The organism is Actinacidiphila cocklensis (assembly GCF_907177275.1).
Lineage (GTDB): Bacteria > Actinomycetota > Actinomycetes > Streptomycetales > Streptomycetaceae > Actinacidiphila > Actinacidiphila cocklensis.
In genome coordinates this window covers 346,030-402,131 of the sequence record NZ_CAJSLV010000001.1, presented here as the reverse complement: position 1 = coordinate 402,131, position 56,102 = coordinate 346,030, and the positions used below count along the sequence as shown (strand labels likewise).

Annotated in this window: 52 protein-coding genes and 1 pseudogene (2 of these 53 only partly in view); 30 read left to right on the top strand and 23 right to left on the bottom strand. The window is 72.1% G+C overall.

All coding sequences use genetic code 11. The annotated features are described in order from the left end of the window. The 6 genes from NFU81_RS01610 to NFU81_RS01585 all read right to left on the bottom strand — a co-directional run. Positions 1–712, bottom strand: the 5' portion of a protein-coding gene (locus tag NFU81_RS01610) for an SDR family NAD(P)-dependent oxidoreductase (RefSeq protein WP_251484008.1). 71 nt of this gene lie to the left of the window's left edge; only the first 712 of its 783 coding nucleotides appear in the window; it begins with the start codon at positions 710–712; its stop codon lies off the left edge, out of view. Between the two features lie 54 nt (positions 713–766). Further along, on the bottom strand, positions 767–1,039 hold the full coding sequence (locus NFU81_RS01605; RefSeq protein ID WP_251484006.1) for an acyl carrier protein: 273 nt from the start codon (positions 1,037–1,039) through the stop codon (positions 767–769). 83 nt (positions 1,040–1,122) lie between these two features. Continuing rightward, positions 1,123–2,331: a ketosynthase chain-length factor gene (locus tag NFU81_RS01600; RefSeq protein ID WP_251484004.1), complete on the bottom strand. Its 1,209-nt coding sequence runs from the start codon at positions 2,329–2,331 to the stop codon at positions 1,123–1,125. Further along, positions 2,328–3,599, bottom strand: coding sequence for a beta-ketoacyl-[acyl-carrier-protein] synthase family protein (locus tag NFU81_RS01595; protein WP_251484001.1), 1,272 nt, complete (start codon positions 3,597–3,599; stop codon positions 2,328–2,330). The genes NFU81_RS01600 and NFU81_RS01595 overlap by 4 nt, the downstream gene beginning before the upstream one ends. Beyond that, positions 3,596–3,925, bottom strand: a complete 330-nt coding sequence (locus NFU81_RS01590; RefSeq protein WP_251483998.1) for a TcmI family type II polyketide cyclase — start codon at positions 3,923–3,925, stop codon at positions 3,596–3,598. The genes NFU81_RS01595 and NFU81_RS01590 overlap by 4 nt, the downstream gene beginning before the upstream one ends. Before the next feature lie 420 nt (positions 3,926–4,345). Further along, positions 4,346–5,065: a response regulator transcription factor gene (locus tag NFU81_RS01585; RefSeq protein WP_274037449.1), complete on the bottom strand. Its 720-nt coding sequence runs from the start codon at positions 5,063–5,065 to the stop codon at positions 4,346–4,348. A 449-nt stretch (positions 5,066–5,514) separates the two neighbouring features. On the opposite strand from NFU81_RS01585, the gene NFU81_RS01580 reads away from it, so the two are divergent. Further along, positions 5,515–5,910: a winged helix-turn-helix transcriptional regulator gene (locus NFU81_RS01580; RefSeq protein ID WP_251483994.1), complete on the top strand. Its 396-nt coding sequence runs from the start codon at positions 5,515–5,517 to the stop codon at positions 5,908–5,910. A 105-nt stretch (positions 5,911–6,015) separates the two neighbouring features. On the opposite strand, the gene NFU81_RS01575 is transcribed toward NFU81_RS01580, so the two are convergent. After that, positions 6,016–6,714: a class I SAM-dependent methyltransferase gene (locus NFU81_RS01575; protein ID WP_251483992.1), complete on the bottom strand. Its 699-nt coding sequence runs from the start codon at positions 6,712–6,714 to the stop codon at positions 6,016–6,018. Between the two features lie 378 nt (positions 6,715–7,092). Here NFU81_RS01575 and NFU81_RS01570 point away from each other — a divergent pair, with 378 nt between their 5' ends. The 4 genes from NFU81_RS01570 to NFU81_RS01555 all read left to right on the top strand — a co-directional run bounded on the left by NFU81_RS01570 (position 7,093) and on the right by NFU81_RS01555 (position 10,524). Next, positions 7,093–8,589: an MFS transporter gene (locus NFU81_RS01570; RefSeq protein ID WP_251483990.1), complete on the top strand. Its 1,497-nt coding sequence runs from the start codon at positions 7,093–7,095 to the stop codon at positions 8,587–8,589. Further along, complete coding sequence (locus NFU81_RS01565; RefSeq protein WP_251483988.1) at positions 8,579–9,004, top strand: pyridoxamine 5'-phosphate oxidase family protein; 426 nt, start codon at positions 8,579–8,581, stop codon at positions 9,002–9,004. The genes NFU81_RS01570 and NFU81_RS01565 overlap by 11 nt, the downstream gene beginning before the upstream one ends. 58 nt (positions 9,005–9,062) lie before the next feature. Then, positions 9,063–9,674, top strand: coding sequence for a TIGR03086 family metal-binding protein (locus NFU81_RS01560; protein ID WP_251483986.1), 612 nt, complete (start codon positions 9,063–9,065; stop codon positions 9,672–9,674). Positions 9,675–9,831: 157 nt separating this feature from the next. Then, positions 9,832–10,524 carry a ScbR family autoregulator-binding transcription factor gene (locus tag NFU81_RS01555; RefSeq protein ID WP_251483984.1) on the top strand — a complete coding sequence of 231 codons (693 nt, stop codon included), beginning with the start codon at positions 9,832–9,834 and terminating at the stop codon, positions 10,522–10,524. A gap of 19 nt (positions 10,525–10,543) precedes the next feature. On the opposite strand, the gene NFU81_RS01550 is transcribed toward NFU81_RS01555, so the two are convergent. Both NFU81_RS01550 and NFU81_RS01545 read right to left on the bottom strand, forming a co-directional pair. Then, positions 10,544–11,239 (bottom strand): response regulator transcription factor, encoded by a 696-nt coding sequence (locus tag NFU81_RS01550; RefSeq protein WP_251483982.1) that lies wholly within the window; start codon positions 11,237–11,239, stop codon positions 10,544–10,546. Between the two features lie 72 nt (positions 11,240–11,311). Then, positions 11,312–12,004: an antibiotic biosynthesis monooxygenase family protein gene (locus NFU81_RS01545; RefSeq protein ID WP_251483980.1), complete on the bottom strand. Its 693-nt coding sequence runs from the start codon at positions 12,002–12,004 to the stop codon at positions 11,312–11,314. 206 nt (positions 12,005–12,210) lie between these two features. Here NFU81_RS01545 and NFU81_RS01540 point away from each other — a divergent pair, with 206 nt between their 5' ends. From NFU81_RS01540 to NFU81_RS01510, 7 genes are all read left to right on the top strand, one after another. After that, positions 12,211–12,672, top strand: a complete 462-nt coding sequence (locus NFU81_RS01540; RefSeq protein ID WP_251483978.1) for a nuclear transport factor 2 family protein — start codon at positions 12,211–12,213, stop codon at positions 12,670–12,672. Further along, entirely contained in the window at positions 12,669–13,997 is a 1,329-nt protein-coding gene (locus NFU81_RS01535; RefSeq protein ID WP_251483976.1) for a cation:proton antiporter, read from the top strand. The genes NFU81_RS01540 and NFU81_RS01535 overlap by 4 nt, the downstream gene beginning before the upstream one ends. Positions 13,998–14,053: 56 nt before the next feature. Continuing rightward, entirely contained in the window at positions 14,054–14,608 is a 555-nt protein-coding gene (locus NFU81_RS01530; protein ID WP_251483974.1) for a flavin reductase family protein, read from the top strand. Positions 14,609–14,769: 161 nt separating this feature from the next. Further along, positions 14,770–16,245: an FAD-dependent monooxygenase gene (locus tag NFU81_RS01525; protein ID WP_479688501.1), complete on the top strand. Its 1,476-nt coding sequence runs from the start codon at positions 14,770–14,772 to the stop codon at positions 16,243–16,245. A 53-nt stretch (positions 16,246–16,298) separates the two neighbouring features. Then, the gene (locus NFU81_RS01520; protein ID WP_251483972.1) at positions 16,299–18,020 is read left to right on the top strand and encodes an NAD(P)/FAD-dependent oxidoreductase; all 1,722 of its coding nucleotides are present in this window, start codon (positions 16,299–16,301) and stop codon (positions 18,018–18,020) included. A 142-nt stretch (positions 18,021–18,162) separates the two neighbouring features. After that, on the top strand, positions 18,163–19,605 hold the full coding sequence (locus NFU81_RS01515) for an FAD-binding oxidoreductase (RefSeq protein ID WP_251483971.1): 1,443 nt from the start codon (positions 18,163–18,165) through the stop codon (positions 19,603–19,605). Between the two features lie 110 nt (positions 19,606–19,715). Continuing rightward, complete coding sequence (locus NFU81_RS01510; RefSeq protein ID WP_251484096.1) at positions 19,716–20,306, top strand: DUF1707 and FHA domain-containing protein; 591 nt, start codon at positions 19,716–19,718, stop codon at positions 20,304–20,306. Between the two features lie 13 nt (positions 20,307–20,319). Here the strand turns inward: NFU81_RS01510 and NFU81_RS01505 are convergent, their stop codons facing one another. Continuing rightward, entirely contained in the window at positions 20,320–20,958 is a 639-nt protein-coding gene (locus tag NFU81_RS01505) for a TetR/AcrR family transcriptional regulator (protein WP_251483969.1), read from the bottom strand. Positions 20,959–21,066: 108 nt separating this feature from the next. Between NFU81_RS01505 and NFU81_RS01500 the strand changes: the two genes are divergently transcribed. Continuing rightward, the gene (locus tag NFU81_RS01500) at positions 21,067–22,485 is read left to right on the top strand and encodes a DHA2 family efflux MFS transporter permease subunit (RefSeq protein ID WP_251483967.1); all 1,419 of its coding nucleotides are present in this window, start codon (positions 21,067–21,069) and stop codon (positions 22,483–22,485) included. 70 nt (positions 22,486–22,555) lie between these two features. On the opposite strand, the gene NFU81_RS01495 is transcribed toward NFU81_RS01500, so the two are convergent. Continuing rightward, the gene (locus tag NFU81_RS01495; RefSeq protein ID WP_274037443.1) at positions 22,556–23,680 is read right to left on the bottom strand and encodes an NAD(P)/FAD-dependent oxidoreductase; all 1,125 of its coding nucleotides are present in this window, start codon (positions 23,678–23,680) and stop codon (positions 22,556–22,558) included. Positions 23,681–23,950: 270 nt separating this feature from the next. On the opposite strand from NFU81_RS01495, the gene NFU81_RS01490 reads away from it, so the two are divergent. Then, a complete protein-coding gene (locus tag NFU81_RS01490; protein ID WP_251483963.1) occupies positions 23,951–24,265 on the top strand; it encodes a hypothetical protein in 315 nt (104 codons plus the stop codon). A gap of 112 nt (positions 24,266–24,377) precedes the next feature. After that, positions 24,378–24,887, top strand: coding sequence for a metallophosphoesterase family protein (locus tag NFU81_RS01485; protein ID WP_251483961.1), 510 nt, complete (start codon positions 24,378–24,380; stop codon positions 24,885–24,887). 65 nt (positions 24,888–24,952) lie between these two features. Here the strand turns inward: NFU81_RS01485 and NFU81_RS01480 are convergent, their stop codons facing one another. From NFU81_RS01480 to NFU81_RS01465, 4 genes are all read right to left on the bottom strand, one after another. Beyond that, positions 24,953–25,417 carry a DUF3291 domain-containing protein gene (locus NFU81_RS01480; protein ID WP_251483958.1) on the bottom strand — a complete coding sequence of 155 codons (465 nt, stop codon included), beginning with the start codon at positions 25,415–25,417 and terminating at the stop codon, positions 24,953–24,955. Positions 25,418–25,449: 32 nt separating this feature from the next. Beyond that, positions 25,450–26,091: a helix-turn-helix transcriptional regulator gene (locus tag NFU81_RS01475; protein ID WP_251483957.1), complete on the bottom strand. Its 642-nt coding sequence runs from the start codon at positions 26,089–26,091 to the stop codon at positions 25,450–25,452. 101 nt (positions 26,092–26,192) lie between these two features. After that, entirely contained in the window at positions 26,193–27,008 is an 816-nt protein-coding gene (locus tag NFU81_RS01470; protein ID WP_251483955.1) for an SDR family NAD(P)-dependent oxidoreductase, read from the bottom strand. 116 nt (positions 27,009–27,124) lie between these two features. After that, positions 27,125–27,586 carry a MarR family transcriptional regulator gene (locus NFU81_RS01465; protein ID WP_251483953.1) on the bottom strand — a complete coding sequence of 154 codons (462 nt, stop codon included), beginning with the start codon at positions 27,584–27,586 and terminating at the stop codon, positions 27,125–27,127. Positions 27,587–27,719: 133 nt separating this feature from the next. Between NFU81_RS01465 and NFU81_RS01460 the strand changes: the two genes are divergently transcribed. From NFU81_RS01460 to NFU81_RS01440, 5 genes are all read left to right on the top strand, one after another. Then, on the top strand, positions 27,720–28,781 hold the full coding sequence (locus NFU81_RS01460; protein WP_251483951.1) for an LLM class flavin-dependent oxidoreductase: 1,062 nt from the start codon (positions 27,720–27,722) through the stop codon (positions 28,779–28,781). Between the two features lie 269 nt (positions 28,782–29,050). Next, positions 29,051–31,072, top strand: coding sequence for a LodA/GoxA family CTQ-dependent oxidase (locus NFU81_RS01455; RefSeq protein ID WP_251483949.1), 2,022 nt, complete (start codon positions 29,051–29,053; stop codon positions 31,070–31,072). Next, on the top strand, positions 31,069–32,232 hold the full coding sequence (locus NFU81_RS01450) for an NAD(P)/FAD-dependent oxidoreductase (RefSeq protein WP_251483946.1): 1,164 nt from the start codon (positions 31,069–31,071) through the stop codon (positions 32,230–32,232). The genes NFU81_RS01455 and NFU81_RS01450 overlap by 4 nt, the downstream gene beginning before the upstream one ends. Continuing rightward, entirely contained in the window at positions 32,229–32,960 is a 732-nt protein-coding gene (locus NFU81_RS01445) for a hypothetical protein (RefSeq protein WP_251483944.1), read from the top strand. Before NFU81_RS01450 ends, NFU81_RS01445 begins: the two co-directional genes overlap by 4 nt. A gap of 263 nt (positions 32,961–33,223) precedes the next feature. Beyond that, complete coding sequence (locus tag NFU81_RS01440) at positions 33,224–36,658, top strand: glycoside hydrolase family 3 C-terminal domain-containing protein (protein ID WP_251483942.1); 3,435 nt, start codon at positions 33,224–33,226, stop codon at positions 36,656–36,658. A gap of 121 nt (positions 36,659–36,779) precedes the next feature. Here the strand turns inward: NFU81_RS01440 and NFU81_RS01435 are convergent, their stop codons facing one another. The 3 genes from NFU81_RS01435 to NFU81_RS01425 are packed head-to-tail and all read right to left on the bottom strand — an operon-like array spanning position 36,780 to position 40,779. Continuing rightward, complete coding sequence (locus tag NFU81_RS01435) at positions 36,780–38,681, bottom strand: GMC family oxidoreductase (protein WP_251483940.1); 1,902 nt, start codon at positions 38,679–38,681, stop codon at positions 36,780–36,782. After that, positions 38,678–40,096 (bottom strand): hypothetical protein, encoded by a 1,419-nt coding sequence (locus NFU81_RS01430; protein WP_251483938.1) that lies wholly within the window; start codon positions 40,094–40,096, stop codon positions 38,678–38,680. The genes NFU81_RS01435 and NFU81_RS01430 overlap by 4 nt, the downstream gene beginning before the upstream one ends. Beyond that, positions 40,093–40,779: a FadR/GntR family transcriptional regulator gene (locus tag NFU81_RS01425; RefSeq protein ID WP_251483936.1), complete on the bottom strand. Its 687-nt coding sequence runs from the start codon at positions 40,777–40,779 to the stop codon at positions 40,093–40,095. The genes NFU81_RS01430 and NFU81_RS01425 overlap by 4 nt, the downstream gene beginning before the upstream one ends. Before the next feature lie 114 nt (positions 40,780–40,893). Here NFU81_RS01425 and NFU81_RS01420 point away from each other — a divergent pair, with 114 nt between their 5' ends. Then, positions 40,894–42,063 (top strand): hypothetical protein, encoded by a 1,170-nt coding sequence (locus NFU81_RS01420; RefSeq protein ID WP_251483934.1) that lies wholly within the window; start codon positions 40,894–40,896, stop codon positions 42,061–42,063. Positions 42,064–42,440: 377 nt separating this feature from the next. Here NFU81_RS01420 and NFU81_RS01410 read toward each other — a convergent pair. Next, positions 42,441–42,988: pseudogene (locus tag NFU81_RS01410) on the bottom strand (bile acid:sodium symporter); the annotation flags it as partial. Here NFU81_RS01410 and NFU81_RS01405 point away from each other — a divergent pair. Further along, on the top strand, positions 42,920–43,201 hold the full coding sequence (locus tag NFU81_RS01405) for a hypothetical protein (protein ID WP_251484107.1): 282 nt from the start codon (positions 42,920–42,922) through the stop codon (positions 43,199–43,201). The pseudogene NFU81_RS01410 and the gene NFU81_RS01405 overlap by 69 nt on opposite strands. Before the next feature lie 130 nt (positions 43,202–43,331). Here NFU81_RS01405 and NFU81_RS01400 read toward each other — a convergent pair whose 3' ends face one another. Next, positions 43,332–44,195 carry a tetratricopeptide repeat protein gene (locus NFU81_RS01400; protein WP_251483931.1) on the bottom strand — a complete coding sequence of 288 codons (864 nt, stop codon included), beginning with the start codon at positions 44,193–44,195 and terminating at the stop codon, positions 43,332–43,334. After that, positions 44,185–44,604, bottom strand: a complete 420-nt coding sequence (locus tag NFU81_RS01395; protein ID WP_251483929.1) for a hypothetical protein — start codon at positions 44,602–44,604, stop codon at positions 44,185–44,187. Before NFU81_RS01395 ends, NFU81_RS01400 begins: the two co-directional genes overlap by 11 nt. A 351-nt stretch (positions 44,605–44,955) precedes the next feature. Here NFU81_RS01395 and NFU81_RS01390 point away from each other — a divergent pair, with 351 nt between their 5' ends. From NFU81_RS01390 to NFU81_RS01375, 4 genes are all read left to right on the top strand, one after another. Then, the gene (locus NFU81_RS01390) at positions 44,956–45,804 is read left to right on the top strand and encodes an ABC transporter ATP-binding protein (RefSeq protein ID WP_285833813.1); all 849 of its coding nucleotides are present in this window, start codon (positions 44,956–44,958) and stop codon (positions 45,802–45,804) included. Positions 45,805–45,819: 15 nt separating this feature from the next. After that, entirely contained in the window at positions 45,820–46,671 is an 852-nt protein-coding gene (locus NFU81_RS01385) for an ABC transporter permease (protein ID WP_251483923.1), read from the top strand. Positions 46,672–46,763: 92 nt separating this feature from the next. Further along, positions 46,764–47,885 (top strand): ABC transporter substrate-binding protein, encoded by a 1,122-nt coding sequence (locus NFU81_RS01380; RefSeq protein ID WP_251483920.1) that lies wholly within the window; start codon positions 46,764–46,766, stop codon positions 47,883–47,885. Between the two features lie 64 nt (positions 47,886–47,949). Beyond that, entirely contained in the window at positions 47,950–49,014 is a 1,065-nt protein-coding gene (locus tag NFU81_RS01375) for an LLM class flavin-dependent oxidoreductase (protein ID WP_251483915.1), read from the top strand. Positions 49,015–49,047: 33 nt separating this feature from the next. Here the strand turns inward: NFU81_RS01375 and NFU81_RS01370 are convergent, their stop codons facing one another. Then, positions 49,048–50,442, bottom strand: coding sequence for a GH1 family beta-glucosidase (locus NFU81_RS01370; RefSeq protein WP_251483911.1), 1,395 nt, complete (start codon positions 50,440–50,442; stop codon positions 49,048–49,050). 138 nt (positions 50,443–50,580) lie between these two features. Here NFU81_RS01370 and NFU81_RS01365 point away from each other — a divergent pair, with 138 nt between their 5' ends. Together NFU81_RS01365 and NFU81_RS01360 are read left to right on the top strand one after the other, a co-directional pair. Then, entirely contained in the window at positions 50,581–50,973 is a 393-nt protein-coding gene (locus NFU81_RS01365; RefSeq protein WP_251483907.1) for a hypothetical protein, read from the top strand. Continuing rightward, positions 50,970–53,438: a DUF4132 domain-containing protein gene (locus tag NFU81_RS01360; protein WP_422665119.1), complete on the top strand. Its 2,469-nt coding sequence runs from the start codon at positions 50,970–50,972 to the stop codon at positions 53,436–53,438. The genes NFU81_RS01365 and NFU81_RS01360 overlap by 4 nt, the downstream gene beginning before the upstream one ends. Before the next feature lie 30 nt (positions 53,439–53,468). Here NFU81_RS01360 and NFU81_RS01355 read toward each other — a convergent pair whose 3' ends face one another. After that, positions 53,469–54,146: a YwqG family protein gene (locus NFU81_RS01355; protein ID WP_251483904.1), complete on the bottom strand. Its 678-nt coding sequence runs from the start codon at positions 54,144–54,146 to the stop codon at positions 53,469–53,471. Between the two features lie 192 nt (positions 54,147–54,338). Between NFU81_RS01355 and NFU81_RS01350 the strand changes: the two genes are divergently transcribed. Then, a complete protein-coding gene (locus NFU81_RS01350) occupies positions 54,339–55,568 on the top strand; it encodes an MFS transporter (protein WP_251483902.1) in 1,230 nt (409 codons plus the stop codon). Positions 55,569–55,964: 396 nt separating this feature from the next. After that, positions 55,965–56,102, top strand: partial view of an MGH1-like glycoside hydrolase domain-containing protein gene (locus NFU81_RS01345; protein WP_251483900.1) — the start only. 1,953 nt of this gene lie beyond the right edge of the window; only the first 138 of its 2,091 coding nucleotides appear in the window; it begins with the start codon at positions 55,965–55,967; its stop codon lies beyond the right edge, outside the window.

Here is a 56,102-nt window from a genome sequence, read left to right as displayed (position 1 = left end):
GGTAGCCGACCATGCCGGCGACCTCCTGCGGCGTGGAGTAGCGGCCGAGCGGGATCTTGGCCTGGAAGCGCTGGAGGATCGTCTCCTCGTCGGTCTCGTAGGCGGCCGCGTAGCCCTGCCGCACGCGCTGCGCCATGGGCGTCTCGACGTAGCCGGGGCAGACGGCGTTGACGGTGATGCCGGTGGGGGCCAGCTCGTTGCCCAGGGCCTTGGTGAAGCCGACGACGCCGTGCTTGGAGGCGGAGTAGGGGGCGCCGAGCACCACGCCCTGCTTGCCCGCGGTGGAGGCGATGTTGACGATGCGGCCCCACGCCTTGTCGCGCAGGCCGCCGGTGGTGAGCACCTCGCGGGTCATGCGGAAGACGCTGTTGAGGTTGGTGTCGACGACGTCGAGCCACAGCTCGTCGGTGATGTCGGCGGTGACGCCGCCGCCGCTGCGGCCGGCGTTGTTCACCAGGACGTCGACACCGCCGAACCGCTCGACCGCCCCGCGCACGAAGCGGCGCACGGAGTCCGCGGAGCGCACGTCCAGGGCGCCGCCGTCCACGTCCGCGCCCTCGGCCTGGAGTTCCTTCACGGTGGCGGCGACGCTGTCGGCGGTGCGCGCCCCGATGTAGACCCGCAGGCCCTGTCCGGCGAGTTGCCGGGCGGAGGCCAGGCCGATGCCGCTGGTGGCGCCCGTGACCAGGGCGACCCGTTGCTGCTGAGACATGCTGGTACCCGCTTTCGCTGATGCGTCGTGAGGTGGCGTGCGGTCGTGGGGGTCTCAGACGGAGTCGGCGGGCGCCGACAGCCGGTCGTTCACGGCGTCGATCAGCCGCCGCGGCGTCGCGCCGTCGGTCAGCTCCTCGTCGTCGAGACTGACGCCGTACTCGCGCTCGATCCGGCTGCTGGTCTCCAGCAGGGCGAGGGACTCGTAGCCGAGCTCGTCGAAGCCGAGGTCGAGGATCTCGCCGTCGAGGTCCACGGCGTCGTCGGCGCCCGCGCCCTCCAGCAGGATTCGCCTGAGGTCGTCGAGGGTGAAGTGTCGGGTCTCCATGAGAGGGGGTCTGCCTTTCCTTCGTAGGGGGCGACGAGTCGCGTCCGCCAGGTGGCGGGGTACGGGTACGGGGTGCGGCCGGGTCACACCGAGCGGACCAGCAGCGCCGAGTTGAAGCCGCCCTCGCCGCGGGCCAGCACCAGGGCGCAGTGCACCGGCGTGCTGCGCTGCTCGACGACGAGGTCCAGGTCGTATCCGGGCACGGGCTCGACGTTGACGGTCGGCGGGATCACACCGGCGTCCATCGAGAGCAGCGCCGCGGCCAGGTCGAGCGGTCCCGCGCCGGAGTAGAGGCGGCCGGTCATGGTCTTGGGCGCGGTGACCGCCACCCCGCGCGGCCCGAACACCGCGCGGAGCGCCGCGGCCTCGGCCCGGTCCAGCTCGGGTACGGCGGCGGCGTCGGCGAAGACCACGTCCACCTCGCCGGGCTCCACCCCCGCGTCGGCCAGCGCCAGTTCGACGGCCCTGCGCAGGCCGGGCTCCCGGCCGCTGTCCGGGCGCGGGTCGAAGGTGGCGCCGTAGCCGGCGATCTCGCCGTAGACGTGGGCGCCGCGCACGACCGCGGACTCCTCGGATTCGAGTACGACGATCGCACCGCCCTCGCCGGGCACGTGCCCGGCGGCCGCCGCGTCGAACGGCAGGTAGGCACGGTCGACGCACTCGCTGGTGCTCAGCCGGCCGCCCGCCAGCTGCGCCACCCATCCCCACGGGCAGATGGAGGCGTCGATCGCCCCGGACACGACGAGCGGGGTGCCCCGCCGGATCTGCCGGCGGGCCTGCGCGACGGCGTCCAGGCCGCCCGCCTGGTCGCTCACGACCACGCTGCTCGGGCCCTTCATCCCGTTGCGGATGGAGATCTGGCCGCTGTTGACGGCGTAGAACCAGGCGAAGGACTGGTACGCGCTGACGTACTGGCTCCCCTGGCTCCACAGGGCCTGCAGCTCGCCCTGGCCGAACTCGAAGCCGCCGGAGGAGCTCGCGGTGACGACGCCCATGTCGAAGGCGGGGATCTCCGCCGGGCGCACACCCGCGTCCTCCAGCGCCCAGTCCGCGGCCGCCAGCGCCAGCCGGGTCATCCGGTCGGTCTGCGGCAGCAGGCGGCCCGGCAGGTGGTCCTCCGCGGTGAACCCGGGGACCTCGCCGGCCAGCCTGGCCGGGTAGTTCGTGGGGTCGAAGCGGGTGACCAGGCCGATGCCGGACTTGCCGCTGCGGGTGTTGTCCCAGAAGTCCGCGGTGCCCAGGCCGTTGGGCGAGGCTACGCCCAGGCCGGTCACCACCGTCTTCCCGGTCATGTGACCGTCCTCTCGGGTCGCGCGAGCACCATGGCGCTCTGGAATCCACCGAATCCGCTACCGACGGTCAGCACCGCGTCCGTGCGCTGCTCGCGCGCGGTCAGCGGTACGTAGTCCAGGTCGCATTCGGGGTCGGGGGTGTGCAGGTTGGCGGTGGGCGGTACGACGGAGTGCCGCATCGCCAGCACCGAGGCGGCGATCTCGATGGAGCCGATCGCGCCCAGCGAGTGGCCCACCATGGACTTGATGGAGCTGACGGGCGTCTCGTAGGCGTGCCGGCCCAGGCTCCGCTTGAAGGCGGAGGTCTCGTGCCGGTCGTTCTGCTTGGTGCCCGAGCCGTGGGCGTTGATGTAGTCGATCTGCTCGGGGTTCATCCGGGCCTCGTCCAGTGCGACCCGGATGGCCTCGGCCATCTCCGCCCCGTCCGGCCGCAGTCCGGTCATGTGGTACGCGTTGCTGCGGCTGGCGTAGCCGGCGACCTCGGCGTAGATGTGCGCGCCCCGTGCCCTGGCACGCTCCAGCTCCTCCATCACGAACACCGCGGTGCCCTCGCCGAGGACGAATCCGTTGCGGGTGCCGTCGAAGGGGCGGGAGGCGGTCGCCGGGTCGTCGTCACGCGGTGTGGTGGCCTTGATCGCGTCGAAGCAGGCGAGGGTGATGGGCGAGATCGGCGCGTCGGACGACCCGGCGATCATGACGTCGGCGGACCCCTCGCGGATCAGGTCGGCCGCGTAGCCGACCGAGTCGATCCCGGAGGTGCAGCCGGTGGAGACCACGGTGTTGGGACCCTGGGCGTCCACCGCCCATGCGACCTCGGCCGAGAAGGAGCTGGGAACCAGGAAGTTGTAGAGGTGCGGTACGGCGTAGGTGTGGTCGACCAGGCTCAGCCGGCCGCTGTCGCTCACGACGCGGTATTCCTGGTCCAGGCTCATCGTGGCGCCGACGGCGCTGCCCACGGTCACCCCGACCCGGTAGGGGTCGGTGTCGGCCAGTTCGATGCCCGAGTCCCGCACCGCGCCGCGCGCCGCGGTCACCGCGAGTTGCGCGGCCCGGTCCATGCGGCGGATCTCCTGCGGGCTGAGCCCGTGCTCCTCGGGGTCGAAGTCGATCTCGGCCGCGACCCGGGAGCGGAAGGTGGAGGCGTCGAAGAAGGTGATGCCACGGGTCGCCGTACGCCCGTTGCTGATCAGGTCCCAGAAGGCGTCGACGCCGACACCGCCGGGGGCCAGGACCTCGATGCCCGTGATCACCACGCGGCGAGCGGTCATGCGCCGGCCTCCCAGTCGTAGAAGCGGGTGGCCATGGCGTCGGCCGGGGACCGCCAGGTGGCCGGGTCGTACGCCTCGATGTGCGGCTTGAGGTCCTCGCTGATCCGGATGAACCGCTCGTCGTTCCTGGCCTGTTCGATGCGGGTGCCGCCGTTGTCGGCGTCGAAGTCCTGGAGGTGGAAGTACAGGCCCCGGTAGTGGAAGAGCTGCCGCCTGCGGGTACCCATCAGGTGCGGCATCTCCGTCCGGTCGAAGTCGCCGAAGAGCCGCGCGACGTCCTCGCCCGATCCGGGGTGCATCCGAGCCACGATCAGGGTGCTGTGCATGGTGTTCTCCTTCGCTGCCGCGCGCCCCTCCCGGAGAGCGTGAAATCGGTCGGATTCCATGGTCGAGCCCGGCCCCGGCACCGTTCAAGGCACGCCTATTCAGCCTTCGGTCGGGAATTGCATGAGGGGAGAGGGTTTGTGGCCGCTTCGCCAGACGGACGTCAGAAGAGCGTCAAATCGCGAGGTGAAGCAGATGCCTGCGCACGCCGTCGGAGCGCACGAAAGGGCGGCCCCTGACACACCAGGGCCGCCCTTTGTTACGGACAGGTTTCCGCCCGTTGAATACTTCAGAACATAGGGTACGATGGGATTATTCTGCCGGGGGAAGCAACATCACACCCGGGGTCGCAGAACGCCGCGGAAAAACTGCGGCAGCGCAGAAGAACGAAGCCGCCGGGCTATCGGCCGGCAGATCTGGAATCAAGCATGACCGAGCCGGAATCCGACTCCCCGAACAGTAATGATCCAGTCGCTTCCCCCGAGTTTGGCACGCAGGCTGCTCACGTGCGTGTCGACAGTTCTCCGGGACCAGGAATCGCCCCATACCTGCTGCATTATCCGTTTGCGCGGAACGACGGTTCGCGGATTTGATGCGAGAAGACAGAGCAGGTCGAACTCCTTGCGCGTGACGTCGACCTCCCGGCCGTCCAGGCTGACTTCCCGCAGGCCGACGTCGATGCGGAGGGACCCGTGGGAGATCACCTTCGCGCTCTGCGGCTGCACCTGGACCCGCCGCATGACCGCCTCCATGCGCGCGATCAACTCCCGGCAGCCGTAGGGCTTGACCATGTAGTCGTCGGCGCCGGCCTGCAGTCCGAGCACACGGTCGAGTTCGCTTCCCCACGACGTCACCGCGATCACCGCGACATCCGAGACCATGCGGATGCAGCGACATACTTCCAGTCCGTCGATGTCCGGTAGCTCTAAATCGATCAGGATGATGTCGATGTCCTCACACGCCTGAAGCGCGGCCGAACCGGTGTGGACCCCCTCGACCTGATAGCCGTGCCGGCTCAGGTCGGCCTGCAGGGTTTCCATGGCCCGCTGGTCCTTCTCCACCACCAGGACGCGCCATGGTCCGGGCGGACTGTGAAACGACTTTAAACCGCGGGTTCCGGCCGTTACGGTGCGCTGACTCATTAAGCCCCCCATAACTTGTCCAGTCTGCTGCACAGTTCAGGCAAGCCTACAAACCGGCACGTCGGTTTGTCAATAAACTACTGGCCAGTGCACACAGTGTGCAATTATCGTGAAGAGCACCGCAACGGCAGCCCGTACTTACGTCATGGATAGCCCCGCCGAACTGGGCTTTTCCAGGATCTTCCGCCCCGGATGCAAGCCCCTTGACCTGCAACCAGGCGGTGCGGTAATTACGAACGGCGGCGGCCACACTGCCTTTTTTCGGCCATGATCGTCGGACCACCCGCGATCAGATGGACACCCCTCACCGGACAAGGGTAGCTTGAGACGGCACGGAGAATTGATCTCACCTAGCGGGCAGCGGGTCATATAAGCGTCCGCGCCGTGCGCCCGTACAGGCTCAGCGTTCGCGTTCGGGATGCTCGTCACCCGGGAAGGAAACAGCCGAAATGAACGGCGAAGTCGAGGTCGTCGAACCGCATCCCGAGGAAGCCTGCCCGATCGGTCCCGTCGTGGAGATCGTTTTCAGCCGGTGGACCACACCGATCCTGTGGACGCTGCACGCGTGCGGCCGGCAGCGCTTCGGGGAACTCGAGCGCCAGATCATGTCGGTCACTCCCAAGGTGCTGACCGACACGCTGCGGAAACTGGAGCGCGACGGACTGGTGGTCCGCACCACCCACCCGGGGGTGCCCGCGCGCGTCGAGTACGAGATCAGCGAACTGGGACAGAGCCTCGCGGGTGTCTTCGAGGTGCTCGCCAACTGGTCGGGGGACAACCTGGAGAAGGTCCGGCAGGCTCGGCTGCACTACGAGGAGCGCGAGCCCGCCCGCCTGCGCCGCTGACCGGCGCTCGGCCACCCGTGGAGAGCCCGCTCCCGGCCGTCGTGGGCAGGCCCCCGCCCCCGGCCGGGACCGTGGGGACGGGGGCCTGCGCCACCGCTCGGGGTGTCAGACCCGGTGAGCCTCGATCAGCCAGGTCGGAACGTGGATCTGGCCCTTGGAGTCGGTGTTCGGGACGACGTCGAACGTCTTGACGAAGACGTCCATGATGGCCTCGACCCCGGAGAAGGTGCCCATCTTCATGCTGGTGATCTCCCAGCCGGCGTCCGCGATGGACTTCTTGAGCTCGTCGTCCGGCACGGACATCGGGGCCGGCATGCCGCCCGGGATGTTCGCGAAGACGAGCATGTCGAGCCAGGCGCCCTCCTTCGTGACCCGGCGCAGCGCCTCCAGGTACTGCCGCCGGTCGTCGGTTTCCAGCACGTGGTAGAGCGCGCTGTCGACCACGGTGTCGAACCGGCCCTCGTACCCGGTGATCTCGGTCGCGTTCGCGACGAAGAACTCGATGTCGAAGCTCTTGTGCCGCTCCTTCGCCTGCGCGATCGCGCTCGACGAGGCGTCGAAGGCGGCGACCGTGTGGCCGCGCGCGGCCAGGTACGCGGCGTTGTCGCCCAGGCCGCACCCCGCGTCGAGGACCGAGCCGCGGATACGGCCGCGCTTCTCGAACTCGATGACGCCCGGCTGGGGTTCGCGGGTGTCCCACGGAACGCCCTTGGTGATCAGACCGGGCACCAGCTCGCCGCCGTCGTACACGATGTTGAAGTCGACGGACCCGAGATCGACGTCCACACCCTGCTGCTCGCTCATTTATTCTTCCTTTGCGTTGAGAGTTTGCCGTCGGGGGCTTGTGAGTGACACACGTCTTCCCTCGGTGAGAAATTGCTGCCGGGAAAACGCGTTCTCCACATCATCACCGGCACGCCACTGACGGGCATAGATCTCCCGTGTCAGAATCACCGCAAGTTTGTCAATTCTGTGCCCCCGCGGACCGGCCGACGACCGCCCCCGGACCCGCCGGGCCGGCGGACCCGGACCTGACGGCGCACCGGCGCCCATCAAATGCAAGGCTCTGAGCTGCGGAAACGTGATCCGGGTGGACGTCACCAGGCACTTTCCGCTTGGTAACTATCAGTAGGCGGGTGCTAGCGTCGCACCATCGCTCCGAATAGTGAATGGAGTCGCTCGATGAGCTCGTCATCCGCGGACGCCGTGGCACCATCCGCCACCCCTACCAAGAGTCCCGGACTTATCCTGGCCTTTCTCTGTGTTGCCCAGTTCATGGTCTTCCTCGATGTGTCGATCGTGAATGTGGCGCTTCCCTCGATGCAGCGCGGTCTTCATATCGCGCCTGCCGACCTTCCGTACGTGGTGACCGCGTACGGCGCGATTCTGGGCGGCTGCCTGCTGCTGGGGTCCCGGCTCGCCGACAAGTTCGGCCGGCGCCGCATCCTCCAGGTGGGCCTGCTGCTCTTCGGCGTGGCCTCGCTGGTGGGCGGCTCCTCCCAGGACGCCATACTGCTCTTCGTGTGCCGCGGCGTTCAGGGCTTCGGCTCCGCGCTGGTGGCACCGGCCGCGCTCAGCACACTGACCGTCACGTTCCCCGAGGGCGAAGCGCGGAACAAGGCGCTCGGCGTGTGGGGCGGGCTGGCCGGAATCGCCTCCATCGCCGGCGTCGTCTTCGGCGGTCTGCTCACCGAAGGTCCCGGCTGGCGCTGGATCTTCTTCATCAACGTCCCGATCGCCGCGGCGGCCGTGGTGCTGGCGCCCAAGGTGCTGCCCGAGAGCCGCGGTGAAGGCCGGCGCTTCGACGTACCGGGCGCGGTCGTCATCACCGCCGGCCTGATGCTGCTGATCTACTCGCTCGACGAGGCGATCAGCTACGGCTGGGGTTCGGCGCGGGTACTGCCCACGCTCATCGCCGCGGCCGTGCTGATCCTCACCTTCATCGTGGTGGAGCAGCGCAGGTCCGACCCGCTGGTGCCGTTCCGCATCTTCCGGGTGCCGACGCTCCGGACGGCGAACCTGTCGACGGTGTTCTTCCTCGCCGCCGTGGTGAGCTTCTTCTTCTTCGCGAGCCTGTTCATGCAGCAGGTCCTCGGGTACAGCCCGATCAAGACCGGTATGGCCTACGTCCCGCAGGCGCTGATGGCCGGTGTCGGCGCGGGCGTGGCCTCACAGCTGGTCACCAAGACCGCGGCGAAGCCCGTCCTGCTCTCCGGGCTGGGCCTGTGCTCGGTCGGCCTGTTCCTGATGTCCAGGGCCGCCTCGGACGCCTCGTACCTCACCCACCTCCTGCCGGCGTACATGATCTTCGGGCTCGGCATGGGCTTCTCGTTCGTGCCGCTACAGATCGCCGCCCAGATCGGCGTGTCGGAGCGTCAGGCGGGTCTGGCCGCAGGCCTGATCAACACCAGTCAGGAACTCGGCGGTGCCCTGGGCCTGGCCGTTGCCGCGACCATCGCGTTGCACAACCTGCCGAAGAAGCTGGCGGCGACCGGCGGCGACTCCGCGAAGGTGCAGCACACCCTGACCACCGTCTACCACCACGCCTTCACCGTCGGGTACTGCCTGACGCTGACCGCGCTGGTGTGCGCGCTGCTGCTGCCCATGCTGAAGGCCCAGCAGGGGCCCGCCAGCGGCGGCGACCTGGCGAAAGAGGCGGCGGGCGCCAATGCCGGATAGCCGACCTCTCGACCAGAGGAACCACCAGGTCCAGCAGCTTCCGCCGGGAGCGGCGCAGCTGCTGGCCGGGCCGCACACCGGCGTGCTCACCACGGTGCGGCGGGACGGCTCACCCCATCTGGCGCCGGTGCGGTTCAGCTGGGACGACGACTCGGGTCTGGTGCGCGTCATGACCACCGAGTCGCGGGCGAAGATCCGCAACATCCTGGCCCATCCCGACCTGCCGGTCGGCATCTGCCAGACGGTCCAGTTCCGCTGGATCACCCTCGAAGGCCGGGCGACCGTCTCCAGCGAACCGGGGCGGCTGGCCGAGGGGGTGCGCCGGTACATCCGGCGCTACGCGTCGCCGCCGCCCGAACTCCCGGGGCTGGTCGTCGTCGAGATCGCCGTCGAGCGCGTCATGGGGATCTGGTGATCCGCCGTGGCGTCCCGGGAAAGCACGTGCAGTCATCAGTGGCAAGGACGGAATGAGCATGACTGAGATCAGCGGTAGCAGCGAGAACGAGGCCAGGGCCGGGACGGACCCCCGCCGGGCGCTCTTCAAGGCCGTTGCGCTGGCCGGGGACACCGTCGCGGCCGTGCGGCCCGAGCAGTACGGCAACACCAGCCCCTGCCCCGACTACAGTGCCCGGCAACTCGCCCAGCACCTGGTCGCGGTGCTGCGGCGGGTCTCCGTCGCGGGCAGCGGCGGCCACCCGTTCACCGTTCCGTCGTTCGCCGAGGACGTGCGCGAGGACGAGTGGCAGAAGGCATGGGAAGACGGGGTCCGCGACGCCGAGGCGGTGTGGTCGGACCCGGCGGTCCTGGGCAAGTCCATCGAGCTCGGCTTCGCCACCGTGCCGGGTGCCGCCGCGTGCATCGTGTACGCGACCGAGCTCTCCCTGCACACCTGGGACCTGGCCCAGGCGACCGGCCAGGCGCCGGCCTGGGACGCGGAGGCCCTCGCTGCGCCCGTCGCGGCCATGCGGCACGCGGTGCCGGCCGAACCCCGGGGCGGCCCGGTGCCGTTCGGACCGGTCGTCGAGGTGCCGACGGACGCTCCGCTGATCGACCAGCTCGCGGGGTGGTACGGCCGGCAGCCCTGAGCCGGTCTCGCGCACACCGGTTAACGGGACCGGCGCCGCGGCGCGGTGCTGGTCCCTCCGCACGTCAGCACGGCTCGGCAGACAGGAAACGCTCGGACAGGAAGCGCCCGGACAACGCCCGTACGGCACGCCGGTGGGCCAGAAGAAGGAGGTTCAGTTGCTGGCAGAACGATCGGATCGTGCCGTCCGCACCCGCCGTGCTCTGCTCCACTCGGCGGCACGGGTCTTCGACCAGAACGGCTACACGCTGACCACGATCTTCGACATCAGCGCGGGTGCCGGGGTCAGTCCTGGAGCACTCCACTTCCACTTCAGGAACAAGCAGGCGGTCGCCGACGCGGTCGAGGAGGCGTGCGCGAGCCTCCTGCGGGGGGCCGGGCGGATCGCCTACGACGCCAACCCGGACGCGCTCCAGGCGCTCACCGACATGTCGCACGCCTTCGCCCGCCTGCTGCGCTGGGACGTGGTGGTACGGGCGGGCTTCCGGCTGGGCACCGACAGCACCCGCGCACGCAGACAGGCGCTCGACCAGGAGTGGCACTCCTGCGTCGAACGCCTGCTCGCCGAGGCGGCCAGGAACGACGAGCTGTCCCCCGACGTCCGCCTCCAGGAGGTCACCTGCGCGGTGGTCACGGCGACCACCGGGATCGGCCTGCAGATCGCCGACAACGCCGAGCCCCGCGCGTACCACGCGCTCACCGGCTTCTGGAACATCTTCCTGCCGGGCCTGGCGAGGCCCGAGGTGGCCAAACGCATGGAGCCGGCCGGGCGGAGCGCCGTGCTCGCCGACGCGGTCGGCATCTCCGCCCGCGCGCGGCTGCACCTGCAGGACGACGAGCTGTCGCTGTGACGCCGCGGGCACCCGTGTGTCACTCCTCGCCGTCCTGGGACCGGGGTTCGGTGCTTCCCGGTCCCATCCGGTAGCCGACCCCCCGGACCGTCACGATCCACTCGCCCGGTCCGAGCTTGCCGCGCAGGGCACTGATGTGGGTGTCCACCGTGCGGTTGGAGACGAACCACTCGTCCGCCCAGACCCTGGCCATCAGCTCCCGGCGGGAGACCACCGTGCGCGGCATCGAGGCCAGCAGATGGAGCAGGTCGAACTCCTTGCGGGTGACCTTGACCGCGCGCTCCCCCACGTGCACCTGCCGGCCCTGCGGGTCGATGCGCAGCGCGCCGTGGGAGATCGCGGAGGTGCTGCTCGGCGGGGCCAGCCGGCGCATGATGGCGCAGATCCGCGCCACCAGTTCCCGGTAGCCGTACGGCTTGATGAGGCAGTCGTCGGCCCCGGCCTGGAAGCTGAGGACGCGGTCGACCTCCGTTCCGCCGGCCGCCAGGGTGATCACCGGAGTGATGCCCGCGCCACGGATCTGCGCGCACACCTCCAGGGCGTCCACGTCCCGCAGCCCGAGGTCGAGCAGCACCAGGTCGGCGTGGGTCCAGGCGGCCAGGGCGGCCCGGCCGGTGGCCACCCTGGCGACTTCGTATCCGTTGCGCTCCAGCCGCTCGGCCAGGTCGGCGGCGGTCCCCTCGTCGGGGTCGACCACGAGCACGCGCGTCTTCACTGTTCGCTCCGTATCGGTCCGCCGCGAACGGCCCCACGGCCCCGGTCCCTGCTGCCCGCCGCCGGGGAGGTGCTACGCGGCGGAACGGGAATGCACCACCCGGTAGGTGTTGGAGTCGCGGGCGGTGGCCAGCTCGTCGATCCGGGCCTCCGCGGCCAGCCGCTCGGCGGGCTGCTCCGACTGCGGGGTCGTCCGGTAGGCGTCGTACGCGGCCTTGTCCGCCCACTGTGCGTAGACGACGGCGAAGGAGCCGTCGAGACCGCGGGCGCGCAGGCCGCGCAGGACCGTGCTGCTGCGGAACCCGGGCACCTTGAGCAGGAACTCGTGGCCCGCGCCCAGCGCCTCGATCAGGACGTCCTGGTTCTCCGGGGCGACCGAGACGATGTCGATGACGGTGTAGTCGTCGCGGCTCGTGGAGATCTCCGTGACGCCGTCCAGCTCGGGCGCCTGGAGGGTGTGGACGATCTCGTTCTGGAGCAGCCGGATGGAGGTGGTCATTTCGGTGAAGAGCGGCATGGTGCGGTGCTTGAACTCCTCGCCGGCGTAGCGCTTCTCCAGGTCCTCGGTGCTGCGCCACTGGATGAAGTTGGCGGTGCCGAACCGGTCGGTCCCGCTGTGCATGGTGCTGGAGACCCAGCCGGGGTAGGCGGCCGAGTCGACGATCTCGCGCATGGCCCCGAGCAGGCTCTCCTGCTTGTCCGCCGCGTCGGTGGAGAACAGGTTGAGGACGATCAGGTACTTACCGTCCGCTGCGATCTTCGGCATTTTGTGGTGCCTTCCATTCCTGGGACGACGGGAGGTGATGCTTCGACAAGCATCACCGGGTCACCGCCGGAAACGAAAGTAGCCGCGGTTCAGGACTTCTTGCGGATGGTCAACTCCTTCTGAACACCGTCAGATCTTGCACAGCTTCGTCAGGTACGGGGAAAGCAGCCTTGGTCGACCGGCGTCCCGGTCGCCATCCTCGAACAATGGACTACGAATCAGCGTCTGCGGAAGCGGCCCGGCTACTGGACCGCTATCTGGTCGGCCTCGACGATCAGAAACTCGACGACGAGTGGGCGGGCGGGCTGTTCACCGCGGACGCCCTCGTCGAATTCCCCATGAGCCGGCACGAAGGGCTGGCCGGCATGGCGGACTGGCACCGCGCGGCACTGTCCGCGTTCGCCGCGACCCAGCATCTGAACGGCCCCGTGGTGGTCGACCGCCCCGACGACGCGGCCGGCGAACCCGAGCGGCTGCTGCTGCGGTCCAACCTGATGTCCACGCACGTCCACCACCCGGGCAGCGCGGGTGAACCGCTCTTCACCACCGGGACCTTCGTCAACGGCGAGGCCCGCCGCACCCCCGACGGCTGGCGCCTGGCCGGCCTCCGCTTCCGCGTGGTGTGGCTGAGCGGCACCCCGCCGCTGCCTACCGGGGGCGAGCGGTGAGCGCCTCCGCCGCGCTGTCCGGCGCGGACCCGGGGCACGTGCAACTCGCCGCCCGCTCGGCCGACATGGTCACCGGCATCATGCTGGCCGACATCGCCGTCGTCATCGTCCTGGGGCTGGCCCTGGGCCGCGTCTTCCGCCGGTTGCGCCAGCCCGCGGTGATCGGTGAGATCGCGGCGGGCATCGCTCTGGGACCCAGCCTGCTCGGGCAGTTGCCGGGCGACCTGTCGCACCGGCTCTTCCCGTCCGAGGTGCGGCCGCTGCTGAACGCGATCTCCCAGGTCGCCCTGGTGCTGTTCATGTTCGCGGTGGGCTGGGAGTTCGACAAGCGGCTGGTACGCCCGCACGCCCGGCTGGCGGCGGGCGTGTCGCTGTCGTCGATCGCGCTGGCCTTCGGGCTCGGCGTGGCGACGGCCCCGGTGCTCTACCCGGACCACTCGACGGTCGCCGGCCACCACATCTCCTTCGCCACCTTCGCGGTCTTCCTCGGCACGGCGATGTCGGTGACGGCCTTCCCCGTGCTGGCCCGCATCCTCAACGACAACCGGCTCATCGACACCCGGGTCGGCACCCTGGCCCTGGCCAGCGCGGCGGTCGACGACGTCCTGGCGTGGTGCCTGCTGGCGTACGTCTCCGCGATGGTGACCGCCGACGGCGACTACCACAAGCTGCTCTCCACCGTCGGCTACGGCCTGCTGTTCACCACCGGCATGCTGCTGGTCGTACGGCCGGTGCTCGGCGGGCTGGTGCGGCAGTGGGCGGCGGCCGAGCGCTGGCGGCCGCTGCTGATGGTCCTCGCGTCCGGCGCCCTGGTCTCCGCGTGGCTGACCACGTGGATCGGCCTGCACGCGATCTTCGGCGCCTTCCTCTTCGGCTTCGTCACCCCGCGGGAACCGGCCGCGCTGCTCGCCCGGCACGTCCGCCGGCCGATGGACGACATGGGCCTGATCCTGCTGCCGGTCTTCTTCGTCGTGACCGGGCTGAACGTGGACCTGTCCGCGCTCACGGCCTCCGACTCCCTCGCGCTGCTGCTCATCGTCGCGGTGAGCTGCGCAGGCAAGCTGCTCGGCGCGTTCGTCCCGGCACGGCTGGCCGGCCTCGGCTGCCGGGAGGCGAAGAACCTCGGGCTGCTGATGAACACCCGCGGTCTGACCGAACTGGTCATCCTCAACGCGGCGATGACGCTCGGCGTCCTCGACGTGCGCATGTTCACCATGATGGTGGTGATGGCGCTGGTGACCACCGCGATGGCCGCGCCGCTGCTGTCCCCGCGCGAGGACCTGGTCGCCCTGACGCCCAAGGAACCCAGACCCGTGCGTGTGTGACACCGCACCGGACCGTACCTGCCAGAGATCACTGTTCCGACCGGAAGGTCTTCGTGATGCCCGCACCCTCCTCATCCGCCCGGTCCATGCCGCAGCCGCGGCCGGCCGTCGACGGCAAGGCCCTGCGCGAGGCATGCAGCGCCTTCGCCACCGGCGTCACCGTCATCACGGCCGCGACCAGTGCCCTTCCCGACAAGGCCGAGGCGACGACGGTCAACTCCTTCACCTCCGTCTCGCTCGACCCGCCGCTCGTGCTGTTCTGCCTGCACCGCGAGTCGCGGCTCGGGCCGGTGCTGCGCCAGTCCGGCGGCTTCGCCGTCAACTTCCTGACCCACCGCCAGCAGGAGCTGGCCTGGGCCTTCTCCGGCCGCGACTCGGCCCGCCTGGGCGAGGTCCCGCACCACCGCACGGCCGAGGGGCTGCCGGTCCTCGCGGACGCCCTGGGCCACCTGGAGTGCCGGCTGAACGCCGAGTACGACGGTGGTGACCACCTCATCGTGGTCGGCGAGGTGGTCGGCCTCGGCGTGTCGGGACAGGAGCCCGCCACGGCCGAGGCGCCGCTGATCTTCTACCGGGGCGCGATGCACGCCCTCCCCGACTCCGCTGTCTGACGGCGGCCCGGTGCCCGCGCACGCCCCGCAGACCCGCCGGAAGGCACACCTCTGAATCGGCGCGGATGATCCTGACGAACTTGTCGGAGTTCTGTAGTGGGCGCCGTTCAGTTCTGCAAGTCCCGTCGGAATACTGGAGAAACCCCCGACCAGAAAGAGGGATGATGGACGCGTTCGACACCGATGTAATCATTGCCGGAGCGGGCCCCTCGGGACTCATGCTCGCCGGTGAACTGCGGCTTGCCGGAATTCCGGCGATCGTTCTCGACAAGCTTGCCGAACCGATGCAGCAGTCCCGCGCGCTCGGTTTTTCCGCGCGTACCCTCGAGGAGTTCGGACAACGGGGCCTCCTCACGAAATTCGGCGAGCTGGAAACCATCCCTATCGGCCATTTCGGCGGCCTTCCGCTGGACTACCGCATCATCGAGGGCGGCAATTTCGGCGTCCGCGGTGTTCCGCAGTCCTTCACCGAGCGGGTGCTCACCGAGTGGGCGCTCGGGCTGGGAGCCGACCTGCGCCGCTCGCACGAGGTCGTGGGCCTGGAGCAGGACGGGGAGGGCGTCTCCGTCGACGTGACCACTCCCTCCGGCACGTCCCGGCTGCGCGCCCGTTACGTGGTCGGCTGCGACGGTGCGCGCAGCGCCGTGCGCCGGCTGTCCGGGATCGGCTTCCCCGGCACCGATGCCACGATCGAGATGAAGATGGCCGACTTCACCGGGGTGCGCATCCCGATCCGTCCCACCGGCCAGGTCGGCGAGGCCGGCATGGTCGTGGTGCTGCCACTGGGCCCCCAGGCGATCCGGGCGGTGGTCTTCGAGCGCGGCGCGGGCGTACGGACGACCCAGGAACCGCCCACCTTCGGGGAGGTGGCCGACGCCCTCCAGCGGGTGACCGGCGACGACATCCACGGCGCCCGGCCGATCTGGACCAGCTACTTCACCGACGCCAGCCGCCAGGCCGACCGCTACCGCAGCGGCCGGGTCTTCCTGGCCGGCGACGCGGCGCACATCCACCTGCCCATCGGCGCCCAGGGCATCAGCGCCGGTGTCGGCGACGTCGTCAACCTGGGCTGGAAGCTCGCCGCGACCCTCCAGGGCCGGGCACCGGAGGGCCTGCTCGACACCTACCACGACGAGCGGCACCCGGTCGGCGCCGGCATCGTCGCCAACACCCTGGTGCAGCGCTCGCTGTACCTCGGCGGCCCGGAGATGCAGTCGCTGCGCGACGTGTTCGGCGACCTGATCCGCCTGGACCAGGTCCAGCGCCGCCTGGTGGGCGCCGTGACCGGCCTGGACATCGTCTACAGCGGCGAGGACGGCGGCCACCCGCTCCTCGGCCGCCGGCTGCCCGAGCAGGACCTGGTCGTGGCCGACGCCAAGACCACCACCTTCGAGCTGCTGCACGGCGGCCGCCCCGTCCTGCTCGACATGCACGACAGCGCCGGGCTGCGCGCGGCCGCCGCCGGCTGGTCCGACCGGGTGGACGTCGTCACCGCCTCCCGGCCCGACGCCACGGCCCCCGCCGCGAGCCTGCTGGTCCGCCCCGACGGCTACATCGCCTGGGTGTCCACCGACGGCACGACCGCCGGCCTCACCGACGCGCTGACCCGCTGGTTCGGCGCGACCGCCGCCGCCTGATCCGTCCCACGGACCCACCGAAACTCACGGAACTCACCGGAAGGAGTGCGCGCATGACCAGCAGGGCCCAGGAGCACAAGGCCACCGAGGCCACCGGGGCGGCCGGCCGCCGGGGCGAGTGGAAGGAGTGCGACGTCCTGATCCTCGGCTCGGGCCTCGCCGGCTCGGTCACCGGGGCGATCCTGGCCCGGCAGGGCGCCAAGGTGGCGCTCGTCGACGCCGGGCACCACCCGCGGTTCGCGGTCGGCGAGTCGCAGAACCCGCAGCTCGTGGAGTGGCTGCACATCCTCGCCGTCCGCTACGACGTACCGGAGCTGAAGCACCTGCTGGACATCAAGGCGGTGACGGAGAACATCGGCCCGCACCACGGCAGGAAGCAGAGCTTCGGCTTCGTCAAGCACCGGCCGAACCGGGAGCCCGACCCCCGTGAGGCGACGCTGTTCGTCATCCCCAAGATGCTCACAGAAGCCACCCACATGTTCCGCCAGGACACCGACTCCTACTACCTCAACGTCGCCGCCTCGTACGGCTGCACCATCCGGCAGGACTGGCGTGCCACCGACCTCGACTTCGACGACGACGGGGTGACGGTCACCGGCCACGACGGCGAGGTCTTCCGCGCGAAGTACCTCATCGACGCCTCAGGCTTCCGCTCCCCGCTGGCCCAGAAGTTCGGCCTGCGCGAGGAGCCCAGCCGGCTCAAGCACCACGCCAGGTCGATGTTCACCCACTACGTCGGCATCAAGCCGTACGACGAGGTCAACAACTACCCCGAGGGCCTCAACCCGCCGCCCGAGTCGCCCTTCCACGGCGGCACCCTGCACCACCTGATCGAGCGCGGCTGGTTCTGGATCATCCCGTTCAACAACCACGAGGACTCCAGGAACCCGGTCTGCAGCATCGGCCTGACCATGGACGAGCGGCTCTACCCGAGGCGCAAGGACATCACGCCGCAGGAGGAGTTCGACAGCTTCCTCGACCAGTACCCGGCCGTGAAGCGGCAGTTCGAAGGTGCGACCCGGGTGCGCGAGTGGGTGTCGGCCGACCGGATCCAGTACTCCTCCAAGCAGACCGTGGGCCACCGCTGGTGCCTGATGTCGCACGCGGCGGGCTTCGTCGACCCGCTGTACTCCCGCGGCCTGTCGAACACCTTCGAGGTCGTCGACGCGCTGGCCTGGCGGGTCCTGGAGTCGCTCAAGGACGACGATTTCTCGGTGGAGCGCTACGAGTACGTCGAGCGCCTGGAGCAGGGCCTGCTCGACTTCAACGACAAGATCGTCAACAGCTCCTACATCGCCTTCTCGCACTTCCGCCTGTGGAACGCGGTCTTCCGGGTGTGGGCCTGCTTCACCACCCCTGCGACCATCCGGCAGATCCAGGCGCGGCAGGACTACCTGCTCAGCGGCAAGGACGACCAGGTCTTCAAGGACATGGAGAAGGCCGCCTACCCGGGCCTGTGGTGGCCCGACAGCCACGCCTTCAAACACCTGCTGGACGTCACCGCCGAGACGTGCGAGAAGTACGAAGCCGGGGCGATCGACGGCGACAAGGCCGCGGACATCGTCTTCGAGGCGATCCGCAACTGCGAGTCGGTCAACACCCCCTTCGGCTGGAAGGACGGCGAGGAGCACCGCTTCTACCGGGCCACCACCCCCACCATGATCAAGTTCATGTGGTGGTGCAACACCCAGGCCCCGCCCGAGATGAGGGCGCTGGGACGGGCCATGCTCTCCGGCGTCGTCAAGTCCAGCCTGCGCGGCAAGAAACTCACGTAACTCCCGCTTCAGCGCCGCCCTTTCGGTGCCGGACCTGCCGCCGTGTTCCCCCCGGGGACGCGGCCCGGGGTCCGGCACCGCTCCACGACGGACCGTACCCGCGCGGTCCGGCCCACGATCCGAACCGTCTGGGGAATCCGACATGACCGATCGACGCACGCGCACGCCCTGGCTGCAGCTGGCCCGCAGCCTCGAAGGGCGCCTCGTCCTGCCCGGCGACCCCTCCTACGCCCTGTCCCGGCAGCTCGAACTGGGCAACTTCGACGACGTCACCCCGCAGGCCGTCGTCCACTGCGCCGGGGCGCGGGACGTGTCGCTCGCCGTCCGCTTCGCCCAGGACAACGCGCTGCCCGCCGCGGTGCGCAGCGGAGGCCACAACTACGGCGGCTACTCCACCGGCCCCGGCCTGGTCATCGACCTGTCGGGGCTGGACACCGTGACGGTCGGCAGCGACCTGGTGGACATCGGCCCCGGCGCGCTGAACGTCGACATCCTCAGCACCCTGGCACCCCATCACCTCGTCGTCGGCCAGGGCGGCTGCGCCACCGTGGCGGCCGGCGGCTTCCTGCTGGGCGGCGGCTACGGCTTCCTCACCCGGCCGCTCGGCATGTCCTGCGACGCCCTGGTGGCCGCCGAGATGGTGCTCGCCGACGGCAGCACCGTCACCGTCTCGCCGACGAGCAACAGCGACCTGTTCTGGGCGATACGCGGCGGGGGCGGCGGCAACTTCGGGGTGGTCACGCGCTACACGGTCGCACCGCAGAGCGGCGACCTGATGGCGATGACCAACATGTACTTCGACTACGACAAGGCGCCCGAGGTGCTCGGCGGTGTCGCCGAGTGGCTCGTCGAGGCCCCCCGCACCATCGGCGGCGGTGCGTACGTGGTGCAGGAGGACGCGGCGCCCGGCAGCGTCCCGGTGCTCAACGTCATGCTCGCCTCACGCGGCACGGAGGAGGAGCTGAACACCGAGGCCGCCCGGCTGATCGCGCACACCGGGGCGCCCACGGTCCGGCAGAGCGCCCGACTCCCCTACCAGCAGCTCATGATGCTCGTCTTCGGCGGCGGCCGGCTCACCGAGGAGCAGTGCCGCCGCGTCGGCAAGACCCCCGCCGGGCTGCTGCCCAGGCCTGCCTTCGCGCTGGAGCGCACCCGGCTGGCCGGCGCCCCCTTCCCGGCCGCCGGGTGGGCCGACGTCATGACCGCCTTCGACGCCGACCGCAGGGCGGGCCAGGCCCGCTACCTGGACCTGCACATGTTCGGCGGCGCCGCGAACGACCCCGGGCGCACGGACACGGCGTACGTGCACCGGGACTCGCTCTTCTCCGTCAACTACCGGGTGTTCGTCAACGACCCGGAGCTCGCCACGGCGGAGAACACGGCGAACGCCCGGGCGTGGGCGGGCAACGGCTTCGCGGTCATCGACCCCCTGTCCAACGGCGAGACCTACCAGAACTGGATGGACCCCGAACTGGCGGACTGGCGGCAGTCCTACTACGCCGAGAACTACCCGCGGCTCGCGGCCGTCAAGTCCGCGTACGACCCGCACGGCTTCTTCCGCTTCGCCCAGGGCGTCGGCGCGTGAACCGCACGCAGCAGCGGGAAGTGCTGGACAAGGAGGTGAAGGGGCGGGGAAGCGGAAGGCTCCCGGCCACATGGACAGCACGCAACACCGGGTGAACAATCTGACACGTGATGCAGTATCAGGGCGAGGTCCCGCCCTCCCGGGCGTCCGACGCCGAGCGCGAACACGTCCTCGACCTGCTGCGTGCGGCGGCGGTCGAAGGGCGGCTGTCACACGAGACCTTCGTCCTCCGCATGGAGCTCGTGCTCGCCGCACGCAGCCACGCCCAACTGCGGTCCGCGGTCGAGGATCTGCCCGGCGCGGAGGTCGTCCCGCCGGCCGCGGAGGTCGTCCCGCCCGCCGCCACTCCCGGCGGCCTGCGGCGGTTCCTGCGCCGGGCGGCCGCCGCGCCGGTCGGCCTCGCCACCCGGGTCCGCCGCCGCTACCGGGTCCGCCGGCTGCCCGTCCTCGCGCTGCCGCCGGCCGGCTCGCAGACCCTGGTCATCGGACGAGCCCCCGGCAGCGGCCTGCGCCTGTCCCACGAGACGGTGTCCCGCTCGCACGCCGTCCTCACCTGCGCCGCCGACGGCTGGTCGCTGCGCGACCTGAGTTCACTCAACGGCACGCTCGTGAACGGCCGGCGGCTGGTCGGCCAGGCACCCGTACGCCCTGGCGACTGGGTCGCCTTCGGCAGGATGCACTTCCGGCTCGCCGCGCCGTGACGGCGGGCGGAGATCACGGCTGACAGCCGTGCAGGAAGGTGTGCACCCCCGCGGTGACCATGGCCGTGAGCTCCTTCTCGTCCCGCCGGTCGGCGCCGTAGGGCAGGTTGTCGTTCGAGACCAGGAGCATGAGGTGGACGGCGGCCCGGTCCGGGTCCGGGATCCGCAGTGACCCGCGGTCGGCGATCCGCCCGAGCCGTTCGGCCAGTTCGCCTCGCACCCGGCGCGGTCCGGTCTCCTGCCACGCGTCGATCGCGGTCTGCGGGATGTGCTCCAGGTCGGCGTTGATCTGGCGTACCAGCGCGAAATGCGGCGCAGCCGCCGAGTCCATGACCGCCAGCCAGGCGAGCCCGAACTCGACGAGGTCGGCCTCCAGGTCGACGATCTTGCTCAGATGCCGGTCGATGATGGCGATCTGGGTCTCCGCCACCCGCCCCGAGCTCTCCTGGATCACGGCCTCGAACAGCTGGGCCTTGTCCCTGAAGTGGTTGTAGATCGTACGGCTGGACACTCCTGCCGCCGCCGCGATCGCGTCCAGGCTCGCCCGGGTGTAGCCGTCCCGCGCGAACAGTGCCAGAGCTCCGGTGAGGATGGCGCGGCGTTTGTCCGGCTGGCCGCCGCCAGGCCGCGGGCCCTTCGATTTCTCCGTCACGGTTCTTGATCCTATCCCGACTGCAACGACCGTTGTCATCATAACAATGAGCGTTGTAATCTCTGCAACGATCGTTGTACTTCGCGGATCACGGACGGAAGAGGGACCATGACCGGGATCGACACGAAGTCCGCCGCCGCCACGTCCGAGATCAGCCCGGCGACCTGGCGGCTGGCCTGGGTGGTCGCGTTCGGGGCGTTCGCGAGCGGCCTGGACACCTCGCTGATCAACATCGCGCTGAAGACGGTCCAGGACGAGTTCGGCACCGGTCTCCGGGTCGCCCAGTGGGTCTCCAGCGCGTACCTGCTCGCCCTCGCGGTGTCCCTGCCCGGCTGCGCCTGGCTGGGCAGGCGGGTGGGGGTCGGCAGGCTCTGGCTCGGGGCGCTGGCCGCCTTCACCGTGATCTCGGCGCTGTGCGCGGCGGCGCCGTCGATGGAGGTCCTCATCGGCCTCCGCGTCCTGCAAGGACTCACCGCGGGGCTGCTCGTCCCGGCGGGGCAGACCGTCCTCGGCCAGGCCGTCGGACCGGGCAGGCTCGGCCGGGTGATGGCGCGACTCGGTGTCGCGGTGGTGCTCGCTCCGGCGATCGGCCCGTTCCTCGGCGGGCTGATGCTGCACTCGCTGTCCTGGCGCTGGCTGTTCCTGATCAACGTGCCGATCGGGGCGGTCGCGCTGATGCTCGGCCTGCGCTGGATTCCGCACGAGAAGGGCACCGCGACCACGCCGCTGGACTGGGCCGGGTTCTCCTACGTCGGCATCGGCCTGCCCCTGGTGGTGCTGGGCCTGACCGACTGGGGCTCGGACGGCTCGCCGAAGCCGCTGCCGGTGCTGCTGCCGCTCGGCCTCGGCGCGGCGGGGCTGGTCGTGTTCGTCCTGCACGCCACCCGCCGGGAGCACCCGCTCCTGGACATGAGCCTGTACCGCAGCCCCGGTTACTCGACCGCGAGCGTGGCGTTCCTCTTCAACGGGGCGCTGACCTTCGGGTGCGCCCTGGTCTTCCCGCTGTACTTCCAGATGCTGCACGGGGACAGCGTGGTGGAGACCGGGCTCCAGATGCTCTCGATGGGGGCCGGCACCGGCATCATGCTCCCGCTCGGCGGGCGGCTCACCGACCGGTACGGCAGCGGCCCGATCGCGGTGCTGGGCACCGGGTGCGCGGTCGTGGCGACCACCACGTTCGCCTTCGTGGGATCCGACCCGAGCCCGGTCCTCGTCCAGGCCCTGCTGCTCCTGCTCGGCATGGGGACGGGGACGGCCTCGACGCCGCTGGTGATCTCGGCGTTCACCACGGTGCCGCGCGAGCGGCTGCCGGAGGCCACCGCGCAGATCAACATCCTCGCCCGGCTCGGCGGGGCGCTGGGCGCCGCGCTGTACGCGGTCGTCCTCGCCCGCGGGCTGCCGGGCGGCACCCGCCACGCCTTCCACGTCGCCTTCCAGTGGCAGTGCGGCACCGCCCTCGCCGCCCTGGCCGGCACGCTCCTCCTCTGGCTGACCCTGCACCGGGCCGGCGCGTCCTCGCTCCCGTAGCCGGTGGCAGGAGAGCGAGGACGACGCCGGAGTGCGACCGGCCGGCGGCGCGTGCGGCGACGACTTCCCGTCACCGGGCGAACCGCTCCGGGCGGAAGTCCGCGAGCATCGGGTCCGGCTTCCCGCTGAGGATCTCCGACGCGAGCAGCCGGCCGATCACCGGCCCGAGGGTGATGCCGCTGTGGGAGACGGCCTCGTAGTAGCCCGGTACGGACGGCACCGCTCCCACGCAGGGGAATCCGTCGGCCGGGATGGGGCGGTTGACCGTCCGGGTCCGCGCGATACGGGAGTTGCCGAGCTCGGGAACGACGTCCCGCGCCGATTCCCGCAGCAGGCGGGCGAGTTGTGCCGGGGCCTCGCCCGCGTCGACGAGCGCGTCGACCTCGCGGCTGTGGAGGACCACGGAGGCGTCCCCGTCGGGGCGGATCTCGATGTGGGGTGCGTGCATGGCCCGGTGGACCGGGACTCGCGCGCAGTCGACCCGGGTGACGGCACCGGGCTCCCGGCGCATCGGCAGGTGCCGTGCGACGAGCCCGGCGACGTCGGAGGCACCGGGGCCTGCCGCGTTCACGACGACGTCGACGTCAAGACGGCTCCCGTCGGACAGCGCGAGGGTCCGGACGGCCCCGTCGCCACCCGTGCCGATGTCACGGACCGCGGTGCCGGTCCGCTGCTCGGCGCCGGACGCCACGGCCTGGCCGACCAGCCGGCCGACGAGACGGCGTCCGTGCACCCAGGCCTCGTCGGGGTAGAACAGGACGGGCACCTCGTCGGGCAGGGTGAGAGCGGGTTCGAGGCGGCGGCGCACCTCGGCGCCGGTGTACGACTCGACCCGGTAGTCCCGACCGGCGAGCAGCTCGGCTGTCGCCAGCAGCTTCGCCTCCGCTGCCGGATCGTCCGCCCAGCGCAGGTGGCCGTGCGGATACCACCAGGTGTCCGGCCCGATGGTCCTGCAGAGCTCGCGGTACTCGGCCATGCCCGCGACGTTGAGGTCGAAGTAGGACCTGCGCGCGGTCTTGTTGCTGGCGTTGACCCACGAGAAGGACCAGTCGGTCACGCCTTCGCCGGGCCGGCCGGCGTCGACGAAGACGACCTCGGCGCCGTGCCGGGAGAGGTTCCAGCCCACGGCGGCTCCGAGGATGCCCATGCCGATGACAGCAACGCGTTCACCTCGCTTTGCGGATCCCGTCCCCACGAAACGCCCCCTCCCGGACCACGGGCGAACTCCCGTGCCCAGCACACAACCATGTCCGAGCCGCCGCGCACAGACCCGCGAGGACGGCGGCCCGGTCCCCGGTCGCGCCTTGAGCGCGCCTTCCGTCGGCCCGCGCACGTGGGTGCGCTGCAGGCAGACGTACAGCGGCATGGTGGCGACGCCCACCGTGACCGGGGCGCAGCGCACTCGCGGCATGCAGATCACGGGGGCGGGCACACGGTCTCCTGACCGGACGACAAGGAGACCACCGTGCCCGAGACCGTGGCGACAGAAGACCAGGACGTGCTGCCGTACCGTGCCCGGGCGGTCTACTCGGGCGGGCGCTGGCATCTGGCCGTGGTGAGCCTGAACCACCACCCGGACCGGGGCGACGTGGACTCCGTCGTCGTCACCCTGGCGCCGACGGAACCCGACGCCGGGCGTCCCCCGGCCGAGTTGGACAGCGAGCTGCGCGACTGCGGGTTCGACCGGCACGGCGAGTGGGCGCGGGACGGCGACGGCTGGTCCACGCCGTGCGTCCAGTCGGACCCCCGGGCGGCCCCGGCCCCCGAGCCGTCCGAGTAGCGCGGAAACCGGCGGCGTCGCAGGGGCGGTGTCCGGCGCGGGGCACGAGGGCGCGGCGGCTCGACGGCCGCGGCCGGCTCGGCGACCATGGAGTCCGGAGGAGGCCCCGCCCGTGAACCTGCTGCTGACGACCGACACGCATGTGCCCCGCCGCGCACGGCTGCTGCCCGACGAGCTGCTGGGCGCGATCGGCGCGGCCGACGTCGTCTTCCACGCGGGCGACTGGGTGGACGAGGCCACGCTCGACCTGCTGGCGGCCCGCAGCCGGCGGTTGGTCGCGGTGTACGGCAACAACGACGGTCCTGCGCTGCGGGCGCGGCTGCCCGAGGTGGCCAGGGCCGAGGTGGCGGGCGTCCGGTTCGCGGTGGTGCACGAGACCGGCCAGGCGCGCGGGCGTGAGGAGCGCTGCGAGCAGTTGTTCGCGGACACCGACGTCCTGGTGTTCGGCCACAGCCACATCCCGTGGGACACCACCACCGCAGGCGGGTTGCGGCTGCTCAATCCCGGCTCACCGACCGATCGCAGGCGCCAGCCGGACTGCACGTACATGACCGCGGTCGCCACGGCCGGTGCGCTCACAGAAGTCGTGCTGCACCGGCTGCCGCGGCGCGGCGGGAGCTGACGCTCCGACGAGCAGCGCCCGCCGGCCTTCCGGGGGCCGCTCCCGGTAGGCCGGCGGGCCGGGCGCTACGAGATCGCGGCCGGTGCCGGATACCGGTCGCGGAAGGTGAAGGCGTCCGGCCCCGAGCCCCGTTCGCCCAGGATCGCGATCCGCTCCATCGCCTCTGCCACGCTCGGGCGGTGGCCGGCGGGAACCCACCACAGCGCCTGGTGGGGTCCTTCCATGCGCTGGAACCACTCGCGGCGGCGGCTCAGCACCCGCAGGTGGTCGGTGTGGTAGGCGAAGTCCTCCAGGGCTTCGACCGACTCCCAGGTGGAGCAGTTGATCAGGAGGCGGCCGTCGTTGTCGTCGGGGCGGAGTCCGGTGGAGTCCGCCCCGCCGTCGTCGACCAGGCGCCAGACGAATCCGGGCGCGTGGTCGGCCAGTGCGTTGATCTCGGGCAGTTGTGCGACGAAGTCGGCCAACTCGGGGCCGTCCAGGGGGGCGACGATGCGCCCGACGTTGACCTGCGCGACATGGAAGCCAGTCATGGGGCCAGCATGGCAAGGCCGGATCTCTATAGTCAATGAGAATTATTTTTAGAGCGGAGGGAGACGCAGCAGCCGCCCGGGCACGGGTCGACGGCCGCCGACCACCCCTCGGGCGCCATGCCCTCAACCAGAGCGAGGTTCATCCCGCAGATCAGCGCGCGGAACTCGTCCGCGAGGGCGTGGAAAGGGCAGTTGGCCAGCCGCAGCGTCTCCCCGTCCCAGAACGGCAGGTAGCCGCGGGTGCGCAGCACCTCGACCAGGTCGCTGCCCGACGCCTGAGGGTCGGCCGCCCCCGCGGCCCGTGCCGCGGCCTGCAACTCCCGGTCCAGCCCGGCCTGTTCGACCACCTCGGCCAGCAGCCGGCCCGCGGTGCCGTAGGAACGGGGCGGCAGCGACACGGCGTGCTCGCCGTCGGCCCGGCGGTACATCTTCGCCGGCCGCCCGGCCCCCGGACCCGCCCGCTCCGACAGGCGCCGGAAGGAGACGGCCAGCAGACCGGCCGCGACCAGCTTGTCCAGATGGAAGGCCGCCAGCGAGCGCGAGACCCCCACCGCCTCCGCGGCCGCGTCCCGCCCCACGTCGTCCGGGGAGGCGGCGACGTGCCGGTAGAGCTTCCGCCGTACGGGATCGCTCAGCACACCCAGCGCCGCGAACGCGTCGTCTTCAGCAGTCACCCCGCGATTCTATGACCGCCGCACCATCTGGTTTCGCGAACCAGCAGGTCAGCCACGCCCGTCCCACCCGCAGGCGGGCGGGACGGGCGGCCTGCGTCACCTCACCATGCGGTCGCTCCGCCGTCGACCGGGTAGTTCGCGCCGGTGATGTAGGACGCGCGGTCGGAGGCGAGGAACGCCGCCAACTCCACGATCTCCTCCGGCCGGCCGAACCGCTTCAGGAGCGTCTTCGCGGTGATCGCGTCGCGCGCCGCCTGGTTGTCGCCGAGATCGCGGTCGCTGGCGGGGGTCAGCACCGGGCCGGGGCTGATCGCCACCGCGCGGATCCCGTGCGGCGCGCCTTCCAGTGCGAACTGCCGGGTCATGGCGATGACACCGGCGTTCGCGGCCGCGTGCGCCACCATCGGCGGGGTGTGGCCGGCGATGAGTCCGGCCTGCGAGGCGATGTTGATGACGACACCGCCACCGCGGCGGACGAGGTGCGGCCATGCATACTTCGTCACGAAGAAGGGGATGTCCAGCTCCCCGGCCCGGGTCCCGTGCCAGTCCTCGATCGAGAAGTCCGGTATCGGCCCGAAGTACTGCATGGCCGCGTTGTTGTAGACGACGTCCAGACCGCCGTAGGCGGCCGCGGCCTCCTCGACGAGCCGGCGCGCCTGCTCCGGGTCGGTGAGGTCGACCGGCGCCACTCCGGTCATCTGCCCGCCGGCGCGGCGGACCAGCTCGACCGTCTCCTCGTTGGCCGCGGCCTGGATGTCGCTTCCGATGACCTTCGCGCCTTCCCGCGCGAAGACCAGGGACGCGACCCGGCCCTGCCCTCCCCCTGTGCCGGTGATGAGCACCGTCTTGCCGTCGAGCGTTCCCATGGCTTCTCCCAGGTCGTTGCCGTTTCTCCGGCGGACGTCGCTGCTGCTCATGACGCCGCCCGTCGGTGAATGCTTGACGAGTCAAGGATATTCCGGGCGCGAGATCCGACCTCGGGACGCATCGGCACGAACCCGGTGAGCGCACCCGCCGCGGCAGACCCGTGGGGTCAGAGCCTGGTCTCCACCTGCCGGAGCGCGGCCGCGAGGGCGGCGAGGTCATGGCCGGCGAGCTTGTCGAGGACGTGCCGCCGGATGCTGGCCAGGTGCGCGGGCCAGGCCTCCTCCAGGCGGGCGAAGCCGTCGTCGGTGAGGACGGCGTTCCATCCGCGCAGGTCCTCCTCGCACCTGGCCCGCTCGATGAACCCCTGCTTCTCCAGCCGGGCCACCACCCGCGTCATCCCGCTGAGCGAGAGGTTGCCCGCGACCGCGAGCTCGCTCATCCGCATCCGGCGGCGGGGGGCCTCGGAGAGCAGCATGAGGGCGGTGTACTCGGAAAGCGGCAGCCGAGCGTCGCGGACCATGTCCGCATCCACCACCCGCGGCAGCCCCGTCATCACCTCGCCCAGGGCGCGTACCAGTACTTCCTCGGTCTCATCCAAGGGGCGCAGGGGCCGGCCGTCCTGAGGCATGCGTCACACCCTACCTCCTTGACAAGGCAAGGACTCGATTATTTACTTGACGGTGCAAGTACTTTTGGAAGAAATGGTACGGATCACCCGACCAGGTGGTCGCCCGTGGTCACGAGAGATGAGGAATCGCCGCATGCCAGAACATTCCGACCGCACCGCGCAAGGCCACCCGATCACGCTCGGCCTGGACACCTTCGGCGACGTGACCGACGACGAGCACGGCCGGCCGCTGTCGCACGGCAGGACGATCCGCAACCTGGTCGCGGAGGGCGTCCTCGCCGACGAGGTCGGCCTCGACCACTTCGCCATCGGTGAGCACCACGTCGACTGGATGCCGCTCTCGGCGGCCGACGTGGTGCTCGCGGCCATCGCGTCGCGCACCTCGCGCATCCGGCTCGGCTCCGCCGTCACCGTCATCAGCTCGGACGACCCCGTGCGGGTCTACCAGCGGTACGCGACCCTCGACGCGGTGTCCGGCGGGCGGGCCGAGCTGATCCTCGGCCGGGGGTCGAGCACGGAGTCCTTCCCGCTGTTCGGCTACGACCTCGGCGACTACGAGGTCCTGTTCGAGGAGAAGGTCGCCCTCTTCGCCGAACTGCGCAAGGAGAAGCCCGTCACCTGGTCGGGCAGCACCCGGCCGGCCCTCACGGAGCAGGCCGTTTTCCCGCGCAGCGAGTCCGGGGCGATCCCCACGTGGCTCGGCGTCGGCGGCAGCCCCCAGTCGGTCGTCCGAGCCGCCCGCCACGGCCTCCCCCTGATGCTCGCGATCATCGGCGGGCCGTGGGCCAGGTTCGCCCCCTTCTCACAGCTCTTCCGCCAGGCGCTGGCGGAGTTCGGCCGGCCCGACCAGCCCGTCGGTGTGCACAGCCCCGGGCATGTGGCGGCGACCGACGAGCAGGCGATAGCGGAGTTCTGGCCGTACTACGAGAAGACCATCCGCATGGTCGCCCGGCAGCGGGGCTTCCGCGCCCCGACCTTCGAGCAGTTCGTGAACGACGCGGGACCCGACGGCGCGCTGTTCGTCGGATCGCCGGAGACGGTGGCCAGGAAGATCGCCACCACTCTCAGCACGCTCGGCGCGAGCCGCTTCGACCTCAAGTACGGCATGAACGGGCTGCCGCACGAGCGGCTGATGACCGCCATCGAGCTCTTCGGGAAGCAGGTGGCCCCCCGCGTCCGGGAGTTGATGGCCTGATCGTCCGCCGCCCGCCCGTCGGGTCCGAACCGGATCGGCGGGCAGGGCAAGCGCTGCGCTGAGCGCAGCGCGCCACCCCCGGGGCCACCAGCCCGACGCCGGCCGGCAGGACCGCTACGACGCGCCGCCCCGCCGGCGGCTGAGTCCGGCTCCAGGCGTCCACCGGGGTGGATTCGTACGGCCATCCGACAGTCCCGGTGCGCGGCCGGAATTGCCCGATTTTACGGTGGAGGCCGGACCCTCAGAGCTCCGCAAGGGAAGGCGCTTCGATGGACGGTCAGATCGTGCGGGTCAAGATCCACCCTGCCATCGGTGTCGCACGGGTCGGCAACAGCGTCGAGGCACCCTTCATCGGCCCGGAGTCGCCGGACCGGGAGCCCGCGGACCCCGGTTCGTACAAGGACGGTTCCGGGGCACTGCGCAGACAGGCCGCGCGGTTCCGGGTGTACGGCTACAACGCCGCGGGCGAGGTCGTGCGGGAGCTGCGGCCGGGCGAAGCGGGTGTCACGGAGATCCAGTGGACCGTGCACCTGGCGAACAAGAAGCCCGCCTGGTACCAGTTCCACGTGCCGCTCGACATCCCCGAGGGCGTGGCGCTCACCCCCGACAAGCGCGGCCTGCGGAACGCCGGCGTGGTGGGCGCCGACCGGAAGAAGCTGGTCAACGACCCCGGGAGCCGCACCGTTCGCGGCTCGGCGACCGAGACGCAGAAGTTCGACTCCGGCAAGGTCATGGGCACGGCGGTGTACCTCGGGGAGATCTCCACCCAATCCGACGGACGCCTGATGGTGCTCGGCGGCAGGGGGAAGTCCGCCTCCTACAGCAACAAGCCGATCGCCGGCGTCGCCAACAACGACACCTGGTACGACGACGTGTCCGACGGCCCGGTGACGGCGACGGTCCGCATCGGCGGCGCCGACATGACCGCCGCACCGGCCTGGGTCGTGGTGGCCCCGCCGCACTACGCCCCCGGTGTGAAGTCCGTCCGCACCCTCTACGACCTGCTCGTCGACGTCTTCGTCACGGCCGGCTCGCTGCCCCGCCCGCCGCAGGTCTCGTACGCCGACCACATCGAACCGATCCTGCGCCGGTTCTGCGACCTCCAGTGGGTCAACCACGGTTTCGCCACGCAGTTCGGCTGGAACGGCCCCAACTTCTTCCTCTCCCCCGCGATGAGCAGGCGGCTCGCCGATCCGTCCGCCCGGAACCGGGAGCTGCGCCGCCAGACGTACGTGGCCCTGCGCGACTACCGCCGGGACGGGAAGTCCCCGCTGCCGTGGCCCTGGCTCTACGGCGACGCCATGGCCAGCGACCCCACGTCCGTGCGCCAGCACATCATGCTGTCCCCGACCCAGGACTGGATGATGCAGCGGTGGGCGGACGGCGCCTTCCAGGCCGGGCCGCTGCGGCAGCCCCGTCCCGTCGTGGACGACGCCCCGGTCGCCGAGCAGCCGGGGCTGCTGGACCGGGCGGCCCTGGAGAGCTGCGCCGCCGACGCCTTCCACCCGGGGATCGAGGTGACCTGGCCGATCAGGCACGCGAGCATGTTCACGGAGCCCTTCCGGATCCTGCACCGCGCCCCGGGCACCCCGGAGCCCGACTTCGGGCCGACCCTCACCGTGCAGGAGGCGACCGCCGCGAACGGCCCGCTGTTCGCGCAGGGACCCGGGGACCTCACCCGCTGGATGGCCGCCCCCTGGCAGACGGACGCCGCGAGCTGCCGCTCCGGTTACGAGGTGGCGAAGGGACTCGGGCCCCGCTACAGCCCCTACGTGCCGACCTTCTGGCCCGCCCAGGTCCCCAACCACGTGCTCAAGCTGGACGACTTCGAGAAGGTCGACACGCCGCCGGCCGGCAGCGACGACAGCGCCCGTGAGGAGGCCTTCGAACGGCGGGCGACCTGGCTGCGCGGTCTGCAGGGCTCCATGGACCAGCAGCGCACGCAGATGATCACGGACTGGCCGAAGCTCGGCGTCGTCGAGGTGCGCGACTACACCGTGGGCGACGGGAAGTTCCCCGACCGGATCCAGGTGGAGTCCCGCCCGGCAGCACCGCTCGACCGGGCACTGGACACGGCGAACCTCGTCAACCTCCAGGTGCCGGAGGCAGGTCCTGCCGTGCTGGCCGCCGCGGCCGGCACCTGGCCCGCGGACGCGCCCGACCCGGAGACCGTCAAGGCGGAGTACGTCGCGCGGGCGGTCAGCGCGGCGGTGGAGGCGACCGGCTACCGCGAGGAGGAGATCGCCGCCGGATACCTCGAACGGCTCGACCCCTTCCACGAGGCGCCGTGAGCCCCGCGGCGGGCACCTACGACGTCGTGGTGGCGGGTGGCGGCCCTGCGGGCTGCGCCGCCGCGCTCGCGCTCGCCCGGTCCGGCCGCACCGTCCTGCTGGCCGACGCCGGCACCGGGCCGCCCAAGGTCGGCGAGACACTCGTGCCCGCCGCGCGGGTCCTGCTCGGCGACCTCGGCGTCGCCGACCGCGTCCTGCGGACCGGGCACCTTCCCTGCTACGGCAGCCTTTCCGCGTGGGGCTCGGCCGAGCTGCACGCCGTGGACTTCATCAACGACCCGCACGGCCACGGCTGGCACCTGGACCGGCACCTGTTCGACCGGCTGCTGCGCGACGCCGCCCGCGCGGCGGGGGCCGAGGTCGCCGAGGGCACAGCCGTACGCTCGGCCTCGCGGCAGCACCGCGGCTGGACGCTGGCCCTGCGCGGCGGTACCGGCCCCGCCGGTACGGGGGCCGGCGGCGGGCGGGCGGTGCGCTGCCGCTGGGTGATCGACGCCACCGGCCGCGCCGCCGCGGTCGCCGTCCGGTGCGGGGCACGGCGGCACACGGGGGACCGGCTCACCGCCCTCCACGTGTCGCTGGAGGCCGACCCGCGGGACACCGACCGCCGCTCGCTCGTCGAGTCCGACGAGGACGGCTGGTGGTACACCGCCCCGCAGCCCTCCGGCCGGCGGCTGGTCGCCTACTTCACCGACGCCGACCTGCCGGCCGCCGCCTTCACGGCACGCCACTTCCTGCGGCGGATGTCGGCCACGCGGCACGTGTCGCGGTACGGCCGCCCGCACGGGCCCGCGCCCGGCCGGGCCGCCGCACACACCGCGCACCTGGACCGGGTGTACGGGGACGGCTGGACCGCCGCGGGAGACGCGGCGGCCGCCTTCGACCCGCTCTCCTCCCAGGGGGTCATCACCGCCCTCTACACCGGGATGCGCGCGGGCGTGGCCGTCGGCGCCCGGCTGGGCCGCGCGCACGACGGCGACGACCCGGCGCTGGCGGCCTACGCGCGCGAGGTCGCGGCTGCCAGGACCGCGTATCTGCGCGGACACCGCCTCGTCCACGCCCAGGAGGCCCGCTGGACCGACCGCTCCTTCTGGGCGCGGCGCCTGGCCGGCCTCCCCGACTCCCCCATCCGACCGCAGGAAAGGCGCAGCACGTCATGAGTACGGACACGCACACGGACCACGGTGCCGGCTCCGGCAGCGGAGCCCTGCACGGCCTCCACCGGTTCCTGCTGATCGGAAAGAGCCGGATCTTCTCCTACCACCTGGCGCTCTACAACGTGGAGGCGCACGCCTTCCAGGCCGTCGTCACCCTCGGCCTCGCGGACTCCGTGCGCGAGGCGTACCTCGCGGACCTGGAGAAGAACATCGGCAAGAGGGTCTTCTACAGCCTCTTCTCCCCCGACCACTTCCCGCTCGCGGACCTCAAGCAGGGCAAGACCTTCAAGGTCCAGCTGGAACGGGTCGTCGTCGGGACCGACGGCTCCAGGGAATTCCAGCCGATGCTGGACGGGCAGCAGACCGACGCGGTCTGCAGGGCGGAGGACGTCAGGTACTTCCGCAAGCTCGGAGGCCTGGAATACCCCGCGCACCTCACCTACCTGCTGTTCGGCGAGGGCGACGAGGTGCACATCGCGCACCAGCTCGCCGAGAAGCCGAACTGGGACGAGGTCGTCACCGTCACCGACCCGCGGGACCTCGACCCGGCGCTGCTGGGCAAGGTCCCCGACATCACCATCGCGTCGATCGACGACCCGCACGGTGTCGTGCAGGACAGCCCCCTGACGAAGGGGCAGCGGTACGAGGCCGCGATCGACGGGGCCGGCGCGACGATCGGCTTCACGGCCGGCCGCCAGGGCTGGTGGAATCACACCAGCCTCAACGCCTGAGCCGGCGTCACCCGGGTGCGAACTCCGGTCGACGAGCGCGATCGTGTCCCCGTGGCCCATCCGCGCGAGCGCGTGGAGCAGAACTCCGCGCGTGCAGCCAGGAGTTGGCGGCCCCGCGCACAGTTCTTGTTCACGGTCGCGATTTACGTTCATGTCCTTGACGCCCCCCGCGGCCGAGCGCACACTTCCAGACGTTTGCCTTCACCCTGTGAACTCGCCGAACTCGCAGGTGCGGACGTCTCCTTGGAGGAACCCGTATGCGCATGGCTCGCCTTGCGGTCGCGGCGGCTGCCGCCGCCGCCGCCCTGACCGTACCTCTGGCAGTACCCGCGGTCGCCGGAAGCGTTTCCGGGACGGGAGGGACGGACCCGGCCGCCGCGCGGCCCTGGCTCGACGCACGCCTGCCGCTGGACAAGCGGGTCGAGCTGCTGCTCGGCCAGATGACGAACGCCGAGAAGGCGTCGCTGATGACCTCGGTCGACAAGCCGGCGGGCTCGCACGCCACCGGCTACATACCCGGCATCGAGCGACTGGGCGTGCCAGGACTGCAGTTCACCGACGGGCCGGGCGGGGTCCGCGACGGGCAGCCGTCCACCGCGATGCCCTCGCCGGTGTCGCTGGCCGCCTCCTTCGACACCGAACTGGCCAGGCAGTACGGCACGGTCCTCGGCACGGAGGCCAAATCCCGTGACTACCAGGTCATCTACGGGCCGATGGTCAACATCGTGCGCACCCCGCTGGGCGGCCGCGACTTCGAGACCCTCGGCGAGGACCCCGAACTGGCCGGGGACATCGCGGCGTCCGAGATCCGCGGCATCCAGGCACAGGGCGTCGCCGCACAGGTCAAGCACTTCGCGGGCAACAACCAGGAGAACGCCCGCACGACCTCCAGCTCGAACATCGACGAGCGGACGCTGCAGGAAATCTACCTGCCCGCGTTCGAGAAGGCGGTCAAGGAAGGCGACGCCTGGTCGGTGATGTGCGCGTACAACAAGGTCAACGGCACCTACGCGTGCGAGAACGCACAGATCCTGCGCGACGTCCTGATCGACACCTGGAAGTTCGACGGCGTCATCGACACCGACTACCCGGCCAACCACAGCACGGTGAAGTCCGCACTGGCCGGGCTCGACCAGGAGTTCAGCGGCACGACGTACTTCAAGCAGCTCCCCGCCGCCGTCGCCGCCGGGACCGTCCCGCAGTCCGTACTGGACGACGCGGCCCGCCGGATCCTGCGGCTGGAGTTCCGCACCGGGCAGTTCGCCCCGCAGAACCCGCCGACCGTCGACTACGAGGCCGACAGCGCGGTGGCCCGCAGCGCCGCCGAGGCCGGCAGCGTCCTGCTGAAGAACAGCGGGGCGCAACTCCCGCTGGACACCGCGAATCTGCACTCCCTCGCGGTGATCGGCCCGAACGCCGACACGGCGGTCACCGGGGGCGGCGGCAGCTCCGCCGTCACCCCGTACAAGAAGGTCGACCCGGTGTCGGGTCTGCGCGCGCGGCTCGGCGGCACGGTCGACGTCACCTCGGTGAAGGCGGGCGGCGGGGCCGGCTTCCCGGCGATCCCGGCCTCCGCGCTCAGCGGCCTGAAGGGCGAGTACTTCGCCGACAAGACGCTCTCGGGCACGCCCGCGCTGACCCGCGACGACCCGGACATCGACTTCGACTGGGGTACCGGATCGCCGGACGCCGCCCTGCCCGCGGACGGCTTCTCCGCGCGCTGGACGGGTACGGTCACCAGCCCCGCCACCGCCGCGTACACCTTCTCCGCGACCAGTGACGACGGCAGCAGGATCTACCTCGACGGCGCCCTGATCGCCGACAACTGGGGCGACCACGGCGTCAAGGCGGTCAAGAGCGCCCCGGTGCAGCTCACCGCGGGCGAACCGCACAGCCTGCGGGTGGAGTACTACGAGAACGCGGGCGGCGCGTCGGTCACCGTGGGCTGGTCGGCGCCCGGCGTGCCCGACCCGACCATCGCCGCGGCCGCCGCCGCGGCCGCGAAGGCCGACGTGGCCGTCGTCGTCGTGGGCGACTCCTCCAGCGAGGGCTCCGACCGTACGACGCTGGCCCTGCCGGGCAACGAGGACGACCTCGTCCGCGCCGTCGCGGCCGCCAACCCGCACACCGTCGTCGTGCTGCGCGCGGGCGCCCCGGTGCTGATGCCCTGGCTCGGCGACGTCTCCGCGGTCCTCGACATGTGGTACCCCGGCCAGGAGGACGGCAACGCGCTGGCGGCGCTGCTCACCGGCGACGCGGAGCCGGGCGGGCGGCTGCCGGTCAGCTTCCCCATGACCGACACGCAGACCGCGACCGCCGCCGCGCCCGGCCGCTACCCGGCCGTCAACGGCGTCTACGACTACAGCGAGGGCCTCGACGTCGGCTACCGGTGGTACGACCAGGAGGGCCGGACCCCGCTGTTCCCGTTCGGATACGGCCTGTCGTACACCTCCTTCCGGCTCTCCCACCTCAGTTCGGGCCCGAGCCGGGTCGAGGCCACCACGCGCGGCACCGCCCCGGTGCACCTGTCCGTCGACGTGACCAACACCGGCCACCGGACCGGCAGCGACGTGGTGCAGGTCTACGTCGGCAGCCCCGCCGGTTCCGGCGAGCCGCCGAAGGCCCTCAAGAGCTTCGCCAAGGTGACCCTGAAGCCCGGTCAGACGAAGGCCGTCCGCTTCACACTCACCGGCGACGACCTGCGGACCTGGGACACCAGCGCGCACGGCTGGACGGTCCTCAAGGGCCGCTACCCGGTGTCCGTCGGGCAGTCGTCCGCCGACACCCCGCTGCACACCTCGGTCACGGTCACCGGCACCGTCGGCGCGCAGTACGCAGCGCTCACCGCGCCCGCCACCACCAACGCCGGTGACACCCGGACGGTGCAGGAGTCCTTCACCAACACCGGTGACTCCACCGTCCGCGACCTGCGGCTCGGGCTCGACCTGCCGAGCGGCTGGGCGGCGAAGCCCGCCTCCGGTGCGCAGACCGCCGTCCGCACGGTCCGGCCGCACTCCACGGTCAGCGCCGACTGGACCGTCACGGCGCCCGCCGACGCGGTGGCCGGCCCCGCCACGCTCACCGCGAAGGCGTCGTACGACCTCGAAGGCCGCCGGTCCCGTACCGCGACCACGACGACCACCGTCCCGTACGCGACGACGGCCGCCGCGTACGACAACGCGGGCATCAGTGCCGACAGCGACCCCACGACCGGCGCGCTGGACCCCGGGGGCTACAGCCTGTCCGCCACCCAGCTGGCCGCGGTCGGCTACACCCCCGGTGCCACGGTGACCGCCGACGGCCTGCCCTACACCTGGCCCGACACCCAGCCGGGGGCGCCGGACAACATCGCCTCCGCCGGGCAGGTGATCCGCCTCCAGGGCCAGGGCTCCCGGCTCGGCATCCTGGGCACCGGCACCGGCTCCGCCCACTCGGGCACCGTCACGGTCACCTACACCGACGGCAGCAGTACGGCGCTCGCGGTCGACCTGCCCGACTGGTACAGCAACAAGGCCGCAGGCAACTCCCGGCTCGCCGTCACCACCGCGAACTGGAACCGCCCGCCGGGCGACACCCTCGGCAACCACGCCGTCAGCCTCTACACCACCGGTGGAGCGCTGGACCCGGCCAAGACCGTCGCCACCGTGACGCTGCCGGACGACAGCGGCTTCCACGTCTTCGCCCTGTCCCTGGGCTGAGTTCGCCCGCAGGGACCTGGAGCCGGGTTGCTTCCCGGCGAACGGCCTTGCCCCGCACCGGAGTCGACCCGGTGCGGGGCACGGCCGTCGGCGCGCTGCCTCGCGGGGCGGGCAGCCGCGTTCAGCGGCCCAGCCGGAGATCGGCCACCGCGTGGGCCGCGGCCATGATGCTGAGCTGCGGGTTGACCTCGGGGCAGCCGGGCAAAACGGAGGCGTCGGCGATCAGGACGCCGTGGACGCCGCGGAGCCGGCCCGCGGGGTCGGCGGGGAAGCGCTCGGGGTCGGCGCCCGCGGCCGCGGTGCCGGTGGGATGGTAGGCGGACAGGTGGAGCTGACGGGCGCTCACCCGGCCCAGCACGTCGTCGAGTTCGGCCAGGGTGCGGACGCGGGGGGCGCGGGGGATGCCGGTGAGGACCTCCTGGGCGCCGGCGGCCAGGAGCAGCCGTCCCATCGCACGGACGGCGGCCACCAGGCGGTCCGCGTCGCGCCGGGCGAGGTCGTAGCGGACCAGCACCCGGTCCCGGCCCAGCACGCGCCCCGAGGGCAGGTCGGCGATCATCGCGCCGAGCGTGGCGAGGCTGTGCGCGTCGTCGAGTTCGGTGCGCAACTCCCGTCCCGTGCCGGGCAGGACGAACGAGCCCATCCCCGGCGGGGTCGCCGTCGCCTCGATGAGCACCCCCTGGCTGTGCAGCTCCTCGACGCCCACGCTCTGCAGGACGCCCTCCCAGGCGGTGACCGGCTCGGCGAAACGGCCCGCGACGCTGGTCGCCGGATGGACGCTGAGGTTGCGCCCGAGCCGCGGGTGCCCGCCCAGGCCCGAGCGGCGCAGCAGCGGCGGCGTCTGCAGGGCGCCCGCGGCGACCACGACGAGCGGCGCGAGGATCTCCAGGGTGCCGCCGCCCTCGCGGGCGACCCGTACCCCCACCGCGCGCGCACCGCCCGGCCGGTCGGGGTCCACCAGGATCCGCAGCACCCGGGCGCCGGTGACGATACGTGCCCCCGCGGCGCAGGCGGCGGGCAGCACGGAGAGCTGGACGCTCTGCTTGGCGCCGGTCGGGCAGCCCACCACGCACTGGCACGAGCCCATGCAGCCGGGGGCGTTGCGGCGCAGCGGCGCGGCCTGCCAGCCGAGGCGTTCCGCGCCCGCGAGGGCGATCCTGCCGTTGCTGCCGAGGACGTCGAGGGGTTGCCGGGCCACCCGCAGGGTGCGTTCGGCGTCGTCCAGGTACGGCCCGAGGCGGGCGGCGGGCGCGAACCCGAACTCGCGCGCCCAGCGCGCCAGTACGTGGTCAGGAGTGCGGTAGCAGGTGCCGGAGTTGACGACCGTGGTGCCGCCCACGGCCCGCCCGGTGGGCAGCAGCAGCGGCGGGTTCCCCAGCGCGACGGTGGCGCCCCCGTCGCGGTACAGCTCGGCGAACCGGTCGAGCGGCGCCCGCCGGCCGAACGACGCGGTGCTGTGGTGCCGCCCCTCCTCCAGCACGACGACGCGCAGCCCGGCGCGGGCCAGGGTCCGCGCCGCCGTGGCGCCGCCCGCGCCGGACCCGATCACGACCGCGTCGGCGGTCGAGCACGCGGGCCACTCGTCGGACGGCGTGCAGTCCAGCGGCGGGTCCTGGCGCAGCAACGCCGGTGCGGGCAGGCCCTGCTGGACCATCCGCTCGGTCCCGGCCGCGAGCAGCACCGGGACCTTGACCACGTCGAGCAGCGGCAGCAGCGCCGGCCGCGCACCGAGCGAGCCGAGCACCGACTCCCGCTCCGGCGCGGGCAGCGCGGCGAGCCGCCGCCCGGTCCTGACCACGGCGTAGCCGTCGAGCGCCGCTGCCGCCGCCCGTATCCCGATCCGCGCGGGAAGGGGCATCGACGCCACCACCGACTCCAGCCGGGCGGGCACGCGTGCGTGCCAACTGCCGTCGGCCTGGCGGGCTGCGGGGTCTTCCGGGGCTTCCCGTTCCTCCGGGAGGAGCGCTGCCGCCAGGCCCGTGAGGCTGCGGGAGGCGCCCGGTTGCCGGCGGGTGGCGGTCATCGGGTGCCCACTTCCGCGTGGGCCGTGCCGTCGAGGGTCCAGCGCCGCTCGGGCCGCCAGCGGCCCCACCAGCGCTCCAGCACCACCTGGGCGTCGGCGCGTTCGGTGTTGCGGCACGTGGCGCGGGCGCCGTCCGGGTCGGTGTACTCCAGCGCGAGGGTGCGGTCCGCGGGCTGGGTGACCTCGACGCGGATCCGGCGCAGGCCCGCCCGTCCGGTGACGGTCCAGGTCGGCAGGCCGATCGCGCAGCGGAACCGGCCGAGTCCCGCCCAGCCCACGGCCGTACGCTCGGCCCGCCGCGGCCAGGTGCTGCCGTCGCGGCGGCGCAGCCGCAGGAAGACCAGCGGCGGCAGCCGCCGCAGGACCGGCCGGGTCGACACCGCGGCGACCACTTCGAGCACCTCGTCCCCCAGATCCGCGTGCAGCCAGGCCCAGCGATGGGCGTTGCCGTGGCCGAAGATCCGCGCGGTGGCACCGGGCACACCGTCGAGCGCCAGCGTCGTCGTCCCGTACGAGACCGTCCCGCTGTAGTCGGCGCGTGCGGCCGGCAGCATCTGCGCGGCGGGCAGCAGCGGGCGCCGCCACGACCAGCGGGGGAAGGTGAACAGCGGGGCTCCGGCGGGCTGTTCCGCCAGGTCCCAGCGCAGGTCTCCGGCCGATCCGGTCAGCCTGCCGGGCCGGGCGGCCACCCCGGCCGCCGCGAAACCGTCCTGGGGCCGTTCCCACGCGGCGGGGCCGAACCGGGCGTGCGTGACGGGGCCGCACGTGGGGAAGACCGCCGCCCAGCCGTGGGCGTAGGGCGCCGAGCCGTCGGTGGGCGCGACGAGTTCGTGGTGCAGCCACAGGCCCGTACCGGTGGCCGGGTCCGTCGCCGTGGTGTACCAGACCTCGGTGCGGCCGGGTGAGCCGCTCCAGCGCGGCGGCGCGAAGGTGTCGGGGCCGCCTTCGTTCCTCGGGAAGCGGAAACTCGCGAGGAAGGGGGCCAGTCCGCTGGCCAGAGGGAAGCGCAGCGCGCCCTCGCCTGCCCGCACCCCGTCCTCGTACAGCGTGAACGGCAGGCGGGTCATCGACGCCAGGGGGCGCCGCGGTGTGACGGACTTCCACCCGTCCAGGGCCAGCCGGCGGCCGTCGGCGGTGAAGGTGATCCGGTAGCGGATACGGTGCCGCGCGAGCGGTGATATCTCCAACTCGCCTGCGGCGCCCGGGTCGTTGGCCCATCCGGCGATCCGTACCCGCCCCTGCGCCTGCGCCTCGGTGGTGCCCAGCGGCCGCAGCACGCGGTCCGCCGTGACGTGCAGGTCGAGGCGGACCCGGCGGGTGTGGTCCTCGCCGTCGAGCCGGACGGTGCCGAGCATCGACTCCCGGAAGGCGGTTCCCCTGGTACTGCCCCTGCCGCTCCTGCCCGCCGCCGTCATGCGAGACCCTCCAGCATGATCCGCTCGGTGGCCGTGAGATACGCCTCGGCGGCCCGCCGTGCGGCGCCCCCGTCCCCCGCCAGTACGGCCGCGACGACCGGCTCCAGGCGGGCGTGCGCGGCCGCCGGGTCGGTGAACGGCCGTACCAGGGCCGCCCGTACGGGCAGGTAGGCGTTGAACAGGGTGTTGGTCAGCAGCACGTAGACGCGGTTGCCGGTGGCGCGGGCCAGTGCCCGGTGCACCTCGATGTCGGCGAGTTGCGCCGCGTCCCCGCCCTCAGCCGTGCGGACCGCGTCCAGCAGCTCGCGCAGCTCGTCCTGTTGCCCGCCGGTGGCCCGCGCGGCTGCCCGCTCGGCGATCAACGCACCGACACCGCGCCGTACTTCGAAGATCTCGCCGAACCAGTCAGGGCTGTGCCGTACCAGCATCGGCAGCAGGTCCGCGCCGCCCAGCCGCGTGAAGTCCCGTACCCGCGTGCCCACTCCGTGCCGCGTCTCCAGCAACCCGGCCTGCACCAGGCGGCCGAAGGCGTGCTTGAGGGTGGTGCGGGTGACGCCGTAGCCGTCGGCCAGCCGGCGCTCCGGCGGCAGATAGCTGCCCGCGGGGTGCCGCCCGGCCAGGATGTCCTCGCGCAGCCTGCCTTCCAGGACGTCGACGATGGTCTCGCGCGGCAGCGCCTCCACGGCGTTCCTCCCCAGGTGCGGTACGGCAGTTCACTGGTCGAGTGGCCCAGTGGCTCATCCACTCAACCAGTGTGAGAGGGTGCCGTCAATGTGCCGACCCGAGAGGCAGACGTCGTGACGACTCCCCGAAGACACCGCTCTCCCGCATCAGCCCGCACCCGGCTGCGCAAGCCGTGGCTGGTCGTGCTCACCGCCTGCGTCCCGGTGGCGGCGGCAGGTGTGTACATGGCGCTGCCCCGTCACCACCCGGCTGAACAGCCCGTGGCCGCCCCGGTCTCCACCGCGGCGGCCACGCCCGTCTCCGCGGCGGCCGGCAGCCCGTCCGCGACCGCGAGTGCGTCGCCCGGGCCGGCACGGACACCGGCGACGACACCGGCACCCCTCCCCCGGTCCACCCGCCCGAGCACCGGCGGCGCCTGCCAGGTGGCCCCCGCCGACAGCATCTGGCGTGCCCGCGTCGACACCCTGCCGCCCGCGGCCCGTTCGGCCGCCTACGTGGCCGCCATCGGGTCCACCGCCCATGTGCACGCCGACTTCGGCTCCGGCACCTGGGACGGCGCCCCCTTCGGCCTACCCGTCACCGCCGTCACCGGGTCGACACCGAAGGTCCGCGTGACCTTCGACTACGCCTCGGAGAGCGACAAGGGACCGTACCCGCTGCCGGCCGGCGCCCGCGTCGAGGGCGGCGCGTCCGCGACCGGGGACCGGCACGTCATCGCCTACGACCAGGCGGACTGCCGGGTCTACGAACTCTTCGCGGCACGGCGGCAGTCGGACGGCACCTGGCACGCGGGCTCCGGCGCCGTCTTCGACCTGCGCTCGGACCGGTTGCGCCCGGCGGGGTGGACGTCCGCGGACGCCGCGGGGCTGCCGATCTTCCCCGGGCTGGCCCGCTACGAGGAGGCCCGCACGGGCGCCATCGACCACGCGCTGCGCATCACGGTGCCCAGAACGCAGGCCGCCTACCTGTGGCCCGCCCGCCACCAGGCCGGGTCCGGCGGCGACCCGGGCCTGCCGCCGATGGGCCTGCGGCTGCGGCTCAAGGCGGCCACGGACATCGCGGGACTGCCGCCCCAGGCACGGGCGATCGCCCAGGCTCTCAAGACCTACGGCGCCATCGTGGCCGACAACGGCTCCGCCTGGTATATCAGCGGCACCCAGGACGACCGCTGGAACAACGACGCGCTGCACGCGCTGGACGGCCTGACCGGCAGCGACTTCGAAGCCGTCGACGTCTCCGGCCTCCGGCTGCAGTCCGGTTCGGGTGCCGCCCGGCAACCGTGACCCCGCCCCTGCCCCGAACGCCGGCGGCAGCTTGTCGACCCGCATCTGCTGCACTACCGGCCTGCCGCCGGTGGGGCCGTCCTGCCCGGCGGGCCTCACATACCCAGGCCTGGGCAGCGTGTCCCTCCAGGCCCTGGTGTTCCTGGCGATCACCTCGGCTTCACCCGCGTCGCGCTCGGCGTCCACCGGTGCAGCGACGTGATCGGCGGGTGGCTGGTGGGCCTGGCCGTCGTGGCAGCGGCCACCTGGGCCTTCCAGCTCTGGCGGTCCGTCACCGGCCGGCCGCCCGCCCAGGTCTCCGACGGCCTCGAACCCGGACTCGACAGCCCCCCACCCGGAACCGTCCCACCCGCACGCCGGCTGAGAACAGCGCGAGTTCACCGCCCGCCGCCGTGTCGATCGGCCTCGGGAGGCAGCCGGCCGGAGCTCACCGCGATGTCCCCGCTGCCGGCGGGCGGCGCTGCGTGGAGGGAGGGGGTGGCCGGCGGACGGCGGGACCAGCGGGTGGCGATGTGGGCGCAGACCGCCAGTTGCATCTGGTGAAAGAGCATCAGCGGCAGGACCGCCAGGCCGGCCCGGGGCCGAAGAGGGCGGCGGCCATGGGGAGGCCGGTGGCCAGGCTCTTCTTCGAGCCGCAGAAGACGATCGCGATGCGGTCCTCCTCGCAGAAGCCGAGCCGCCGTGCGGCGGCCGAGGTCGTACCGAGGGCCAGGGCCAGGATGACCGCCTCCAGCAGCAGCGCGGTGAGGCGTACCGGCGTCACCTGGTGCCAGATGCCCTCGGCCATGCCCTTGCTGAAGGCGGTGTACACCACCAGCAGGATGGACACCCGGTCGAGCCGGCCGAGGCGGCGCTTGTGCCGGCTGACGAAGCCGCCGGTCCAGGGGCGCAGCAGCTGGCCGGCCAGGAGTCGGCGTTGGAGTTGTCGATGATCAGCAGCCCGTTGTTGGAGCCGTGCGAGGGCGTGGGATCGTCCTCGTCCGCGTCCTGGCTGTCGCAGCCGCAGGCAGGTGCCGCCGCGACGGCGGAGTGCCAGGAGCCGCCGCCGAGCAGCACACCCGCCGCCATCACCGCGGCGATGCCCGCCCTGCGGCCGGCCGTGAGTCGGGACGGCCGGCCCGAGCCGGCCGCCCGCTGACGCCTGTGCGTGCCCATGTCGCCGGAGGCCGCGGCACCATCCGCAACCGCTCGGCGAACGCCGCCATGTCCGGCCAGGCGATGAAGCCGATGTCGGGCAGCCCGTAGGGAATGCGTCCGCTGTCGTGCCCTCAGGCATCCTCGTCGGCGTGACGCGTGAGGTCCCTGCCCATGAGGCGGTAGGTCAGCGCGTCCAGACCGAGCGCCCAGTCGCCGTCGGGATTCACGCTGACGGCCTCGCGGAAGGCCCTGAGCGCCAACTCGTCCTGCTGGGAGTCCAGATACGCGGCGCCCCGGCACATGAGCGCCCAGTCGTTGCGGGGGTTGAGTTCCAGGGCTCGGCCGAGATCGTCCAGGGCGAGGTCCGTCTCGCCCATCAGCCGGTACGTCTCGCCGCGGCCCGCGATGCACCACTCGTAGTCGGCTTCGAGTGCGATGGCCTTGTCCAGGTCGTCCAGCGCCGCCAGGTAGTTCTTCTGCAGGCGGTGGATGGCACCGCGGGTGGCGTACGCCCAAGCACCCTCCGGCTGCAGCTCGATGGCCCGGCTCGCGTCGCGGACGGCCTCGTCGTTGCGCCCGAGCATCCGGTGCGCGGCGGCCCTGCTGGCCAGCACCAGGGCGTCGTGCGGGCGCTTCGCGAGGATCGACGAGAAGACGGCCGACGCCTCGTCGTAGCGTGCCGCGGCCAGCAGGGCGGTGCCGCGCCGGACGTCGCCGGCTCCGTGGTCGGCGTCTGCCGCCGGGACACCCTCGACGGGCCGGTCGTCCGCCGTCTCCTCAGCCTGGGGGATCACCTCCCCGCGCGCCGAAAAGAGCATCTGACGGCCGCCTCCGGGCGGCAGCTGGACGTCCTGGGCGGGCTCGTGGGCCGGTTGGAAGGCGAGGGCGGCACGGAACCAGCCCCACCAGGACTCCTGCGGCGGAAGAGCCGGAGAGGTGTCACCCCGCAACTGCCGCCGGGCTGTTCGGAGGGCTGCGCGCCAGTCAGTAGCCATTCCCACCTCCCGTGGCGGGTCCCTGGCCCAGCGGAGCGGGCTGCGCCACGACTTCCCTGGCCTCCCCCGGTTCGGCCCGCTCGGCGTCTCCCGCGGCGGCGTTGTCCGGTGCCCGGACCTCGGCGCGTACGGCCATCTGCTGGATGACCAGCGGAGCCGCGACTCCCATCGTCACCGCGCCCAGGGGGCCGGCGATCTGGTGCGCCGCCGCGTAGACGGCGTCCAGGCCGGTGGCCATGCCGAACCGGCAGACCACCGCGACCGCGTAGCCCGAGATCTGCGAGCGGCCCCTGCCGTCCCGCCACGGCCACCGGGGGGTGCGGGACGGCTGGAAGGCGGCCCACAGCGCCCGGACCTCGACGAGGCCGGCCCCGAGCAGGCCCCACAGACACGCCTGCCAGATCGGCACCGTCGGCTCCTCCTGGTGGCCAGGAGGGCCACCCCGCATGGTCGCTTGGTTCCCGGCTCGGGCTCGGGCCACCCCTCGCACCGGGGGCACACGGTGGCAAGGGGGGAGCAGATCGGCGCCCTCTCCCTTCCCACGCGCTCCGGCCTACGCCCGAAGGCGGCCCGCCTGCTCGCTCACGGCACCATGGTCGTCACACTGCGCACCCGGCATAGACCGCGCGTAATCGACGGCGGCGGTGGGCAGGTACAGGTGGCTATGGTCGGCGGGCTCGTGCGGTTTCCCGCGTGGCGGTCCACCGAACTCGCCACGCACGCTCTCCGACCTCCGGGGTCGGGCCTGCGCGCCCGCGGTATGGAGGGAGCGTGCAAGGTGTCGGGAACGCCCGCACTTGAATTACAGTCCGTGCGCCGGGCCTACGGGTTCGGGCACTCCGCGACGGTTGCCCTCGATGACGTTCGACTGACCGTGCGGCCCGGCCGGTTCGTCAGCCTCATCGGACCCAGCGGCTGCGGCAAGTCGACGCTGCTGCGCCTCGTCGCCGGCCTCGAACGGCCCGACCGCGGCGAGGTCCGGGTGCACGGGGTCACACCGGCCGAGGCATGCGCGGCCAAGATGATCGGCCTGGTGCCGCAGAGCCCGGCCCTGCTGCCGTGGATGTCCGTCCTCAGGAACGTCACGCTGCCGCAGAGGATCAACCCCGGTGCCGCCAGGCGCCGCGCGCGCATCCCCGGCTCCACCGGGCGGGAGAGCGCGCCGGAGATCCCCTCCATGCGGGAACTCCTCGTCAAGGCAGGACTCGGCGAGGCGATGCACAAGCTTCCGGCCCAGCTGTCGGGCGGCATGCGGCAGCGCGTCGCCATCGTCCGCGCCTTCGGCCTGCGGCCCGACGTGCTCGTCATGGACGAGCCGTTCTCGGCGTTGGACGAGTTCACCCGCGAGAGCCTCCAGGACCAGTTGCTGGACCTGTGGGATGAGTTGAGGACGACGGTGCTGTTCGTCACCCACTCCGTGTCCGAGGCCGTCCGGCTCTCCGACGCGGTGGTCGTGATGGCCCGCAACCCCGGCCGCATCGTGGAGACCGTCGAGCTGGACCTGCCACGGCCGCGCGGCGAACGGCTCTTCGGGGAGCGCCGCTTCCACGAGTACGAAGCCCTGGTCAGAGACCGGCTGCGCCGCGCCTGGCACAGCGACGCCGCCTGAGCGGGGGGCACGGACATGCCCGTAGCTGCGGGACGCACCTCAGCGGCGTCCCAGGCGCAGCCGGCCGAACCGTCGCGCTTCAGCCTCAGCCATCCGCAGTCCCGGCTGGCGTGGGTCCGCCCTGCCGTGTGGCTGCCCCTGGTGGTGATGCTGGCGGTCCTGGCGGCCCTGTGGCAGTGGGGAGCCAGGAGGCTGCCGTACCTGCTGCCGTCGCTGCCGGACGTCGGCAGGTCGCTCACCGAGAACCCCGGCTACTACGTCCACAACGCCCTGGTCACCCTGGGCGAGGCGACCGCCGGGCTCGGGCTGGGCTTCGCCGCCGCGTTCGCCCTCGCCGTGCTGACCAGCGAACTCCCGATCGTGCGGCGGGCGGTGATGCCCATCGCCGTCGTACTCAACGTCACCCCGATCGTGGCGATCGCTCCCGCCCTGGTCGTGGCCTTCGGCTTCGGGCCGGCGCCCAAGCTGATCATCACCGGTCTGATCTGCTTCTTCCCCATCCTCATCAACACCGCGACCGGTCTGCGGTCCGTGCCGCAGGAGGTCCTCCACGTGTACCGGACGATCGACGCGGGACGCATCGAGATGCTGTGGCACCTGCGCATCCCGCACGCGCTGCCTTTCGTCTTCGCCGCGCTGCGCATCGTCTTCCCGCTGTCGATCATCGGCGCGGTGGTGGCCGAGATGTCGGCCTCGGGGTCGACCCGCGGCCTCGGCACCGCGATCAGCGTCGCCTCGTCCATGAACCAGCTGCCGGTGGTATACGCGTCGATCTTCGTCCTCGCGTTCATGGGCGTGACGCTGCTGCTCGCGGTCACGCTGGTCGAACGCCGGGCTCTGCACTGGCATGACAGCACCCAGGACTGACCCGCCGCCCCCGGCCCACCACGGGCCGTGCGCCCGGTGATCCACACCCTCGTCCGCGCCGCCCCCGGCGCCTTGCCATTTGGGAGACACCCATGCAGCACCGCCTCGTCAGAGCAGGTCTCGCGGGCCTGGCGGCCGTCGTCCTGGCCGCCGGCGCTGCCGCATGCGACTCGGGTTCCGATTCCGGCGGCAACTCCGCGGCGGGCTCGGAGGGTTCCGCGATCTCCGCCAAGCGCTGCGCCGAGAACAAGGCCGCCGGCAGGATCACCTACCTGTCCGGCTACCAGTACCAGTCGTCGGTGTCGATCCTCGAATACGTCGCCGCCGCCAAGCTCGGCTACTTCAAGGACCTCTGCCTCGACGTCGCCCTCAAGCCCGGCACCGGCGACACGGCGCAGAACACCAAGCTGCTGGCCAGCGGGCAGGCGACGGTGTCCGCCGTCGCGGAACAGGACACCATCCAGGCCCGGGCGAACGGCATCGCCATCACGGGCGTCTCCTCGTACTCCGACGCGGGCCTCGACATCCTGATGACGAACAAGGACATCACGAAACTCACGCAGCTCGACGGCAAGGTCGTCGGCCACAAGGGCTACGTCCCCGCCGCCGTCGAGGCGATGCTCGTCAAGGCCGGGGTCACGTGGGACTCGCTCACCCTGGTCAAGGAGGGATACGACCCCTCCGTACTGCCCCGCAGGCAGGGCGGCCTCGAAGCGCTCACCGGATTCGTCTCCAACGAGCCCAACCAGCTCAAGGCGGCCGGCAAGGACGTCACCGTGTGGCAGCCCGTCGACTACGGCATTCCGAGCTCGATCGGCGCGATGGCGGTGAACCCGGCGTTCGCCGCCGCGCATCCGCACGCGGTCGAGGACGTCCTGCGCGCGTCGCTGCACGCCTACGACTACTGCTCGTCCGGCCAGGCGCACATCACCGAGTGCGTCGGCTACGCGGCCAAGCTGTCGGGACCGACGTACGACAAGGGGCTCAACGCGACCATCTGGAAGACCGAGACGCAGGTCGTCAAGGACAACCCGACCCCAGGACAGCCGCTGGGCGGCATCGACCCCGGCAACATCGCCGCACTGGTCGACATGCTGCACAAGTTCGGGATCGTGCCGGCCGACGTGACCGCCGACAAGGCCAAGGGGTGGTTCGACACCTCGTTCGTCAGCAGCCTCTACGCCGCGGGCAGGCTCGTATGGCCCGCACCGTAGCCCGTGCCGGGACGAGACGGCCCCACCGAAGCGGTTCCAGGAATCCCACGGAAAGGCCCACGCCATGTCCGCGAAAGAGTACGGAATCTTCCTGCCCATCGGGAACGGCGGATGGATGCTGTCGACGACGGCGCCGCACCCCGAGGCGAGTTACGCATGGAACAGGCGCGCGGCCCTGCACGCGGAGAGCATCGGGCTGGACTTCATCATGTCGATGGCCAAGTGGCGCGGCTTCGGCGGGACCACCGACCACTGGGGGCGCTCGCTGGAGTCGATGACGATGATGGCGGCGCTCGCCGAGGCCACCACCCGGATCAGGATCTGGGCCACCCTGCACGCGAACGTCCACAACCCCGCCATCGCGGCGAAGATGCTCACCACCCTCCAGGACGTCTCCGGCGGCCGGGCCGGCCTGAACATCGTCAACGGCTCCTACGCGGGGGAGTTCGAGCAGTTCGGCGTGTGGGATCCCGAGCTCAGCCACGCGGACCGCTACCGGATGACGGAGCTGTGGACGGAGGCGGTCTGCCGGCTGTGGACCGAGCCCTCGGTCACGATGCACACGCCGTACTTCGACCTCGTCGACTGCGAGTCGCGCCCGCATCCGGCGAGCCGCCCGACCCTCATCAGCGCGGGCAAGTCCGAGGACGCGCGCCGCTTCCAGGCCCGGTACGCCGACGGTGCCTTCCTCGCCGCCGAGAGTCTCGACGAGATGCGGGCGCTGTCCGCGGACGTCCACGCGCGGGCCAAGGCGCACGACCGCGTCTGCAGGACCTACTCGATGCTCACCGTCGTCCAGGACGAGACCGACGCGCTGGCCGCGGAGAAGGTGAAGGCCTGGGGCGCGGGGCTGGACCGCAAGGCGCTCGCCGACATGCGCAGGACCTGGGGCGTACCCGAGAGCCAGGCCCGCGCCTGGGCCGAGGGGGCCGCGGGCGAGGCGGCGTTCCAGACCGCGTACGTCGCCGGCTGTGCCGCGACGGTCACCGAGCACATCGAGTACATCGTGCGCGAGGCCGAACTGGACGGGCTCATGCTGATCTTCCCGGAGTACGACGAGGACATGCTGCTGTTCGGCGAGACCGTGCTGCCCGCCCTGCGCGCCCACGACGAGGTGGCCTCCCCGTGAGCGCCGGCGGTGCTCCCGCCAGGAGCGCGGCGGTCAGCCCTCGTGTGCGGCGCGCTCCGCGGCGATGAAGTCCCGGTACCAGCGGTAGCTGTCCTTGGGCGTGCGCTCGAGCGTGTCGTAGTCGACGCGGACGATGCCGAAGCGGCGGTCGTAGCCGAACGCCCACTCGAAGTTGTCGAGCAGCGACCACACGTAGTAGGCGCGCACGTCGACGCCTTCGGCGACGGCCTGGGCGAGGGCGTCGAGGTGGTCGCGGAGGTAGTCGACGCGGTCGGTGTCGTGGACGGTGCCGTCGGCCTCGGCGACGTCCGCCTCGGAGGAGCCGTTCTCGGTGATGACCAGGGGCGGCAGGCCGGGGTAGCGGCGGGTGAGGTCGACGAGCAGGTCGCGGAAGGAGGAGGGGACCACGGGCCAGCCCATGGTGGTGCGGCGGGCGGCGTCGTCGCCCCAGGTCTCCCGGGCGCGGATGTCGTCGGCGGTGCGCAGCGCCGGGTCGGCCTCGCGCCAGGGGGCGTCGGCGACGGTGATGGGGCGGTAGTAGTTGACGCCGCAGAAGTCCAGCGGGCGGGAGGCGAGTTCGAGGTCGCCGTCGCGGCGGAAGGAGAAGTCGCTGATGTCGCCCCAGACGTCCTTCTCGCCCTCGGGGTAGCGGCCGAGGAAGACAGGGTCGAACCAGCAGCGGTTGTGCAGGATCTCGGCGCGCGCCACCGCGTCGGCGTCGGCCCGGGAGCCGGTGGCGGGAAGGAGCCGGTCGGGGTTGAGGGCGATGCCGACCTCGCGTGCCCCGGCGGCGCGCAGGGCGTCGACGGCGAGGCCGTGCCCGACGAGCAGGTGGTGCACGACGGCGAGCGCGCCGTTGCCCTCGCGGGTGCCGGGGGCGTGGCGGCCGATGGCGTGGCCGACGAACGCGGTGCAGAACGGCTCGTTGAGGGTCATCCAGCGCCCGGCGCGGTCGGCGAGGCGCTCGGCGACGACGCCCGCGTACTCGGCGAAGGCCTCGGCGGTGGCGCGGACACGCCAGCCGCCGACGTCCTCCAGCGGCTGCGGCAGGTCCCAGTGGTAGAGCGTGGGGGCCGGTTCGATGCCGGCGGCCAGGAGTTCGTCCACGAGCCGGTCGTAGAAGTCGAGGCCGGCGGGGTTGACCGCCCCGGTGCCCGCGGGAACGATCCGCGGCCAGGCGATCGAGAAGCGGTAGGTGTCGGCGCCGAGCTCGCGCAGGAGGGCGACGTCCTCCGGGTAGCGGTGGTAGTGGTCGCAGGCGATGTCACCGGTGGACCCGCCGGCGGTGGCGCCCGGCGTGCGGGAGTAGGTGTCCCAGATGGACACCCCGCGGCCGTCCTCGCGGGTGGCGCCTTCGATCTGGTACGCGGCGGTGGCGGCGCCGAACCGGAAGCCGCGCGGAAAGCGCGGAGCGGGGGCGGACGGCATGGGGGCGGCTCCTCGGGTGATCGGTCCTGCGCCCGCCAGATTACGCGACGCCCGCGAACGCCCAGGTGGGACCACCGCTTGAGGCCCGCGGGCGGGAGGCAGGCGTGAGTGTCAGTGGGCGGCCGTAGTGTCGTCGGCATGGCAATCGTGACGTTCGTCGACGAGACGACCGCAGGGGACCGGAGCGACGGCTGGGGGCTGGAGATCGCCGAGGAGCGGCTCACCGTGGGTGAGCTGATCCGGCGGCGGGTGTTCCAGGAGGTCGCCGAGTACAACGCGCGCACACCGCAGGTGTTCCACGGGCTCGTGCAGCCCCTGGACGCCGAGCGCGTGCTCAACGGGTACGCGTTGAGGACACCCCGCCGGATAGAACCCGAGGCCCAGACCGCCCTGGCCCTGCGGGCCTTCGCGGGCAACGGCTTCCTCGTGCTCGTGGGCGACCGCCAGGTCACCGGCGTGGACGAGGAGGTCGAGCTGGCGCTCGGCACGGAGATCACGTTCCTGAAGCTCGTCCCGCTGGTGGGTGGGTGACGGTGCCGCAGATCCAGAAGACGAAGGAGCTGATCCGGCAGCGCGCCGCCCAGGGACGGACGGACGAGCTCGCCGGCGACCTGCTGGAGACCGCGGCCGGCATCCGGGGCAACTGGAGCGGTCTGTGGGCCGGCGTCCTCGACGAGTTGCCCGGCCTCCCGTCCGGGACGCGTACCGCGCTCGCTGCCGCCCTGGTGGCGCGGTACCACGCGGCCGTGGCGGACCCGGTCGCCCGCGACCATGCCCTGGTCCTCATCGGCGTCGTCGCCCGCGGGCTGCCCGGCGACCGGTTCTCGGCGGAGCGGCTGACCCTTCTCGACGAGCTGGGCCGGCGGCACTCCCTCTGGTACGGCGAGCACCACGAGCCCCTCGCCGAGGCAGAGCTGGCCGCCGGTCGCGCCCTCGCGCCGGCCGTCGTGGCCGTCTTCCGCCGCTCGGCCCTGGACCCCTACCGCGAAGGACACTTCACCGCCCTGGCCGGGAAGCTCACCGAACCCGCCCTCAACGTCGGCGAGGCGTGGGCCGAGCAGGCCGTGCGGGACTGCGCGGACTCCCCCGGCTGGCAGGCCCTCCTGCGGCACGCCACGACCGCCACCGCCGCCAGGCCCTCCGCTCAGTGGGAGCAGCAGGCGCGCGCCCTCGTCGAGCCCCTCGGCGCCGACCGCGTCCGGACGGCCGTGCTGCCCTGGCTGGTCCTCGTCGGCCGCCGCACCTTCGCGCTGGACCGCCCGGAGTATCAGTCCGGCGCCGACAGCGCCTACGACCCCTACAACGCCAACGCCCTGCGCGGCCTGGCCTGGGTGCTCTCCCTGCTGCCCGAGCACCCTGACAGCGCCCGCGCCCTCGGCGCCCTCGTCGAGACCTCCCTGAAGAAGGTCGCCGGGCTCGGACCGCGAGCCCCGAAGGTCGCCAACGCCGGTGTCACCGCGCTCTCCCGGATGGACGGCGAGTCCGCCCTCGCCGAACTCGCCCGCCTGGCCACCCGGATGACGTACAAGGGCACCCTCAAGCTCCTGGACGCCGCGCTGGACGCCCGGGCGCAGGCGCTGGGCCTGTCCCGTGAGGAGATCGAGGAACTCGCGGTGCCCGCCTACGGGTTGAGCGAGGTCGGCCGGGCCGGGCACCGGCTCGGCGAGGTCACCGCCGTGCTGGAGGTCCAGGGCGGCAAGGCGGTCCTGGCCTGGCGCAATGCCGCCGGCAAGGCGGTCAGGACGGTTCCGGCCGCCGTCAGGCGGGACCACCCCGAGGAGCTCAGGGAGCTGAAGGCGGCGGTCAAGGACATCGCGAAGATGCTCAGCGCACAGAGCGAGCGTCTTGACCGCCAGTTCCTGGCCCGCCGCAGCTGGCCGTACGCCACCTGGCGCGAGCGCTGCCTGGACCACCCCCTGGTCGGCACCCTGGCCCGCCGCCTGCTGTGGACGGTCGACGGTACGACGGTCGGGTACGCCGACGGCGAGCTGCGCACCCTCGCCGACAGCCCGGTCACCGAGGGCGCCGAGGTCCGGCTCTGGCACCCGGTCGGCCACGAGGCCGCCGAGATCGTCGCCTGGCGCGACTGGCTGGAGCGGCACGCGGTCACCCAGCCGTTCAAGCAGGCCCACCGCGAGGTGTACCTGCTCACCGACGCCGAGCGCGCCACGGGCACGTACTCCAACCGTTTCGCGGCCCATGTCCTGCGCCAGCACCAGTTCCACTCCCTGGCCGCGGCCCGGGGCTGGCGCAACAGGCTGCGCCTGATGGTCGACGACTCGGCGCCGCCCGCCGTGCGCGAGCTGCCGCAGTGGGGCCTGCGCGCCGAGTACTGGATCCACGGTGAGGGGGAGCACTACGGCGCGGACACCACCGAGTCCGGCAGCTTCCTGCACCTGGGCACCGACCAGGTGCGCTTCTACCCGCTGGACGCGCCCGAGAACTGGGCGCACTGCTCCGGCGGCGAGTACAGCATGTGGCTGCGCGACGGCGCGGACCCGGTCGAGCCGCTGCCGCTGGTAGACATCCCGCCTCTCGTCCTGTCCGAAGTCCTCCGCGACGTCGACCTGTTCGTGGGCGTCGGGAGCGTCGGCAACGACCCGACGTGGCAGGACGGCGGCCCCGACGGCCGTTTCCGGGAGTATTGGACGTCGTACGGCTTCGGCGAGTTGAGCCAGAGCGCCGAGACCCGCCGCAGGCTGCTGGAGCGGCTCATACCCCGCCTGGCGATCGCCGACCGCTGCACGCTGGAGGGCCGCTTCCTGCAGGTGAAGGGAGAGCGGCACACGTACCGGATTCACCTGGGCTCGGGCAACATCCTCAGGACCCCGAACGACCAGTACCTGTGCATCGTCCCGAAGGCCAACCCGGCCACCCCGCACGCCGGGTACCTCCCCTTCGAGGGCGACCGCACGCTCGCGGTGATCCTGAGCAAGGCGATGCTGCTGGCCGACGACGCGAAGATCACCGACCCGACGATCCTGAGCCAGCTGTAGCGCCGGGCGCGGCCTCGGTTCGGCGCCGGCTCAGGAGTCCTGGACGAGGAAGCGCCCCTGCGTGGCGTCCGGCGAGACGAACGCGAACGCGGTGGGCGCGGCGCCGAGATTGAGGTGGAAGGGCTTGAAGTCCGGGTCCAGCTGCAGAGCCAGCTTCCACGGACCCCCGTCGGGCCACTCGTCGTCCTGGAAGAACGCGGGAGTTCCGCCGATCTTGTCGCCGGAGACCTCGTCCCAGTACCGGTCGTGGTCGCCGGCCGGCAGCCCCCCGCGGTCGGGTCGTGGGAGGAAGCCGGGGTCCTCGCCCGGCCGGAGCCGGACGCCGTATTCGGCGTCGGACCCGTCCGCGCGGTGGTACAGGCTCGGCCCGGTGGCCATCGGGAGCGTCGAGCCGCCGTAGACGCCGCCCGGCTGCACGATCACCGCGTTCGCGCCCTCGTCGGGGAAGGCGATGTCGGGGTCGAAGAACGTCTCGTCGCCGTACTCGGCGTGCGTCACGAAGACATAGGCGAGCTTGCCCCGGCCCGCGTCGCCGAGCACCGCCCCGAGCTCGATCTGGCAGACGAAGCGCATCGGCTCGCCCCACGCGTCGTTCACCGGCCACTGCGGCTCGGCGAGCCACACCGGCCGGCCGCCGAACTTGGTGACCGGGGCGGTGATCGCCTCCCCGGCGGGGACGAACGCCTCGATCCTCGACGTCGCAACCATGCGCGCGCTCCTCTCCGGTCGGCGTCAGCGGCCACCCATACTCCCTCGATGCGCACGAGCCCCGCGCCCGGGGTGCCGCAGGGCGACCGGTCGCCGGCAGATGTCGATCGGCGGCCGTCCCGTTCGTCGTTGCTATGCGCCCGGGTTCCGGGGCGGACGAACGCAGGCGGGAGTCGCATGATGGACACGCGGGTGACGGACACGCGGGCAAAGGGGACGGGCGCCGGGAGCGGGCGGTGGCCCGCCACAGCCGTCTTCTTCCTCAACGGGCTCACCCTGTCCACCGCCATCGCCCGGCAGCCCTCGCTGAAGAGCGAGCACCACCTGGCCGACGGCCAGGTCGGGGCGCTCGGGCTGCTCTTCGCCGTCGCGGCCATCGTGTCCATGCAGTTCGTCGGGCCGCTGGTGGCCCGGGTGGGCAGCCGGCCGGTGCTGCGGGTGTCGCTGGTCGTCATGCCGCTGCTGCTGGCGCTGGTCGGCCTGGCCGGCGGTTTCGGCGCGCTCGCCGCCGCGAACACCGCGCTCGGCGCCGTGCACGGGACGACGGACGCCGCCATGAACGCGCACGCCGTCGCCGTCGAGCGGCGCGGGAGGCGGCGGATCCTCAGCGGCTGCCATGCCGCGTGGAGCGTCAGCGCCGTCGTGGCCTCCCTCGCCACCGCCGGGCTGTCGCGGGCCGGTGTCCCGCTCACCGCGCACTTCGTCGGAGCCGCGGTGGTGCTGGTCGTCGGCGGGCTCGTCCTCGGTCCGCTCCTGCTGCCCGCCGCGGCCGACCGCGGGAGCGTTCCGGCGCCGGCGCGGCGCGGGAGCGCACGCGGCACGCGCGGCGCGGGCGGTGGCTGGAGCAGGGCGTTCGTGGCGCTCGGGCTGGCGGGTACGGCCCTGATGGTCTGCGAGGGCGCCGCGCTCGGCTGGGGGCCGATCTTCCTGCACGACAGCCGGGGCGTCTCGCTGGGCCTCGCCGCGACCGCCGTCACGGCGTACGCCGGAGGGCAGACCGCCGTACGCGTGGTCGGTGACCGGCTGGCGACCCGCTACGGCGCCCCGAAGGTCTTCCGCGCCGGCGGGCTCGTCGCGGCGGTCGGGCTCGGCGTGGCGGTGCTGACGGCCGAACCTGCGGCCTCGGTCGCCGGGTTCGCCGTGATGGGAGCCGGGATGTCGGTGCTGCTGCCGCTGGCCTTCAGCGCGGTCGGGCAGGCGCAGGGGATGAGCGCGGCGACCGCCGTGTCGCGCTTCACCACCTTCACCTACGCGGGGGTGCTGCTCGGACCCGCGGCCGTGGGGTGGGCCGCGGAACTTGCCGGGCTGACCCGGACCCTGGCCGCGCTGCTCCCCGTACTCCTCGCCGTCGCCGTACTGACCCGGCTGCCGCGCTCCCTGCCCGTGCCGGAGCCCGCGCCCGCGGAGATGGCCCACCGCTAGACCTGCCGGGCGGCCGTGCCTCACCGGTGACGTCAAGAGGCGGAACCCGGCGATATATCCGTCGCACAACGAAAGATTACTTCAGATCGAGCCGCTGGGCGACGGCGGACTGACGCGTGTTCACGCCAACGTTGTCATTTCCGAGCCGTGACGGACAATCAGCTCATAGTCCATCAAATACTCGGCTGAAGTGGGGGGGGTTGGCGGGAGTTTCGCCGCTTCCGGGCGCGTGTGACGCGGATGACGGCATCACGTTCGACCTTCTGCAGGCCTATTGACGGCCCGACTTTTTCCTTACTACGGTCAAAATCAGATTGACCGGGGACGCACACGAACCGGACGGCGAACCCTCCGCATCAGTCGGCGCCGAATGCGGTGCCGAGGAAGGTACGTGACATGAGGCTCAGATCGACGACCCGCCGACGCCGACGGATCACCGGCATGGCCACCGCCATGGCGGTGGCACTCGGCACCGCGCTGTACGGAGCGGGAGCGGCCGGCGCGGCCGGGACGGCGGCCGCCGCACCGGCACCT

Excerpts from the sequence above, each read along its gene's own strand:
- NFU81_RS01380 (WP_251483920.1), top strand. The coding sequence starts at position 46,764 with ATGCAGCACCGCCTCGTCAGAGCAGGTCTCGCGGGCCTGGCGGCCGTC.
- NFU81_RS01520 (WP_251483972.1), top strand. The coding sequence starts at position 16,299 with ATGACCAGCAGGGCCCAGGAGCACAAGGCCACCGAGGCCACCGGGGCG.
- NFU81_RS01370 (WP_251483911.1), bottom strand. The coding sequence starts at position 50,442 with ATGCCGTCCGCCCCCGCTCCGCGCTTTCCGCGCGGCTTCCGGTTCGGC.
- NFU81_RS01455 (WP_251483949.1), top strand. The coding sequence starts at position 29,051 with ATGGACGGTCAGATCGTGCGGGTCAAGATCCACCCTGCCATCGGTGTC.
- NFU81_RS01400 (WP_251483931.1), bottom strand. The coding sequence starts at position 44,195 with ATGGCTACTGACTGGCGCGCAGCCCTCCGAACAGCCCGGCGGCAGTTG.
- NFU81_RS01525 (WP_479688501.1), top strand. The coding sequence starts at position 14,770 with ATGATGGACGCGTTCGACACCGATGTAATCATTGCCGGAGCGGGCCCC.
- NFU81_RS01390 (WP_285833813.1), top strand. The coding sequence starts at position 44,956 with ATGGAGGGAGCGTGCAAGGTGTCGGGAACGCCCGCACTTGAATTACAG.
- NFU81_RS01585 (WP_274037449.1), bottom strand. The coding sequence starts at position 5,065 with ATGAGTCAGCGCACCGTAACGGCCGGAACCCGCGGTTTAAAGTCGTTT.
- NFU81_RS01435 (WP_251483940.1), bottom strand. The coding sequence starts at position 38,681 with ATGACCGCCACCCGCCGGCAACCGGGCGCCTCCCGCAGCCTCACGGGC.
- NFU81_RS01575 (WP_251483992.1), bottom strand. The coding sequence starts at position 6,714 with ATGAGCGAGCAGCAGGGTGTGGACGTCGATCTCGGGTCCGTCGACTTC.
- NFU81_RS01465 (WP_251483953.1), bottom strand. The coding sequence starts at position 27,586 with ATGCCTCAGGACGGCCGGCCCCTGCGCCCCTTGGATGAGACCGAGGAA.
- NFU81_RS01365 (WP_251483907.1), top strand. The coding sequence starts at position 50,581 with ATGGCAATCGTGACGTTCGTCGACGAGACGACCGCAGGGGACCGGAGC.
- NFU81_RS01600 (WP_251484004.1), bottom strand. The coding sequence starts at position 2,331 with ATGACCGGGAAGACGGTGGTGACCGGCCTGGGCGTAGCCTCGCCCAAC.
- NFU81_RS01515 (WP_251483971.1), top strand. The coding sequence starts at position 18,163 with ATGACCGATCGACGCACGCGCACGCCCTGGCTGCAGCTGGCCCGCAGC.
- NFU81_RS01580 (WP_251483994.1), top strand. The coding sequence starts at position 5,515 with ATGAACGGCGAAGTCGAGGTCGTCGAACCGCATCCCGAGGAAGCCTGC.
- NFU81_RS01540 (WP_251483978.1), top strand. The coding sequence starts at position 12,211 with ATGGACTACGAATCAGCGTCTGCGGAAGCGGCCCGGCTACTGGACCGC.
- NFU81_RS01470 (WP_251483955.1), bottom strand. The coding sequence starts at position 27,008 with ATGAGCAGCAGCGACGTCCGCCGGAGAAACGGCAACGACCTGGGAGAA.
- NFU81_RS01605 (WP_251484006.1), bottom strand. The coding sequence starts at position 1,039 with ATGGAGACCCGACACTTCACCCTCGACGACCTCAGGCGAATCCTGCTG.
- NFU81_RS01560 (WP_251483986.1), top strand. The coding sequence starts at position 9,063 with ATGACTGAGATCAGCGGTAGCAGCGAGAACGAGGCCAGGGCCGGGACG.
- NFU81_RS01445 (WP_251483944.1), top strand. The coding sequence starts at position 32,229 with ATGAGTACGGACACGCACACGGACCACGGTGCCGGCTCCGGCAGCGGA.
- NFU81_RS01530 (WP_251483974.1), top strand. The coding sequence starts at position 14,054 with ATGCCCGCACCCTCCTCATCCGCCCGGTCCATGCCGCAGCCGCGGCCG.
- NFU81_RS01570 (WP_251483990.1), top strand. The coding sequence starts at position 7,093 with ATGAGCTCGTCATCCGCGGACGCCGTGGCACCATCCGCCACCCCTACC.
- NFU81_RS01440 (WP_251483942.1), top strand. The coding sequence starts at position 33,224 with ATGGCTCGCCTTGCGGTCGCGGCGGCTGCCGCCGCCGCCGCCCTGACC.
- NFU81_RS01590 (WP_251483998.1), bottom strand. The coding sequence starts at position 3,925 with ATGCACAGCACCCTGATCGTGGCTCGGATGCACCCCGGATCGGGCGAG.
- NFU81_RS01545 (WP_251483980.1), bottom strand. The coding sequence starts at position 12,004 with ATGCCGAAGATCGCAGCGGACGGTAAGTACCTGATCGTCCTCAACCTG.
- NFU81_RS01500 (WP_251483967.1), top strand. The coding sequence starts at position 21,067 with ATGACCGGGATCGACACGAAGTCCGCCGCCGCCACGTCCGAGATCAGC.
- NFU81_RS01480 (WP_251483958.1), bottom strand. The coding sequence starts at position 25,417 with ATGACTGGCTTCCATGTCGCGCAGGTCAACGTCGGGCGCATCGTCGCC.
- NFU81_RS01375 (WP_251483915.1), top strand. The coding sequence starts at position 47,950 with ATGTCCGCGAAAGAGTACGGAATCTTCCTGCCCATCGGGAACGGCGGA.
- NFU81_RS01595 (WP_251484001.1), bottom strand. The coding sequence starts at position 3,599 with ATGACCGCTCGCCGCGTGGTGATCACGGGCATCGAGGTCCTGGCCCCC.
- NFU81_RS01565 (WP_251483988.1), top strand. The coding sequence starts at position 8,579 with ATGCCGGATAGCCGACCTCTCGACCAGAGGAACCACCAGGTCCAGCAG.
- NFU81_RS01430 (WP_251483938.1), bottom strand. The coding sequence starts at position 40,096 with ATGACGGCGGCGGGCAGGAGCGGCAGGGGCAGTACCAGGGGAACCGCC.
- NFU81_RS01510 (WP_251484096.1), top strand. The coding sequence starts at position 19,716 with ATGCAGTATCAGGGCGAGGTCCCGCCCTCCCGGGCGTCCGACGCCGAG.
- NFU81_RS01385 (WP_251483923.1), top strand. The coding sequence starts at position 45,820 with ATGCCCGTAGCTGCGGGACGCACCTCAGCGGCGTCCCAGGCGCAGCCG.
- NFU81_RS01355 (WP_251483904.1), bottom strand. The coding sequence starts at position 54,146 with ATGGTTGCGACGTCGAGGATCGAGGCGTTCGTCCCCGCCGGGGAGGCG.
- NFU81_RS01460 (WP_251483951.1), top strand. The coding sequence starts at position 27,720 with ATGCCAGAACATTCCGACCGCACCGCGCAAGGCCACCCGATCACGCTC.